The sequence below is a fragment of the Ancylobacter amanitiformis genome (genome assembly GCF_030814815.1).
GTDB classification, from domain to species: domain Bacteria; phylum Pseudomonadota; class Alphaproteobacteria; order Rhizobiales; family Xanthobacteraceae; genus Ancylobacter; species Ancylobacter amanitiformis.
In genome coordinates, this window is sequence record NZ_JAUSVR010000010.1 from 1 (window position 1) to 56,578 (window position 56,578).

Sequence of the window (56,578 nt, forward strand, 5' to 3'; positions counted from 1 at the left end):
TTGATGATGTGGCCGCGACGCCGCGTGCGCATGCCAGGCAGCACCGCCTTGATCATCGCGACGGGCCCGAAGACGTTGGCCGCGAACTGACGCTGAAGATCATCCATGGACGATTCCTCCAATACGCCCTCATGGCCATAGCCGGCATTGTTTACCAGCACGTCGACCAAGCCTACTTGCCGCTCGGCATCCGCCACAGCGGCCGGGATGGCGTCGAAATCGGTCACGTCGAGCACCAGTGGGTGGGCGCGACCAGGCGCGAGTGCGGCGAACACCTCGGCGTCTCTGGTCCGCCGCACGGTGCCGATCACATGGCGGCCCGCTTCAAGCGCGCCGAGGGCGAAGGCTCGCCCGAGGCCGGAACTGACGCCTGTGATGAGAAATGTCTTGGGGGCGGAAGCCATGGTACAACTCCGGTGATGATCAGATCTATATCATGATATAGATAAGCCATGACAGGAAACAAGACCCAGGCAGCGCCGACCGCCGCGCGCGGCGAGCCGGTTCGCCAGCGTGTGTTGGACGCCGCCGAACGGCTGCTTCGCGACGGCAAGGCCGATTTCTCGATGCGCGACCTCGCAGCCGAAGCCGGGGTCAGCTTTGCGACGCCGTTCAATCAGTTCGGCAGCAAGGCGGCGATCATGCACGCCCTGTCGGGCCGGCGGATCGATATGATGGCCAGGCGCTTTGCCGAGATGTCGCCGCCGGCCGATGCTGCCGGCAGGGTCCTGCTGGCGATCGACACGGCGGTCCAGGTGATGCTGGAGGAGCCGGAGATAAACCGGGTTGTGATGGGCTGGATCGGCACAGCCGGTCCGTCCCCCGGAAAGGTCCTGGCGCACTCCACGACCTTATGGTCGCTGGCGCTGGGAGCCGGGGAAGGCTTGGCCGTGGCGGACAGGGAGCGCGCGCTGTGTTGTCTGCCGGAACAGCTCGCCTTCGCCTTTCGCGGGGTTCTGTCGTTCTGGACCGCCGGCGAACTGCGGGATGAGGAACTTACCTCGCAGGCAAGAGAAATGGCGAAGACATTGCTTCTCGGATTCGCTGGACGGCCGCACATCAGCGATTCCGCCCCATAGGCCGCCGTGCGGCCGTCAAAGCCGACCGGCAAGCAACAAGCCTACGCGTCGAAGCGGCGCCCGTTTGCCCCTTCAGTCGGCGGCTCTCCTGTTCGGGGCTTACCCAGCCGCGCGCCAGCCCTGCTTGCGCAGATGGATGATCTGAGCGGTCAGTCCGACGACGAGCATGGCGAAAAGGCCGGCCAGGGCGCCCAGGAGGAGCGGCGACTTCGGATCGGTAACCAGGGGATGGCCATCCGGGACGCGGCGAAGCGTTTCGCTGACGCTCGGCACCATCAAAAGAAACACCGTCAGGGTGAGGAAAATCGTCTCGAAATAGGTGCCCGCGCGGCCGAATTGCGGGACGTGGCCGATGCCATATCCGGCCAGCAGCAGCAGGAGCGTCGCCGCGCCGATGCCGTAGCTTACTGGCTCACGGGCAACCAGAAACACGGTTGTCGCGCCGATCAGCATCGAAACGAAATAAAGGGCGCCGGGCACCGAGCGCGGCACGATCCTGCCGTGGCGGGCGAGCATGTAGATGGCGAGCGGAATGGCGGGCAGGCTGCCAAGCGTATGCACCCAGCCGAGCGGTGAAATTCCGAACATGGGGTTGTCCTGTTTTCTGATCTGGTGCGATCGATGATCCCGGTCGACGGGCGTCACGGTTTGTGCAGGCGTGCGGGTTCTCGGCTCCGATAGAGCCGCGTTATTGGGGATAGGCGCCTCTGGGCATGCGTCGTGGAGGGGATCTCAAACCGCCTCCTCTGCCTCGCCATGCGGAGGAGGCGCCCGCCGGACGAGGCCGATGCTCAGAGCCACGCCGCCCGTGAGACAGAAGGCGATGCAAAGGACGGAGACGATGAGCGCCTGGGTGATGGCGGCCGGATCGGTTCGCGCGCCCAGCACCTGGTAGAAGATCCCGCCGATCACGGCGACGCTGAGCGCGGTGCTGACCTGGAGGGTCGAGCTGGCGATGCCGGCGATCATGCCGGAAAAGGCCGACGCGACCCGGCCTGTCACCATCGCCATCAGGGTCGGCAGCGCGAGCCCCTGCCCAAAACCGATGATGAACAGGAGGGCGGCAAGCGGCATCGATGCGGGATGCGCGCCGGTCAGTGTCGCCGCAATGAGCCCGGCGAGACCCAGGAGCCCGACAACCTCCAGCCCCATGCCGATCGCATTGACATAGGCGCCGAATAACCGTCGGAGAAAGGGCGTCGACAGCGGCCCGAGCAGGAATCCGGCACCAAACGGCAGGAAGACGAGGCCCGCCTGCAGCGCCGTCACATGCAGCGCGTCCTGCAGATAGACGGAGAACAGCTGGAAAAAGCTGCCGATCGAATAGAGCAACAGCGCGATCAGCAGCGCGTGGCGCAGCCCCGGTGCCCGCAAGGCGCCCGGGTCGAGCAGGGGGGCACCGCCCGCTCGTGCCAGCCGGGTCTCATAACGCCAGAACAGCCATGCCAGCAGCGGCACCGCGGCGAGCGACAGCCAGGACCAGAGCGGCCACCCAGCTTCGCGCCCCTCGATCAGCGGCACGAGCAGCGCACCGAGCGCCAGCATCGACAGCGCCACGCCGCCGAGGTCCAGCCGGCCTGCGCCCCGCGCGCGCGTCTCTTTCAGCAGAGGTGTGCCGAACAGCAGGACGAGCATCACCACCGGCAGGTTGATGAGGAAGATCGCCCGCCACCCCAGCCCCATCACATCCAGCGAGATCAGGACGCCGCCCAATACCTGCCCGACCACGGCGGCCAAACCGAAGACCGCACCATAGATGCCAAGCGCCAGCGGCTTCTCCCTCTCGGGGAAAATCGCCTGCACCGAGGCGAGCGCCTGGGGCGCCATCACGGCGGCCGTTACCCCCTGCAAGGCGCGCCCGGTGACCAGCACCCAGGGCGACCCGGCGAAGCCGCACAGCGTCGAGGCGGCGGCAAAGCCGATCAGGCCGAGAAAGAACACACGGCCGCGACCGAACAGATCGCCGAGCCGCCCACCCGTTGTCAGCGTCACGGCATAGAGCGCGGCATAGGAAGCAATGACGAGTTGCTCGGCGGAGGAGGAGGCGCCCAATTCCCCCCGGATCGAGGGGAGCGCTACATTGACGATGAAGAAGTCGAGCGGCGGCAGGAACGCGCCGACCAGCAGGATCACGAACATCGTCCAGCGCCGCGGCTCGAGCAGGGCGTCACCGTCCCGGACCATAGCGGCCGTAAAGGCCGTGGCTTCACATGTTGTCGCGCGCATGAGTGTCTTTCCGTTCTCGAACCTGAACGTCGCTGCCGCCGCTCAATTCGGGCCGCTCTCTCCGGTAGCGAGTGCCGAATCCTAGTTGTGCGTGTCGAAATCGGTCGCGATGGAGATGTCGCGCCAGGCGGCGATGTCGGCGCGGAAGCAGTCCAGCTTCTGCTCCGCTATCGCGTGGGCGCGCGGCCCGATCGGGAGGTGCAGCGGCGGATGCTCGGCATCGACGGCCTGCAGCATCACGGCGACGGCTTTGGCCGGGTCGCCGGCCTGCCGGCCGTTATTGGTCTCACGGTAATGGCGTCTCGCCGGCACCGTCTCGGCATAGGCGGCGATCTCCCGCCCCGCGGCGATCATCGAGCGACCGAGAAACGCGGTACGGAAGGGGCCGGGCTCGACGATGATGACGCTCACGCCAAGCGGACGAAGCTCTTCGGCAAGCGCCTCGGACAGGCCTTCCACCGCGAACTTGCTCGCATTGTAGAAGCCGAAACCCGCGGAGCCGGCTATACCGGCGCCGGAGGAGAGATTGACGATGCGGGCCCCGGCACGTTTGCGCAGCGCCGGCAGGGCGGCGCGGGTCGTCTCGATCAGGCCGAAGACGTTCACCTCGAACATCGGCCGATATTCGTCCGGCTGTCCTTCTTCGATCGCGCCGATGAAGCCGAAGCCGGCATTGTTGACCAGCACGTCCAGGCCACCGAACGCGCCTTCGGCCAGAGCCACGGCCTTTGCGGCGTCGCCGGCGCGGGTGACGTCCAGCGCAACGCTGCGCACCGTCTCGGGATAGCGTTCGCATAGCGATTGCAGGCTATCCGTCGAACGCGCGGTGGCGACGAGGCGATCGCCTCGCGCGGCCACCGCCTCGGCAAGTTCCCTGCCCAGGCCCGACGAGCATCCTGTGATCAGCCAGGTTTTCACCATGTTCTCCTCCTGCATGTGAGCCGAGCCCGGCGTGACCCGAGGCATGCGCTCCGGTGTCCGCGCCACTCCCGGCGGATGAGGTGAATGTAGGTGATTGGATTTGTTCGATAACTGACAGTATCGTACGTTCTCCGTTCATATTTGTGAGGGGTGGCGATGGAGTGGAGTGACGTCCGGATCTTTCTGGCCATCGCCCGCACCGGCACGCTGGGCGCAGCCGCCCGCGCGCTTCAGCTGAGCCATCCCACGGTCGGGCGCCGCCTTCGGGCTCTCGAAGAGGCCACCGGCCACACGCTGTTCCAGAGAACGGCCGACGGCTTCATTCCGACCGAAGAGGGAACCGCCGTCATCGCTCTGGCCGAGCAGATGGAGGACGGCGCTCTGGCCATCGAGCGGCGATTGGCGGGGCAGGAGCAAGCCCTTCAGGGCACCTTGCGCATCTCGTCCGCCGACTGGTTTGGCGCCTATGTCCTGCCGCCCATCATCGACGATTATGCGAAGGTCTATCCGTGCGTTGATCTGGAAATTCTCACCGGCACCCGCCTGTTCAGCCTCGCGCAGCGGGAGGCCGACATCGCTTTCCGGATCGTCCCGTTCGACAACCCCGATATCGTGCAGCGACGGCTGGTCCGTCTGCCCTATGGCGTCTACGTCGCGGCAGGCTCACCCGAGCCGGTATATGGTGATGGCGCCGGCTTCCGGCTCATCACCCACGACACGTCGACCGGCCAGTTCCCGGATATTGCCTGGCTCACCGAGAGCTTTCCGAACGCGAAGCCGCTGCTGCGGTCGAACAATCGGAACGTGCAGGGGCGGATGTGCCGCCAGGGCATCGGCATCGCCGTCCTGCCGCAGGTGGTCGGAAGTCAGATAGAGGGTCTTCGCAAGCTCGATCTGCCGGTGGAGCCACCCTCACGGGATATCTGGATGGGCTATCACCGGGACATAAGGCGCCTTCAGCGGCTGCGGGCCTTCATAACCGTCGTGACCGAACATATTGCGAAGACACCACTCCAACTGTGATTGCTGCAGTCGGCAATTCAGACTGAGGGCCGGTCTTCAGCGAAGAGCGGCGAGGAACTCTGGCGCTCGGGTTCTAACGCCGAGCCACGGGCGCCGCCACATGACAGGGCAAAATGCCGCTGACGCGACCACATCGTGCGAATCTCAAAGCGGCGAATGTTACGCTTTCGGCAGAACAGATCGCCCGGCTTGATGAGGCGAGCGCGATCTCGCTCGTCTAGCCCCGCTCGCTGATCTGAAGGACCGCGTCCCGCTTGAAGTCCTCGGTGAAGTTCGCTTTGCCCATCGGGGCCTCCTTGCCTCAAAATTTAGGGAAGAAGGCGTCCAGGAATCTCGGGGCGATTCAATCGAGCGGTCGCTTGACGGTCTCGAGGCGTCCACTCTCCTGCAAATCTGCAATGGCCTCAATCACGCGCGCGATGACGTTTCGGTCGCCGCGACACGACGTTTCAGGCGCGGGAGCGCATGCCGGCTGGGCCAAACCTAATATTGAGCCAAACCTAATATTGAGAATGAGTTGCAACTGATGGTCGGGCATGCCATGTTGCAAATAGTTCGCAATTGCAGAAGGGGCGCTCATGTTTGTTCGTATTCCCCGCCGTCTCGTCGCCGGGATCGTGAGCGTGATGGCTCTCGCGTTGATGGCGGCCCCTGCGCGCGCGCAAGAAAAATTCAAGGCCGTCACCACCTTCACGGTCATCGCCGACATGGCGCGCAATGTCGCGGGCGATGCGGCCATCGTGGAATCCATCACCAAGCCGGGTGCGGAGATCCACAATTACGCCCCGACGCCGGGTGACATCATCAAGGCGCAGGGCGCCAAGCTCGTGCTGTGGAACGGGCTCAATCTCGAACTCTGGTTCGAGAAATTTTTCCGCAACCTCAAGAACGTGCCGGGCGTGATCGTCTCGCAGGGCGTCGAGCCCATGGGCATCGCGGAGGGCCCCTATAGCGGCAAGCCGAACCCGCATGCCTGGATGTCGCCCAGTGCCGCGCTGATCTATGTCGACAACATCCGCGATGCCTTCGTGAAATACGATCCGGCCAATGCCGAGACCTACAAGGCGAACGCCGCCGCCTACAGCCAAAAGATCACCGATGCCGTCGCCCCGATCCGCGCCGAGCTTGCCGCGATCCCGGAAAACAAGCGCTGGCTGGTGTCGAGCGAGGGCGCGTTCAGCTATCTCGCGCGCGATTTCGGCCTGAAGGAGCTCTATCTCTGGCCGATCAATGCCGACCAGCAGGGCACGCCGCAGCAGGTGCGCAAGGTGATCGACAAGGTGCGGGCCGACAACATCCCCGTCGTCTTCAGCGAAAGCACCATCTCGCCCGATCCGGCCAAGCAGGTGGCCCGCGAGACCGGCGCCCGCTATGGCGGGGTACTCTATGTCGATTCCCTCAGCGAGGCGGACGGCAAGGTGCCGACCTATATCGATCTGCTGCGGGTGACGTCGCAGACCATTGCCGAGGGTTTGGCCGACAAGAGCGGGGCGCCATGAACGCCTCGCCACTGCCACTGGGAATCGCCGTCACCGACGTCACCGTCACCTATCGCAACGGCCACACCGCGCTGCGCGATGCCAGCTTCACCGTGCCCACCGGCACCATCACGGCGCTGGTCGGCGTCAATGGCAGCGGCAAGTCCACCCTGTTCAAGGCGATCATGGGCTTCGTGCCGGCCTCCAAAGGCTCGATCTCGCTGCTCGGCATGGCGGTGCATCAGGCGCTGAAGCGCAACATCGTCGCCTATGTGCCGCAGAGCGAGGATGTCGACTGGAACTTCCCCGTCCTGGTCGAGGATGTCGTGATGATGGGCCGCTACGGCCATATGAACATGCTGCGCCTGGCGCGGGCGCGCGATCATGCGGCCGTGGAGGCGGCGCTGGCCCGCGTGGGCATGAGCGAGTTCCGCAAACGGCAGATTGGCGAGCTCTCGGGCGGGCAGCGCAAGCGGGTGTTCCTCGCCCGCGCGCTGGCGCAGGATGCCCGCATCATTCTGCTCGACGAGCCCTTCACCGGGGTCGATGTGAAGACCGAGGACGCCATCATCCAGCTGCTGCGCGCGCTGCGCGACGAGGGCCGCGTGATGCTGGTCTCGACGCATAATCTGGGCAGCGTGCCGGAATTCTGCGACCGCACGGTGCTGGTCAAGGGCACGGTGCTGGCCTATGGCCCGACGCGCGAGACCTTCACCCAGGCCAATCTGGAAAAGACCTTCGGCGGCGTGCTGCGCCACTTCGTGCTGGAGGACGCGCCGCCCGGCCAGCCGCAGGCGGTGAGCCTGATCTCCGACGACGAGCGGCCCTTCGTGGTCTACGGCACGGATGACGGCACCAAGCCGGCGGCGGGCCCGCGATGATGGCGCTGCTGCTGGAGCCGTTCGGCTATGGCTACATGGTCAACGCGATGTGGGTCAGCGCCCTGGTCGGCGCGGTGTGCGCGTTCCTCTCCGCCTATCTCATGCTGAAGGGCTGGTCTCTGATCGGCGACGCGCTGTCGCACGCCATCGTGCCCGGCGTCGCCGGCGCCTACATGCTCGGCCTGCCGTTCTCGCTGGGCGCGTTCTTCTCGGGCGGGCTTGCCGCTGGCGCCATGCTGCTGCTCAACCAGCGCACCAAGCTGAAGGAAGACGCCATTATCGGCATCATCTTCACCTCGTTCTTCGGCCTCGGCCTGTTCATGGTGTCGCTGTCGCCGACCTCGGTGAACATCCAGACCATCGTGCTCGGCAACATCCTCGCCATCACGCCGGAAGACACGCTGCAACTCGCCCTCATCGGGTTCGTCTCGCTCGCCGTGCTGCTCGCCAAATGGAAGGACTTGATGGTGACCTTCTTCGACGAGAGCCATGCGCGCTCGATCGGCATCAATACGACAGTGCTGAAGATCGTGTTCTTCACCCTGCTATCGGCCTGCACGGTGGCGGCCTTGCAGACCGTCGGCGCCTTTCTGGTCATCGCCATGGTGGTGACGCCGGGCGCCACCGCCTATCTGCTGACCGACCGTTTTCCCAAGCTGCTGGTGATCAGCGTGGCGATCGGTGCGCTCACCAGTTTCAGCGGCGCCTATCTCAGCTATTACGTCGACGGCGCCACCGGCGGGATTATCGTGGTGCTGCAAACCCTGATCTTCCTCACCGCGTTCTTTCTCGCGCCCCAGCACGGTATGCTCGCGGCACGCCGGCGCGCGGCGGATGCGCTGGAGGAAGCGCCATGAGCGCGATATTCGAGACGCTGGCGCAGCCCTTCCAGTTCGAGTTCATGCGCAACGCGCTGCTGATCTCGGTGCTGGTGGCGGTGCCGACCGCGCTGCTGTCGTGCTTCCTCGTGCTCAAGGGCTGGTCGCTGATGGGCGACGCGATCTCGCACGCCGTGCTGCCCGGCGTGGTGCTCGCCTATATCGCCGGCATTCCCCTGGCGGTGGGCGCGTTCTCGGCCGGCATGGTCTGCGCGCTCGCCACCGGCTTCCTGAAGGAGAACAGCCGGATCAAGCAGGACACCGTGATGGGGGTGGTGTTCTCCGGCATGTTCGGGCTCGGCATCGTGCTCTACACCAAGATCGAGACCGACATGCATCTCGACCACATATTGTTCGGCGACATGCTGGGCGTGGGCTGGGAGGACATTCTGGAGACCGGCATCATCGCCGCCATCACCGCCGGCGTCATCGCGCTGAAATGGCGCGACCTGCTGCTGCACGCCTTCGATCCGGCGCAGGCCAAGGCCATCGGCCTGCCGGTGCGGGTGCTGCATTACGGCCTGCTGTGCCTGCTCTCGCTCACCATCGTCGGCGCGTTGAAGGCGGTCGGCATCATTCTGGTGATCGCCATGCTGATCGCGCCGGGCGCCATTGCCTTCCTGCTGACCCGCACCTTCGGCGCGATGCTGGTGGCGGCCGTGGCCATCGCCACCACGTCATCGCTGGCGGGCGTCTATCTCAGCTTCTTCATCGACAGCGCCCCGGCCCCTACCATCGTGCTGCTGATGAGCCTCGGTTTTGTCGGCGCCTTGGCGGTTTCAAGCCAAAAGGCGGTAACGGCAGATCGTCGGGAGGCGTGAATGCGCCGCGCGCCAAGTGTGCGTCGCGACAGGTCGCCTGGCGTGAAGATTGCTTGCTTCGCCGCGAACCATTCCCTCGAACGTGGACCGTGGAATCAAACTTGCGCCAGGACATGACGAACGATCCCGGCCTGAAGATCGTCATCGTCGATGCAAGCCCGTTGCGGGCCGCGATCCTCGAAGCCGGGCTGCGCGAGGCCGGCTATCTCAACGTCATGCGGCTGGCGGAGCACAGCAATCTGCTCGCCCGGCTCCATGCCATCGACCCCGACGTGATCCTGATCGATCTCGAAGACCCCAGCCGCGACGTCGTCGAGCAGATGTTTCAGGTGTCACGCGAAGTGAAGCGGCCGGTCGCCATGTTCGTCGACCAGTCGGATTCCTCCACCATCGAGGCGGCGATCGAGGCCGGCGTTTCCGCCTATATCGTCGACGGACTGAAGAAGGAGCGGGTGCGACCGATCGTCGACATGACGATCAGCCGGTTCCGGGCGTTTTCGCGGCTGCGCGACGAGCTGGAGCAGACCCGCACCGCCCTTGAGGAGCGCAAGACGCTCGACCGGGCCAAGGGCATTCTCATGAAGATGAAGGGGTTCGACGAGGAGGCCGCTTACGCCTTGCTGCGCCGGACCGCGATGAACGAGAAGAAGCGCATGGTCGACATTGCCCAATCGGTGATCACGGCCGCGGACCTGTTCAAATGAGAAGGTGCGCGTCATGAGACGACTTGCCATCGGCTTCATCCCGCTGACCGACGCGGCCGTGCTGATCGCCGCCGCCGAACTGGGCTTTGCCACGACCGAAGGGCTGGAGATCGACCTGCATCGCGAGGTGTCCTGGGCCAATATTCGCGACAAGGTGAATGTCGGCCTGCTCGACGGCGCCCACATACTGGCGCCGCTCGCCATCGCCTCCAGCCTCGGGCTCGGCCATGTCCGCGTGCCGCTGGTGGCGCCCTTCGCGCTGAACCTGAACGGCAGCGCGATCACTCTTGCGCACCCGATCTACGAGGCGATGGAGGCGACCGGGCATGATCTGTCCTCCGGTCTCGGCGTGGCGCAGGCGCTGGGCGAGGTGGTGCGCGCGCGCGCCGCGCAGGGGCATGACCCGCTGACCTTCTCCACCGTCTACACCTTCTCCACCCACACCTACATGCTGCGGCATGTGCTGGCGGCGGGCGGGCTCGACCCCGATCGCGATGTGCGCCTCGTGGTGGTGCCGCCGCCTTTCACGGTGGAGAGCCTGCGCAGCGGGCTAATTCACGGATTTTGCGTCGGCTCGCCCTGGAATGCGGTGGCGGTGGAAGCCGGCGTCGGGCGCATCGCGCTGCTCGGGCCGGAAATCTTCGGCTGGGCGCCGGAGAAGGTGCTGGGTGTGCATGCCCGCTTCGCCGAGGCGGAGCCGGACGTGCTGCGCCGGCTGGTGCGCGCGCTGCATGCCGCCGCGCTCTGGAGCGAGGCGGCGGCCAACCGTGCCGAACTGGCGCACCTATTGTCGGCCCCGGCGTTTCTCGGGCTGCCCGCCGAGGTGCTGGCGCGCATGCTGGAAGGCCGGCTGAACACCACGCAGGCCGGGCTGCCGCGCGAAAATCCCGACTTCCTCGTGCTGCATCGCGACGGCGCCAACCGGCCGGATGCCCGTCACGCCGCATGGATCTACGCGCAGATGGTGCGGGCGGGGCAGACGACCTATTCTCCCGACGATGCGCGGGAGGCCGGCGCAGTCTATCGCGCCGATGTCTATGACGATGCTCTCGGCATCGCGCCAGCCGGATCGTCGGTCGGCGACCCGGTGAAGACCTGCTTCGGCGAGGCGTTCCGGCCGGAAGATCTGGCGGATTATCTGGCGCGGGTGAAGCCGGCTTGAGGCGGGTGGAAAGTCCCGAAAGAGACTTGCCGGAATAGCGCCGCCAATCGTGCCGTCATGGCCGGGACAAGCCCGGCCGTGACGGTCTGATCGTTGTTGGGTCCCGATCCGTCAGTCGTCGCCACCTCAACCATCTGCGCAATTGCGCGCCACGTGATGCCTGACTTTGCGCCGCTCTCGCCAAGACGAGACGGCACTCACCGCCGGCAAGCGGTCACCGCCGAGGTCGCGCAAGTCTCTGGCATCAAATGATTTCCGAACCGGATTTGGAACGGCGCCAGAAACTGGCACGGGTCTTGTATTAGATAGTTCTGCCGGTCGGCCAACGATGACCCCGGCATTTTCATTTCGAAGCCCAGCGGTGGGTCCCCAGCAAAGATGCTGATTCCGCGACGGTTCAGCCCGTCGGGATCGGCACTTCTATGCGTTTCGTCGCCGCGTTGGCTTCCATGGCACGCGCGGCTTCTCGAAGACATCCGAGGGCTCAGCCATGACATTTCGCATGCCAATCATCCGCCGTCATTCCGCCAAGGCCACATCCCCGGCCACGGGTATTTCCCGGCGCTCGCTGCTGAAATCCTCCGCCGCCACGCTGGCGACCGCCGCGCTGTTCGATGCCATCCACATGGCGTTCCCCGGCGGCGTGCCGGACGCTCATGCCGCGACGCCGGAAACCACCAAGGCGGTGCTCGGCTACATCGCCCTGATGGATGCGGCGCCGCTGGTCATCGCCAAGGAAAAGGGCCTGTTCGCCAAATATGGCGTGCCCGATGTCGAGGTGAACAAGCAGGCCTCCTGGGGCGCCACGCGCGACAATCTGGTGCTCGGGGGGGCGGCCAACGGCATTGACGGCGCCCATATCCTCTCGCCGATGCCCTACCTCATCTCGACCGGCAAGGTAACGCAGAACAGCGTGCCGACGCCGATGTACATCCTCGCGCGGCTCAATCTCGACGCGCAGGCGATCTCGGTCTCCAATGACTACAAGGACCTCAACGTCACCGCCGACGCCTCGGCGCTGAAAGCCGCCTTTGCCGCCAAGAAGGCGGCCGGCAAGGAGGTCAAGGTCGCGATGACCTTCCCCGGTGGCACCCACGATCTCTGGCTGCGCTACTGGCTGGCGAGCGCCGGCATCGACCCTGACAAGGATGTCTCCACCATCGTGGTGCCGCCGCCGCAAATGGTGGCGAACATGAAGGTCGGCAACATGGACGCGTTCTGCGTCGGCGAGCCGTGGAACGAGCAACTGGTCAACCAGGGCATCGGCTTCACCGCCTGCACGACCGGCGAAATCTGGAAGCTCCACCCGGAAAAGGCGCTCGGCATGCGCGCCGACTTCGTCGACGCCAACCCCAACACCGCAAAGGCCATCGTGATGGCTGTCATGGAAGCCCAGCAATGGTGCGACCAGATGGGCAACAAGGAAGAAATGGCCACCATCGTCGGCAAGAGGCAATGGTTCAATGTCCCGGTCGCCGACATCATCGGCCGGGCGCGCGGCGACATCAATTACGGCAATGGCCGGGTGGTGAAGGGGTCCGACCAGTATATGCGATTCTGGGCCGACCACGCCTCCTACCCCTTCAAGAGCCATGACACCTGGTTCGTTACCGAGGACATCCGCTGGGGCAAGTTCGACCCGGCGATCGACGTGAAGGGCCTGGTCGACAAGGTCAACCGCGAGGACGTCTGGCGCGCCGCCGCCAAAGAGTTGGGCGTATCCGACGTGCCGGCGACGTCGTCGCGCGGCAAGGAGACCTTCTTCGACGGCAAGGTGTTCGATCCCGAAAACCCGGCCGCCTATCTCGCCAGCCTCGACATCAAGCGCGTGGCGTGAGGCGCGTGATGGCGGCGAACCGTCCAGCGCGCCCTCTCCCTCAGGGAGAGGGCTCAGGGCCGCGTTTCATTTGATCCCCGTTGCTTGGGAGCTGATCCATGTCCGTCTCCGTACTGAAAACCAAACCGGCCCAGCCTCCTCGTCAAAGCGCCGAGGTCGTGACGCTCGCCTTGCCGCGCAAGGCGGTGAAGCCCAGCCGCCTGCAGGCGATGGCGCATAGCCTCGCCGTCTCGGTGGTGCCGCCGACGATCGTCATCCTGCTGCTGCTCGGCTTCTGGGAACTGCTGTGCGGCGGACCCGGCGCGACGCTGCCGCCGCCTTCCACCATCTGGCAGGAATCCTACGACCTCATCGTCAACCCGTTCTTCGTCAACGGCTCGCAGGATATCGGCCTCGGCTGGCGGGTGCTGATCTCGCTGCAGCGGGTGGCGATCGGCTTCGGGCTGGCGGCGGTGGTCGGCATTCTCATGGGCGTGGTGATCGGGCAATCGGTGTGGGCGATGCGCGGGCTCGACCCGGTGTTCCAGGTGCTGCGCACCGTGCCGCCGCTGGCCTGGCTGCCGATCGCGCTCGCCGCGTTCCGCGATTCCAGCCCCTCGGCGATCTTCGTCATCTTCATCACCGCGATCTGGCCGGTGATCATCAACACGGCGGTCGGCGTGCGCAACATCCCGCAGGACTACCGCAACGTGGCGCTGGTGCTGCGGCTCAACGCGCTGGAATTCTTCGGCAAGATCATGCTGCCGGCGGCGGCGCCCTACATCTTCACCGGCCTGCGCATCGGCATCGGCCTGTCCTGGCTCGCCATCGTCGCGGCGGAAATGCTCACCGGCGGGGTCGGCATCGGCTTCTTCATCTGGGACGCGTGGAACTCCTCGCGCCTGTCCGACATCATCGTGGCGCTCGTCTATATCGGCGTGGTCGGGTTCATCCTCGACCGCGTCGTTGCCGGCATCGGCGCCTTCGTCACCCGTGGCACCCAAGCCGCGTGACCTTGCCGCCTGAGGAGGCTCCCATGACCGCTTATCTCAAGCTCGACCACATCGACAAATCCTTCGCGCGCGGCGGCAGCACCACCGAAGTTCTGCGCGAGGTCTCGCTGGACATCGCCAAGGGCGAGTACATCTCGGTGATCGGCCATTCCGGCTGCGGCAAGTCCACGCTGCTCAACATCGTCGCCGGGCTGACGCCGGTGACCAATGGCGGCGTGATCCTCGAGGGGGTCGAGGTCAACAGCCCCGGCCCCGACCGCGCCGTGGTGTTCCAGAACCACTCGCTGCTGCCGTGGCTCAGCGTCTATGACAATGTGAAGCTGGCCGTCGACAAGGTGTTCTCCGGCGTCAAATCGCGCGCCGAGCGCCATGAGTGGTGCGTGCACAATCTCGATCTCGTGCAGATGGGCCATGCCAGGGACAGGCGCCCCTCGGAAATCTCCGGCGGCATGAAGCAGCGCGTCGGCATCGCCCGCGCGCTCGCCATGCAGCCCAAGGTGCTGCTGCTGGACGAGCCGTTCGGCGCGCTGGACGCGCTGACCCGCGCGCATCTGCAGGATTCCGTCATGCAGATCCATGCCAGCCTCGGCAACACCGTGATCATGATCACCCATGATGTCGACGAGGCGGTGCTGCTGTCCGACCGCATCGTGATGATGACCAACGGTCCCGCCGCCGGCATTGGCGACGTGCTCGACGTGCCGATGGCGCGCCCGCGCCGCCGGCTCGAACTGGTCACCGACCCGGCCTATCTCAAATGCCGCGAGGCGGTGCTGAAGTTCCTCTATGAGCGCCACCGCTTCGTCGAAGCGGCGTGAGGGCGACATGAGCGAGCCCCTCATCGTCATCGGCAACGGCATGGCGGCCGCCAAGTTCTGCGAGGAACTGGCGAACCAGGGCCTCGGCCGCTACTCCGTGGCCGTGATCGGTGCCGAGCCGCACCTTGCCTATAATCGCGTGCTGCTGTCCTCGCTGCTCGCTGGCGAGGTCACGGCCGGCGACATCGAATTGCGCAGCCGCGACTGGTGGCGCGCACGCGGCGTCACGCTGATCTATGGGCGGCCGGCGATTTCCGTCGATACCGACCAGAATCGCGTGAACCTCGCGGACGGCTCGTCGCTGGGCTTCTCGAAGCTGGTGCTGGCGACCGGCTCGCACCCGATCCGCCTGCCGATCCCCGGCATGGAGCTTCCCGGCGTCATGACCTTCCGCGACATGGCGGATGTCGACGCGCTGCTCGCGGCCGCCAAGCCCGGCACGCGTGCCATCGTCATCGGCGGCGGCCTGCTCGGGCTGGAGGCTGCCACCGGCATAGCCGGGGCCGGCGTGCAGACCACCGTCATCCACCTGATGGACCGGCTGATGGAGCGCCAGCTCGACGCCCGCGCCGGTGCCCTGCTCAGACAAGCCGTCGAGGCACGCGGCATCGAGGTGTTGCTGGGCGCTTCCACCGCCGCCATCGCGGGCGAGGGGAGGGTCGAGGGCCTACGCCTCAGCGATGGGCGCTTGCTGCTGGCCGATCTCGTCATCGTGGCCTGCGGCGTGCGGCCCAATGCCGATCTCGCCCGCGCCGCCGGGCTGGACTGCAATCGCGGCGTCATCGTCGACGATGGGTTGGCCACCAGCCATCCCGCCATCCACGCCATTGGCGAATGCGCCGAGCATCGCGGCCAGGTCTATGGTCTCGTCGAACCGGCCTATGAGCATGCCCGCGTGCTGGCGCGCCGCCTTTCCGGCAAGTCCGCCGCCTATGCCGGGAGCGTCACCGCGACCAACCTCAAGGTTTCCGGTGTCCATGTGTTCTCGGCCGGCGATTTTACCGGCGGGGAGGGCACGCAGGATATCGTGCTGTCCGATCCCGGCATCGGCCTCTATCGCCGCCTCATCCTGCGCCAGGACGCCTCTGGCACAAGGCTGATCGGCGCGGTGCTGTTCGGCGACACTGCCGACGGCCTGTTCTACCTCGACCTTATCCGAACCGGTCGCGACATAGGCGGCGAGCGCGCCGACCTCGCCTTCGGTCCCAATCTCATGACCGATCTCAAAACCACGGAGGCCGCGTGATGGGCACCGAATTCTCCGCCGAGCAGAAGCGCTATCTGGAAGGCTTCGTCTCCGGCCTCGCCGCCACCCGCGCCGCCGGCGGGCTGACCGGCAGCGCCGCTCCCGCCCCCGCAGTTGCGGCTGAGCCGACCGGCCCGGATGCGAGCGCCCACCGCGCGATGGCCCGCACCGAGGCTTCAGGCCGCAAGCTGGTGCCCGAGGAAAAGGGCAAGCGCGAGGAACTCGGCCTCGATTCCTATGCGCGGATGAAGCAGCACGCCCGCGACGGCGTGTTTCCCAAGGGCCCGGATATTTTTCGCTGGAAATTCCACGGCCTGTTCTATGTCGCGCCGACGCAGGACAGTTTCATGTGCCGGCTACGCATTCCCAATGGCATCCTGAAATACTGGCAGTTCGCTGGCGTAGCCGACATCGCGGCCACCCATGCCGGCGGCTACAGCAACGTCACCACCCGCGCCAATCTGCAGGTGCGCGAGATCCCCGCCACCGATGGGCCGATCCTGCTGGAGAAGCTGATCGGCCTCGGCCTCACCTCGCGCGGCGCCGGCGCCGACAATATCCGCAACGTCACCGGCGGGCCGACCGCCGGCATCGACCCGCAGGAACTGCTCGATACCCGCCCCTATGCGCTCGACTGGCATCACCACATCCTCGCCGACCGCTCGCTCTACGGCCTGCCGCGCAAGTTCAATGTCGCCTTTGATGGCGGCGGGCGGATCGGCGCGCTGGAGGACACCAACGACATCGGCTTCCAGGCCGTCGAGGTAGCGGACGGTTTCGGCGTCGAGCCCGGCGTGTGGTTCCGCCTCGTGCTGGGCGGCATTACCGGCCATCTCGACCTCGCCCGCGACACCGGGGTGATCGTGCGCCCGCAGGACGCGACCAGGCTGGCCGACGCCATCGTGCGGGTGTTCATCGACCATGGCGACCGCACCGACCGCAAGAAGGCGCGGCTGAAATACCTTCTCGACGCCTGGGGCTTCGAGAAGTTCTTGGCGGCGACCGAGGAGAAGCTGGGCACCCCGCTCATCCGCGTGGCGGCGCAGGCCGTCGCCAAGCGGCCGGAGCCGGACCGGCTCGGTCATGTCGGCGTCCATGCCCAGAAACAGCCGGGGCTGAATTGGGTCGGCGTGGTGCTGCCGGTCGGCAAGATGACCGCGGAGCAGATGCACGGCCTCGCCCGCATCGCCCGCGATCTCGGCGATGGCGACCTGCGGCTCACCGTCTGGCAGAACCTCATTCTCTCGGGCGTGTCCGACGCCAATGTCGCCCTCGTCGAGGCCGCGCTGGAAGCGCTGGGCCTTACCTCGCGCGCCACGGCCATTCGCGCCGGGCTGGTGGCCTGCACCGGAGCGGCCGGCTGCAAGTTCGGCAATGCCGACACCAAGGCAACCGCCGAGGCCATCGCCCGCCATTGCGAGGAGAGGGTGGAGATCGACCAGCCGGTGAACATCCACGTCACCGGCTGCCACAATTCCTGTGCGCAGCATTACATCGGCGATATCGGGCTGGTCGGCGCCCGCGTGCCGGTGAGCGAGGATGGCGATACGGTGGAGGGCTATCACCTCGTGGTCGGTGGCGGGTTCGGCGCCGACGCCGCCATCGGGCGCGAACTCTATCGCGACGTGAGGGCGGACGACGCGCCAAGGGTGGTCGAAGGGCTGCTCAAGACCTGGATCGCCCGCCGCGCCACCCCCACCGAGACGCTCGCCCAGTTCACCCGTCGCCATGAGCCGGAGGCTTTGCGCGCGCTTGTCGAGGAGGCTGCGGAATGAACGCCCCAACGCCCGTTCCCCCGATCATCTCGTTCTTCCCCGAGACGGCGCCGTTCAACGAGGAGCAACGCGCCTGGCTGAACGGCTTCTTCGCCGGCATGCTCGCGCCGCAGGGTGCGCCCACCGCTTTGTCCGCCACCGAAAATGCCGCGCAGATGCCGGCCACCGTCGACGATGGCGCTGACGATGGCGCGCCCTGGCACGACGCCTCCATGCCGCTCGACGAGCGATTGAGGCTGGCCGAGGGCAAGCCGCTGCCGCGCCGGATGATGGCGGCGATGGCGCAGCAGGATTGCGGCCAATGCGGCTATCTCTGCGAGACCTATGCCGCCGCCATCGCGTCGGCCAAGGAAACGAAACTCAACCTGTGCGCGCCGGGTGGCAAAGAGACGACCCGGGCGCTGAAGGCGCTCGCCGCCGAACTCGGGGCCCAGCCCCCGGACGCGGTGCCCGCACGTGCCGGAAATGTCGCGCCGGATACGCACGGAACCGCGCTCCCCGCAGCGCCTTGCAGCCGCGACAACCCGGCGCTGGTGACGCTGACCGCCCGGCATCGCCTGAACAAGGACGGCTCGGAGAAGGAGACCTGGCATGTCGAGTTCGACATCGATCAATCCGGCCTCGACTACGCCGTCGGCGACAGTTTCGGGGTATTTCCAGAGAACGATCCAGGCCTTGTGGCTGCCTTGCTGGAAGCGCTCGGCGCCACGTCGCAGGATATGGTCGGCGAGCGCCACGCCGCCGACGTGCTGGCGCGCGACATCTGCCTCGGCGCCGCGCCGGACAGCCTGTTCCAGTTATTGACCTACCACACCGGCGGCGAGATGCGCCGCAAAGCCCGCGCCTTGGCCGCCGGTGAGGACCCGGACGGTGACGCGGCAACCCTCGATGTGCTTGCCGCTATTGAGAAATTCGGTCGCCCGCGCATCGCGCCGGAAGTGCTTATCGAGGCGCTGGAGCCGCTGCAGCCGCGCCTCTACTCGATCTCGTCGAGCCCGAAGGCGACGCCCGGCCGGCTGTCTCTGACCGTCGATACGGTGCGCTACCGCGTCGGCGACCGTACCCGCCTTGGCGTCGGTTCGACCTTTCTGGCGGGCCGGCTGGATCAGGCCACCCCGATGCGCGCCTATGTCCAGAAAGCCCACGGCTTCGCCCTGCCGACCGACCCCGCGACCCCCGTCATCATGGTCGGCCCCGGCACCGGCATCGCCCCGTTCCGCGCCTTCCTGTGGGAGCGCATGGCCATGAAGGCTCCGGGCCGCAACTGGTTGTTCTTCGGCCACCAGCGCAGCGACTGCGATTTCTTCTATGAGGATGAACTGGTCGGCATGCGCGCCTCCGGCCATTTGCCGCGCCTGACGCTGGCCTGGTCGCGCGATGCGTCCGAGAAGGTCTATGTGCAGGACCGCATGCGCGAGGTCGGTGCCGACCTGTTCGGCTGGCTGGAGGACGGCGCGCATTTCTACATTTGCGGCGACGCCAAGCGCATGGCGCGCGACGTCGAGCACGCGCTGGTCGATATCGTCGCGGCCCATGGCACGCGCTCGTCCGCTGATGCGCAAGCCTATGTGATCGCACTGAAAAGAGCGGGTCGCTACCAGGCGGACGTTTATTGATGAACGCGCAGATTCCGCCTGTCGCTCCCACGGTCCAGCCCGTCATGCGCACGACCTGTCCCTATTGCGGCGTCGGCTGCGGCGTTCTCGCAAGCCCGGACGGGGCGGGCGGCGCCTCGATCGCCGGCGACCCCGACCATCCCGCCAATTTCGGCCGGCTTTGCTCGAAGGGTTCGGCGCTGGGCGAGACGCTGGGGCTGGAAACGCGCCTTCTCCACCCGATGGCGCGCGGCAGGGATGGCCGAATGGCTCGTGCCGATTGGGATACGGCGATCGGCTCGATCGCACAAGCCTTTGGGAAAACAATAGAAACTCACGGTCCCGATGCCGTCGCGATCTATCTCTCGGGACAATTGCTGACCGAGGATTATTACGCCGCCAACAAGCTCGCCAAGGGCTTCCTCGGCACCGCGAATGTCGACACCAATTCGCGGCTCTGCATGGCCTCCTCCGTCGCCGGCCATCGCCGCGCCTTTGGCTCGGACACCGTGCCGGGCGTCTATGCCGATCTCGACGAGGCCGATCTCGTCGTGCTGATCGGCTCCAATGCGGCGTGGTGCCACCCCATCCTGTTTCGCCGCCTGGAAGCCGCCCGCGCCATGCGCGGCACCAAGCTCGTCGTCATCGACCCGAGGCGCACCGCGACCGGCGACGAGGCCGACCTGTTCCTGCCGGTAAATCCCGGAAAGGACACGGTTCTGTTCGCGGGGTTGCTGGCCTGGCTGGCGGACCATGACGCGTTGGACCATGCCTATATCGACGCCCACACCACGGGCCTCGCCGACACGCTGGCCGGCGCCCGCGCGATGGCGCCTGATATCGCGGCCGTGGCGCGCGAGACCGGGGTTTCCGCCGCAGACCTCGTGCAATTCTACACCCTGTTCGCCACCCATGAGCGCGCGGTCACCTGCTATTCGCAGGGCGTGAACCAGTCGGCGCAAGGCACCGACAAGGTGAACGCCATCATCAACGTCCATCTTGCCACCGGCCGCATCGGCCGTCCCGGCATGGGCCCGTTCTCCCTCACCGGCCAGCCCAACGCGATGGGCGGGCGCGAGGTTGGCGGACTTGCCAACCAACTCGCCGCGCACATGAATTTCACGCCGGTCGAGATCGACCGGGTGCGGCGGTTCTGGCAGGCGCCGCGCTTGGCCGAGCGCGAGGGGCTGAAGGCGGTTGCCATGTTCGAGGCCATCGCCGCCGGCCGCATCAAGGCGCTGTGGATCATGGGCACCAACCCGGCGGTGAGCCTGCCGCGCGCCGGGGCCATGCGCGAGGCTTTGGAATCGCTGGATTTTCTCGTCGTTTCCGAGAATGTCGCGAGCAACGACACGCTGTCGTGCCGGCCGCATCTGGTGCTGCCCGCGCTTGCCTGGGGCGAGAAGGACGGCACTGTCACCAATTCCGAGCGCCGGATTTCCCGTCAGCGGGCGTTTCTGCCGCCGCCCGGCGAGGCGCGACCGGACTGGTGGGCAATCGCGCAGGTCGGCCGGCGGCTGGGCTTCGACGAGGCCTTCGCCTGGCGCAGCGCCGCCGATGTGTTTCGCGAACATGCCGCCCTGTCCGCCTTCGAGAATGACGGCAGCCGGGATTTCGACCTCAGTGGCCTCGCCATGCTCGATGATGCCGCCTTCAACATCATGGCGCCGGTGCAGTGGCCCGTCCGATCGGCAGGCGATAGCGCCGACAAGCGCTTCTTCGCCGACGGTCATTTCTTCACGCCCGATCACCGGGCGCGCTTCGTGACGCCGAAGCCCGCCCGGCTGGCGCGCGAGACCAGCACCGATTTTCCTTTTATTCTCAACACCGGCCGCATTCGCGACCAGTGGCACACCATGACGCGAACCGGCCTCAGCCCCCGGCTTGGCGCGCATCTGCCCGTGCCATTCGTCGAGATCCACCCGTCGGATGCCACAAAACTCGGCATTGAGCATGGCGGGTTGGTTTCACTGCGATCCGCTCACGGCAGCGCCGTGGTCGAGGCGCGGTTGAGCGTCGGCCAGAAGCGCGGCGCGCTGTTCGCGCCCATCCACTGGTCCGATGCCACGTCGTCAAATGCGCGGATCAACGATCTGGTCGCGCGGATCACGGACCCGGTCTCGGGCCAGCCGGAATCCAAGGCGACGCCGGTTGCCGCGATGGCTCTGCCGGTGCGCTACCGTGGTTTCGTGCTGAGCCGTAGGCCCGTCACGGAGCTTCCCGCCACCTGGTGGGCGAAGGTCGCGCTGGAAGGTGGCGCGGGCTACCTCACGGCGACCGATCTTGGACCGGAGGAATGGAAGCGTCATACGGCGAAAATTCTGCTCACCAGCGACTATGCCGAATATGTCGATGCACCGGGCGGCGTGTATCGCGCCGCCGCCTTCGATGAGGCTGGCGCGCTTACAGGCGCCGTTTTCCTGTCGCCCAGTGGCGCCCCGGCGTCGTGGGACGGGCTGAAGGCGCTGCTGGCCGCCCGGACGCTGAGTTCAGTGGGCCGCCGCAACCTGCTCTCCGGCCGCGGCGAGGGACAGATCACGCCGCGCGGGCCCCTGGTCTGCGCGTGCTTCGCGGTCTCCGCCCCGCAGATCGAGCAGGCGCTTGCCAGTGAGTCGGGCGCCGATGTCGCGCGCCTCGGCCAGTTGTTGCGAGCGGGGACGAATTGTGGCTCCTGCGTACCGGAGTTGAAGAAGCTCATTCGGCAGAGGGCCATGCTGGACATGGCTACCATTACGCCGCCAGCGTGACTTTCCGCACGACGTTGAGTTTCCGGGTCGTGCAGCCTTCAATGCTGACAGCCTGAACGACGCCTTCGGCATCACTGACGGGTGCCCCGTATTGCGCGCAATTGCGGCGGGCCATGGCACGCAGATGCGGCGCTACCGACCGCAACAACCGTCGATACGCATGGGCATCGCCCGATAGCTGGCGGATGGCGCGCGGAATGGTGTACTCGGGATCGGGTGTAGCGCACCACGTGATCCGCGCCTTGGCCTGCGGATCGGTTGCCGCGCTGCCATTATCGGTGTCCCGATCGTCCTTGCGCTTCTTCGTCCGCTTCAGGAATGCCAGGCTGGGCGATGGGCTGGCGGAGGAGTTCGTGAAGCACAGCGGCAGGCGAGGGGTCGGCGCCTCGGTATGAGAAAACGCCTCCTTGAGAGCCGCCAGCAGGTGTTGCTCTCCGCCGCTAGAGCTTTTCCGGTGAATTCCGGTTCACCGAAAAAGCTCTAGGTTATTGTTCTGACGCATTTTCTTCACACGAACCGGAATCCACTTCGCTCGAAAATGCTCTAGGCGCGGTGCCGACGAGGATGAGCTTGCGGACCAGCGGTCCGTGCTCGGTGGCGATCTGCTGGGCCATGAAGTCGCCCCAAGGGAAAAGCCCGGCAGATCAACCCAGGTGAGGCCGAGCCGGTGGATGAAGTCGACCGCATCTCCTGCCATCGCCGCGACCTTGTCGGCGTTTGACCGGTCGAGCGCCTGACCCCGGCCTTGTCGAAGGCGATGACAGGACGATCGGCGGCAAGCGCGTTGACGACGGCAGGATCCCGCGCGTCGATGTTACCCGAGACGTGCTGCAGGAGAACGAGCGGCGTTCCGGTCGGCGGGCCGAGGCGGCGATAGGCAAAGCTGATTCCGCCGCCTTCAATGTAACGGGGGGCCGCTTCAAGCGTGTCGTTGTCCCGGCTCGCTATGTCGAACTCGGTCACGTCATGCTCCGGATGGATGGCATTGAAGGATCGGTGTCGGGATTGGTGCGGCGCAGCCGCCGCGACCTGTTCCAGATGTGGCTGGAGTTTCTGTGGTTATGGGCCGAGGGCTGCCGCGATCGGCGGTCGGTGACTTCCGCATCCGCAGAGAACACGCCTTGGGCTCCCGGCACGAAAGTACCGGGAGCGGGGCCGTCACTTCACGAGCGATGCCTTTTCGATCACCGCGGCGACTTCCTTCGCATGGACGACGAGCGAGGCATGACTGCCGGCGACTTCCGTCGTCTGGGCTTTCATTCGGGTGGCAAAAAACTTCTGGGCCTCGGGTGCGATCACCTTGTCCTTGGTGCTGATCACGTAGAATGTCGGCTTGTCGCGCCACGCGGCCGTATCGACCGGCGCCTCGAACGCGGTGTGATTCAACGGAAGCTGATGATTTGCCAGGGATTCGGCGATCTGCGGGGGAAGGTCAGCTGCAACTGCCGATGGGAACACCTTGGGGTCGATGTAAAGGTTGCCCTTGTCGTCAGGATGAATCGCCGCGGTGCCTTCGGTTGCCGGGCCGCTCTTGGCGAGCGCCGCCAGAGATTGCCCCACGTCGGGCGCGAATGCGGAGACGTAGACCAGCGCCGAGACCTTGGGGTCGTTGCCGGCTTCCGTGATGACGACGCCGCCCCAAGAGTGGCCGACGAGAACGGTCCTGCCCTTCTGCTGCGCCAGCGCCTGTTTGGTTGCATCGACGTCAGCGGCCAGCGAGGTGAGCGGATTTTCGACGAGCGTGACGTTGTAGCCCTTCTTCGTGAGGATATCGGCAACCGGCTTCCAGCTCGTCTGGTCGACGAAAGCCCCGTGGACGAGGACGATATTGTTGGCCGCCCCCTTGGGCAGTTCGGCAGACTGGGCGGGGGAGGCAACGGTTGCTCCGGCCATGAAGATGGTGGCGACCGAGAGGAGAAGATTTCGCATGGAGTACTCCTGTTGAGATGACGGACGACGCGGGTCCTGGAGAGGGCCGGCGTGCGGGCAAAGCCGCGCTTCTTTGCGTCCGTCGTTTTGCAAAATGGTTTGCCGCGCGAGCTGTTGGCTCGACGTGAGATGACGTAAGACGGGGAGGCTTCGGACGTTAGGCGTTGATCGTCCGAATATTGCGTCTGACCGTCCGCCGCATTACGATCCGGAAGATGGACATCCTTGCCCAAGTTCTCGATCGCATCCGCCTCGGTGGGACGCTGCTCTTCAACTTCGAGCTCGGGCATCCATGGAATCTGGCATTGCCGGCGCGTCCCTACGCCCTGTTCCATTATCTCAGTCGCGGATCAGCTACCCTGGTGCTTGAACAGGGGCCAGAACTCCACATGGTCGAGGGAGACTTCGTTGTCGTCACGCGCGGCGAGCCTCACCTGATTTATTCGGACCGCCGGGCGAAGCCTTTGGCGATCCTGGACCTCGATCGGCCGTCCGGACGCCTTGGCGTCGTTCGTCATGGAGGCAACGACCAGCCGCTCTCGGCGATGATCTGCGGCAATTTCACTGTGGAGCGGCCCTCGCGCGGCAGCGTCCTGGAATTGCTTCCGCCCCTGCTTCTCCTGAAGTCGACAGACGGCGGCGGCGGGCTCGAGACGATTCTGGAACGCATGGTGAGCGAGTCGGCCTTCGCGCGACCCGGCCAGGACGTCGCCCTTTCGCGACTGACCGACATACTCTTCGTCGAGGTGTTGCGGAGCTGGATCACGTCTCTCGATTCCGGAGAGGGCGGATGGCTGGGGGCGATGGCGGACCCGCACATAGGGCCGGCGCTTCAGTTGATCCACGAACGGCCGGATCGGCCCTGGGCCCTTGGCGAGCTCGGGAGCCGCGTGGGGCTCGGTCGCTCGGCGTTTTCGGCTCGCTTCACCAAGCTCGTCGGCGAGCCCATGTACCGCTATCTGATCGCACGCCGGATGTCGGAGGCTGCGTTTCTGCTCGAAACTAGCGACGAGGGGATTGCACGGATTGCGACCCGTGTCGGCTACGAGACAGCGGCCGCGTTTTCGAAGCTGTTCCTTCGCCATCACGGACTATCGCCCGGGCGGTACAGAGCCGTTCGCCGTTCTGAAAGTGGCAGAAGGCAGGGGGACGTTACGGAAACAGAGGTTGCGGTGGGGCCCAAGGATGCATGCCGACATCGTCAATTGGCAGAGTAGGTGCCTTGGCGGCCCGCAATCTCACGAGCCAAGGCAAGGAACGCCTTGACTCCCGCCGATAAATTCCGGCGGCCGGGATAATAGAGACAAAGTCCGGGATAGGGGGGAGTCCAATCCTCCAATACCCGCAACAGATGACCCGCCTCTATGTCGGGAAGAACGCTTTCTTCCATGAAGTAACCAATGCCGATATTCTCCAGGACGGCGGCTCGCGCGAGGTTTGACTCGTCGAGCACAAGGGGTCCCCGCACGTCAATCTGAACGGTTTCTCCGTCTTTCTCCAGGCGCCAACGGAAAAGCGCGCCGTCCGGCAAGCGGATGCGGATACATCTGTGATCGAACAGATCTGGAGGTACGCGCGGCTTTTCATGATGTTTGAAATATTCGACGGATCCGACAATCGCATGTCGTTGCGGACGACCGAGTTGAACTGCAATCATGTCACTGGGAATCAAGCCGGCGACCCGCACGCCGAGGTCGAAACCCTCAGCGACGACGTCGATCAGGCGTCCTTCGGTAACCAGATCGACGTTCATGTCCGGAAATCGACGAATAAATTCCGTTATGAGCGGCGAGATGATCGCGCGAGCCGCAAACGGAGCCGCGTTGATACGTATCGTTCCGGATGGCGTCTCACGTTGTGAACGCACCGCGTCCAATGCGCCGTGAACATCCTGAAGTGCCGGCCCTACCTGCTCCACGAACATTTTGCCGGCCTCGGTCAATGACACACTGCGCGTTGTGCGATTGAACAGGCGGACGCCGAGGCTGGCCTCAAGTTTGCCGATCGTGTGGCTGAGCGCCGTTGTCGACATGCCGAGATCGATCGCCGCCGCGCGGAAGGTCCCCCGCCGCGCTATCGCGAGGACCGCTCCCAGATCCGTCAGGCTCGCGCGATCCATTGTCCCGAAAATCCAGATACGACATCCTGGATTGTCCTACTTCTCCCAGCAATCGTCGAGCCTTATTTTGACATCAACACGTTTCCGACGAGGAGCCGAACGGTGGACATGCCGAAGATCGTGAAGGCCTATTTCGACGCCGAGCATCGCAACGACCCCGATGCCCTGGCCGGGGTGTTTTCCACTGAGGCGATCGTCAAGGACGAGGGCGCGGTCCATCGGGGACCCCGCGCGATCCGCGATTGGTGGGTTGCTGCGAAGGAAAGGACCCACCATGTCACCGCTCCCATCGAACTGGCGGGAAGTGACGACAAGGTCTCCGTCCGCGCACGGGTGTCCGGGGACTTCCCCAACAGCCCGGTAACGCTCGAATTCGCGTTCACGATCGAACAGGGCAAGATCGTCGAACTGGAAATCGGGTGATGGCCAATTTCCTCACGCTGAACGGCAAACGCGCCCTGGTTACAGCGGGAACCAAGGGTGCCGGCGCCGCGACCGTCGAACTGTTCCGCGAGCTTGGGGCCAAGGTGCTGACGACGGCCCGCTCTCGCCCCGAAGGTCTGCCCGAGGCGTTCTTCATTGCGGCCGACCTGACCACCGGGGAGGGCTGCGCGAAAGTGGCCGAGGCGGCCCATCAACGGCTCGGCGGCGTCGACATCATCGTCCACATGCTGGGAGGGTCCTCGGCGCCGGCAGGGGGCTTTGCGGCCCTGACCGATGACCAGTGGCAGACGGAACTCGATCTCAATCTGCTGCCCGCTGTTCGGCTGGATCGGCAACTCGTCCCGGGCATGGTCGAGCAGGGGGGCGGCGTCGTCGTCCATGTCTCGTCGATCCAGCGGGTGCTGCCGCTTCCGGAATCGACGACGGCCTACGCCGCCGCAAAGGCCGCGCTTTCGACCTACAGCAAGGCATTGTCGAAAGAAGTGTCTCCCAGAGGCGTGCGCGTGGTTCGGGTTGCGCCGGGCTGGATCGAGACGGAAGCGGCTGTGCGCTACGCCCAGCGTCTGGCCGATCAGGCCGGCACGGACTATGAGGGCGGCAAGAAGATCATCATGCAAGCTCTGGGGGGCATTCCGCTCGGCCGCCCGGCCAAGCCGGAGGAAGTCGCCAGCCTCATCGCCTTTCTGGCCTCCGACCGCGCGGCGGCGATAACCGGAGCCGAATACGTCATTGACGGTGGAACGGTTCCCACGTCCTGAGAGCCGCGCCTCACGCCGTCAAGCCGGCTCGGCGAGATCCGCGGTCGCTGCGCCGGCACTGCCGGACCGCTCCCTGGACACGCAGCGGCGCAGGCCGCGCCCGATATCGGTTCAATCAATTCTAGCAACTCTCCTATTTTTGCACCGCACATCCTATATTGCTGGGGAGGAGATACGCGCGCCATCCTGTCGACTTCGCGGGGACGGGGCGCCGGCTCCCAAGCGATGGGACGGCGATGGAAAAAGCGCATAAGGATATTCTGACCACGGCCGAGACCGCCAAACTGCTCGGTGTGTCGGTTCGCACGGCGCAACTGCTCATCGAGGGTGGCTCCGTACCGTCATGGAAGACGCCGGGCGGGCATCGCCGGGTCTACCGAGCGGACATTATGGGGCTGATCGAGCGGCCCGCGCCGGGCTCCCCCTTCTCGTCCGCTACCGTTGTCATTGTCGCTCCGTCCGAACGGCTCGCGCACTATGATCGCCTGTTCGCCGCCGTGCCCGAGTGCACGGCCGAGATCTTCGACGATGTCCACCGGGCGCTTTTTGCCATCGGCTCCATGCGGCCGCACGCCATCATCGTCGATCTTGAACCGGGCGATGCCGAGCGGGAGACGCTGCTGCACAGCCTTGCCGCCAACCCGTCATTGGGCCACAGCCGGATTGTGGTGGTTGCGGCCGCGGGCACGATGGCCGGTGTGGATCTGCCCCGTCGCGTTGCACCTGTCGAGGCCGCCGAACAGGCCGCCGCGGCGATACGTATATCTCTGGTCGATGCGGGGGCGCCGACTCCGCCGGTCTCCGACACGCTGTTTCCGATCGCTCTCAATGAGAGCCAGAGGCTGGTGGCGCTCGAGCGCTCCGGGCTGCTGGATACGCTCCCCGAGGAAGCGTTCGACCGCCTGACCTGGCTGGCGGCTCGCAATCTCGACGCGCCGATCGCGTTGCTGACCCTGCTCACGCCCACGCGGCAATGGTTCAAGTCGCGCGTCGGCCTCGACACGCCGGAAACCTCGCGAAGCTGGGCATTCTGCAATCATACGATCCTGCAGAAGGGGGTGTTCTCGGTGGAGGATCTTCCAAGCGATCCGCGTTTTGCCGATAATCCGGCTGTGGCGGGCGCTTTGGGTTTCCGCTTCTATGCCGGAGCCCCCGTGCATGACGATGAGGGGTTCGTCGTGGGGTCGCTGTGCATCATTGATCGCCGGCGCCGCACGTTGGACGGCGGCGAGACGCAGACCCTCCTGGCACTTGCGGCGATGGCTTCCGACGAGGTGCGGCTACGCGCCATCGAGCGTCAGTTGCGGAACACCCTTCGCAAAGCGGAGCGGCAGGCACCTGGCCGGGACCACACATTGGCGCTCGAGCCAACCGGGGGCGCGCGTTCCCAGGATCGGGTGTGAGGCTGGAACGGCAGGCTCGCATTGCCCATGCCTTCCACCATGACAAAAATGTCCTCGTCTGCCGCACGCCCGGGAAGACGATGTTTCTGCCCGTCACGGCGTCGCTGACGTCAACCCACACAGCCAATTCGGCGTTTTGAGCCTTCGTTCAACCTGTGGGGATCGCCATATCCTGGCGTCAGTTCGGTCCAAAAAGGTCCGTGAAAAATTCTTCCGCTTTTTAAATCATATGATGCAAGGCGGCTGTTGAAATGCATACAGACGATGCCGTTATGACAGAACTATTTAGCTTATATAGAATATTTCCCAAGTAATGTCCTATTATCCATTCATCAGGCTGGCGCAAGGTGCACGACTTGCTTTTCGCCCAGGGCATCCACGTCACCATTATAGAGGCTGCGATGACGGCTTTCGAGGCGGACGTGACCGCCGCGAAGCGCAGCCTTCTGACCGCGCCGGCAGGACGCTTCCTGCGATAACGAGCATCAGGGCGATGGCCGACGAGTCCTTCCGTCTCGATCCGAAGGTCGCCGCGATCAACGGCGCCGCACACCCGATGATCCATCTCGGCTGCATCGACGGCCGTTCACGTCACCCCCGCTGATGGGGCCAGCCGGCGCGGCGCAGGCCCGGCCGGCCGGCAATGCGACGCCAATGCCGGCATGATCCGCACGAGGCTGCAGGTCCGGCGGTGGCTGCGCATGGCGAATCGCGTTCAAGAGTGCCCCCCGAAATCGAGGCAGAGATGCCTCCATCGCTCCAGCCGCGGTGGATCGCGACGATATAGCAGAAAGGCATATTTGCTAAATTTGATAAATTTGATAATGACCTCCCGTTCAACGGAGTTTTCACCATGAACGAGACGGATAATGACGACGCGCTGGGCTTCGCCAGACGGGCGGCCGAAAATCAGAGCCGGCTGAGGGCGCGACCTCCGGCGCAATACAATTTCATCGTCTGCGGCGCCGGCTCAGCCGGCTCGGTCGTCGCGAGACGGCTGGCTGAGAACCCGGACATGGACGTGCTCCTCGTCGAAGCCGGGGGGGACGATGAAGCCGAAAAGGTGCTCGACCCGTCGCGGTGGCCTCTCAATCTCGGCAGCGAGCGCGACTGGGGCTTTCAGGCGACGCCCAATCCGCATTTGGACGGCCGAAGCTTGTCGATGTCGATGGGCAAGGGTCTGGGTGGCGGGTCCAGCATCAATGTAATGGTGTGGGCGCGCGGTCACCGCAGCGACTGGGACTTCTTTGCCAAGGAGAGCGGCGATCCCGCCTGGGGCTACCCGTCAGTGCTCGATATCTATCGTCAGATCGAGAATTGGCAGGGCACGCCTGATCCGCACTACCGCGGTACATCAGGTCCGGTGTGGGTCCAGCCGGCGCGCGACCCCAGCCCGGTCGCCCTCGCCATGCTCGATGCCGCCACCGAAATCGGCATTCCGCGCTTTGATCATCCCAATGGGGCGATGATGGAGGGCGCCGGGGGCGCCGCAATTTCCGACATGCTGGTGCGGGAGGGGCGACGTCACTCACTCTTCCGCGCCTATGTTCATCCCTGGATGGACCGGCCGAACCTCACGGTGCTGACTGGTGCGACGGTGCGCAGGGTGCTCTTCGACGGACGGCGCGCCGTCGGAATCGAGGTGATACGCGACGGTAAGATCTCGCGAATCGACGCAACTCAGGAAGTGGTTCTTTCGCTCGGCGCGATCCATACGCCGAAAGTGCTGATGTATTCGGGGATCGGCGATGCGTCGGAGCTCGGGCGACATGGCATCCCCGTCCGCCAGCATTTGCCCGGTGTCGGCGCGAACCTGCAGGATCACACGGCATTTTGCTGCATCTGGGAGTACCGCGACGCCATCGCGCCGCGCAATAATGGGAGCGAGGCGAAGCTTTACTGGAAGACACGTCCCGAGCTCGATTCGCCCGACGTGCTGTTCTGCCAGGCTGAATTCCCGGTGCCCAGCGAACGAACGGCGGCGAGGGGGGTGCCCGCGCAGGGCTGGACGATGTTCGCCGGGCTGGCGCGTCCGTCCAGCCGTGGCCGGCTTCGCCTCACCGGTGCCGACCCTATGTCCGCGATCGAAATCGACGCGAACATGATGTCGGACCCGGCCGACATGGATTCGGCGCTAGCATGTATCGAACTGTGCCGCGAGCTTGGAAACGCCCGGGCGTTTCAGCCGCTGGTGACCGGTGAATCGCTACCGGGCCCGCTCAAGGGCGAGGCGATGAAGCAGTTCGTTCGCGATTCCGCGGTCACCTACTGGCATCAGAGCTGCACGGCGAAGATGGGTCGCGACGAGATGTCGGTCGTGGATGCCTCTCTCAACGTCTACGGCGTCGAGGGTCTGCGTATCGCCGACGCCTCCATCATGCCGCGCGTCACCACCGGCAACACGCAGGCGCCCTGTGCCGTCATCGGCGAGCGGGCTGCCGGGATGATCCGCCGGACCTACGACCTCTGAAGGTCTCGCGCCAGGAATGTCCATGATGCGATGTTCCTGGCGCCCCATTGGGAGATCGCCCGTGTATCCCGCGACGTGTCCACAGAGCGGACGGCGGCAACGCCGTCAGGCCCGCCCACTCATGTGCTGAACCTGCTTGTCGTTTCCAGGGATCTTGTCGTTTCCAGGGATCTTGTCGTTTCCAGGGATCGCGATCTGCGCGCATGCCTCGCGCCGTATCTTCGCGCGCATGGTTGCGGCGCCGTCGGCAGCCGTGAAAGGCCGGCGAACTCTCGGTTGCCGGCCGACGGCTTCAGCCTTCTCGTGCCGGATGGGCGGCTTGAGCCGCCAGAGGGCCTTGATCTGCTGGATTGCGTGCGAGTTGCAGCGCGAAGTCGATGGCCTCGATCAGGCTTTCCTCCTTGGCAATGCCTTTCCCCGCAATATCGAAGGCGGTGCCATGATCGACGGAGGTGCGGATGATGGGCAGTCCGAGGGTGATGTTCACGCCGGAAAGCGCTTTCCACTCGCCGGTTTCCGGGTCGACGTCGAAGCCCAGAAGCTTCACCGGTACATGGCCCTGATCGTGATACATCGCGACCACGGCATCATAGCTGCGGCCGCGCAGCTTGACGAAGATGGTGTCGCCGGGCACCGGGCCGATCACCGTGATATCCGAGCCCTCATAGGTGGCGACGAGCGGGGCCGTCACGTCGATATCCTCGCGGCCGAAAATGCCGCCTTCGCCGGCATGCGGATTCAGCGCGGCGATGCCGATGCGCGGATGGCGGATGCCGAGCGCGCGCAGCATGCCCGCCGTCAGGTCGATGACGCGGCGCAGGCGCGCCGGCGTGAGCTTTGACGGGACATCCGCCAGCGCGACATGGGTCGAGAGGTGGCTGACGCGAAAGTCGCCATGGGCCAGCATCATCACGGAATCCCGTGCCCCCGTGAGATCGGCGAGCATGTCGGTGTGGCCCGAATAGGCGTAGCCGGCGAGATTCAGCGCTTCCTTGTTCAGCGGCGCGGTGACGATGCCGGCGATGATGCCGGCCTGGGCGAGGCGGACCGCCTTCTCTATGGCGAGAAAGGCCAGCCGGCCGCCTTCCGCGCTCATGTGCCCCACACGGATCGGCTCCCGCTCAGGGCCGGCCTCGAGGACCGCCAGGGAGAAGGGTTGCGCGGGGTCGGTGATTTCGGGGATCGGCGCTGCCGCCAGCATGGCCTCGGCCGACCGCAGAGCGGCCACGCTGCCAATGACGACCAGCGATATTTCGCCCGCTTGCAGGCGGGAGGCGAGGCGGGTGCCGGCCTTGACGATGATTTCCGGACCGATGCCGGCCGGGTCTCCCATGGTGATGGCAAGGCGCGGAACAGCCATGAAAGTCATCCTCTTTCCAGAATACGCCATTCGATATCAAAACAGATCATAATCGCGCAATAGATATCTTCATCGGCCGTTCGACGCCGTGTCGAGTAGCTCGCGCAGCAGATCCGGACGCCCGAACGCGCCGGATTTCGAGAGGACGCGGACACCGTCGAAGCGTCCGCCGCGCAGCCGCGACATGGCCAGTCCCGGCTCCGGCGCGCCCTCCACCGCGAGGCTCTCGGCGCCGATGGCATCGGCGACGTCGCGCAGTGTCTCGCCGCCGGCCACGAACAGGGTGCCCGGCGGCGGGCAACGGGCGAGCAGCCGGGAAAACCGCTCGGCAATGACGAGGGCGGCATCGGCGCGGGTGCCCTCGAAGGCTACGGTGACGATGCAGGACTGGCCGCCGGCGAGACGTTCGAGAACCCTGTCGATGTCGGACGGGCTGGCCGAGAGCCGGACATGCCGGCGCGGGTCCGGCGCGATGGCATGCTCGATCTGCGTTCGTGTCACCGGGTGGTTCGAGCCGAAGAGCGCGAGCAAGGGGGCCTGCCGGCGCGGGCTTTCCGGGGGGGCGCCGGCCGGGGCCACCGGCGCGGGCCGGGCCCGGGCGAGCGCGGCCGCGAGGCCGCCGGTGCCGACCCAGAGCCGGGGGCGGTGAGCGGACATCTCGCGTGCGACGATCGCGTCGAGATCCATATCGCTCTCGGCATCATGCACACGGATGTCGGCATGGATGAGCCCCGCCTGGCGCAGCGCCGCGTGAATATGGTCACCGAGCGGCTCGTTCGTATCCGTCTTCCACTGGCGGCCGGCCCGGGTGACGCGGCCCTGGAAGGGAAATGCCGGGGCGACGACGAGCCGCCGCCCTTCCGCCATCACCGCGAGCGCGCCAAGTTCCGCCGCCCAGTTGCCGCGCATCAGGCTATCGATCTTCTTGAAGGCCGGTTCGCCCGCGAGAAGCCAATCCGTGAACCTGCCCTGACGGGCAACGGCCCTGTCGCCATCGACCTCGCGCGTGGCGGCATCGATGGCCGCCATGGCCGGCAGGCCGTGCTCGGCACGCCACAGCACCGGAAGGGGAGAGAAAGGCGTGGCGAAGGCCGCGGCGCTGTCCAGCGCGCCGGTCAGGTCGTCGGCAAGGATACGCACGCCCGTCATCTCAGCCACAGCTGCCGCCCTGCGGCTGCCGGGGAACGGGAACGACACGCACGGCGACATTCAGCCCGGCCAGTTCCGCCAGCACGGCCAGATCGACGCCGTCATCCGTGACGATCTCCTGGACGTTCGAAACATCGCAAATGGTGCAGAAACTCGGGCTGGTGAATTTCGAGCTGTCGGCAAGCACGATGACGCGCCGGGCCGCCGCGATCATTGCCTGCTTCATCGTGGCCACCTCCAGAGAGGTCTCCGTCAGCGTTCGGCCGGTAATGGCATGGGTTCCGAGCAGGGCGATGTCGGCATGGAGGTTCCGCAGGAAATCCTCACCGGGGCGGCCGACCAGCGTCAGCGAACCCTGCCGCACCGTGCCGCCGGGCACGACGAGGTGAACATTCGGCGCGCCGGCCAGTACCTGGGCGATGGCGAGGCTGTTGGTGACGGCGGTGAGGGGGAGGTGACGGGCGACGACGGCGCGCGCCACGGCGAGCACCGTCGTGCTGGCGTCGAAAATGACGCTTTGCCCGGGCTGCAATTCATCGGCGACGGCGGCGGCGATCGCGTTTTTTTCCTGGCACAGCAATTGTGCGGCGATGGCGGCATCCGGTTCGAACGTGGCCCGCTCGGTGCTCTGGAGCAGGGCGCCGCCATGGGTGCGCTCCAGCGCGCCCTGCTTCACCAGATGCTCAAGGTCGCGCCGGATGGTCGACGCCGACGCGCCGATGGCATCGGCCAGTTCCTGGATACCCGCCGCGCCCTCGCGCCTCAGGCGTTCGAGGATGAGCGCCCGGCGCTTGGCGGGAATCATGTCGACACGCCCGCGCGCCATCTCCTCGCCGCTGTCGCCCTGCCGTTCGCTCGTGGTCATGGGATCCCTCGGTGCGACCATGGGTGGGGTTGCCGCTCCACGGTACTGAATGATCGATTATGAAACATTTTGACGCAAGATGGAATTTTCTTCCACAATTATTGCGGAAGGATCAACGCTCTCGGCCATCCTGAAAACCGGCAGTGCCAGGGTCATCTGCCATTCGCGCGCGTCCACCTCGCGCAATCACGCCGCCCTTCCGGGCGTGCGACCGGCGGCCCCTGCCGCGGGAAGGAAACTGCCGCACGGGCCCCATGCTGGCGAGGGCCGGGTGCCGGCATCAAATGTTCTGTGATTTTTCATCCATTATTATCAATGGCTTGAACGGATGTCCGGCCCGCTCGCGTCGGCCCGGGCTACAAAACCGAATGCGTACGCTTGACCGAATTCAGAAAGATTGGCAACAATGGGAACGTTCTCAGAGAACGTTCCCGCAAGTGGAGCGGCTCCGGGCACGTGGGAGGAAGAAAGAATGACGGACGCCACAGGCCGCCCCGATACCGGGGAGCGGCAACCCTCGTTTCGTGAAATGCGTGCCTCGGGCGTCAGCAAGTCCTATGGCGCGACCGTCGCTCTCGAACATGCCGACATCGCGCTCCGGGCCGGCGAGGTTCACGCGCTCCTCGGCGAGAACGGGGCTGGCAAATCCACTCTCGTGCGCATCTTCACCGGCGCCGTGATCCCCGATCGCGGCGCGATGCAACTGCATGGCGAGACCTATGCGCCGCGCTCCATCCTCGAGGCGCGCCAGCGCGAGGTCGCCACCGCCTTTCAGGAACTGAGCCTCGTTCCCAATCTCACCGTGGCGCAGAATTTCCTGCTGCCGTCGCTGGCCCGGCCGGGGCGCCCGCTGATTTCCGCCCGGCAGGTGATCGCTCGCGGCGCGGAAATCCTGGAGCGTCACGGGCTCCGCCGCATCGACCCCGCCGCGCGTGTCGGCGACCTGCCGCTCGCCGAGCGCCAGCGCATCGAGATCGCCCGCGCCATCGAGAATGCCGGCCGCGTGCTCATCCTTGACGAGCCGACGGCCTCGCTCGCCGAGACCGACTGGCTGTTCGAGCAGATCGGCAAGGCGCGCGCGCGCGGCGTCGCCATTCTCTATATCTCGCACCGTCTTGCCGAGGTGCGGGAAATCTGCACTGCGGCAACCGTGCTTCGCAATGGCCGCTCCATCGGCACGGTTGGTCTCGGCGACGCCAGCGATGGCGATATTTTCGAGATGATGGTCGGCCACCGGGTCGAGCATACGCGCCGGCCGGCGCGGGTGGCGGGCATGGCCAGCGCGCCGCGCCTCGCCGCCGCCGATCTCGCCGGCCACGGGCTGCGCGGTGTGAGCTTCCAACTCGGGGAAGGCGAGATTCTCGGCGTCGCCGCGCTGGAAGGGCAGGGGCAGCGCGGGCTATTCCGTGTGCTGGCCGGGCTGGAGACGCCCACCGGCGGGGTGATCCGCGTCGACGGCAAGGCGACCGCCTATCGCACCCCGCGCGCGGCGCTGCGCTGTGGCTCCGGCATCAGCTATCTCCCCGAGGAGCGCAAGACCGAGGGCATCCTTGCCGGCCTGTCGGCCGCTACCAATGTGGTGTTGCCCTTCCTGCCGCGTGTCGGCCGGGCGGGCCTGATCGGCCGGCGCGACGAGGAGAAGGCGGCGTTGCCGGCGGCGCAGAACGTGGCGCTGAGCCCGCGCTATCTCGGCTTCGCCATTGGCGACCTGTCCGGCGGCAATCAGCAGAAAGCGTTGATGGCGCGCACGCTGGCCACCGGCGCGCGCACCCTGTTGCTGTTCGACCCCACGCGCGGCGTCGATGTCGGCACCAAGGAATCCATCTATGCCGCCATCCGCGCCTTCGCCGAGGGTGGCGGCTCGGTGCTGTTCTATTCCTCGGAACTGCCGGAGATCGTCCAACTCGCCGATCGCTGCCTGGTTCTCTATGGCGGCCAGGTATTCGGCGAACTGGAAGGCGCCGACATCGCCGAACAGAAACTGGTGGCGGCGATGATCGGCCATGGCACGCGCCCGCCGGCCGGCCACGCGTCCGTCTCCTCCGCCGGTCCCGTTCACGCCGTCGCGGAGAGCGCCCGATGAGCGATATCGCAACCACATCCGGCGGCGCCGCCCCTTCCGCCGCCCCTTCCGCCGCCCGCTCGGGCCCGGCCCCACGTCACCGGCTCTGGCGGCTGACGCAGGGCGCCGGCCTGATCCTCGGGCTTTATGTGCTGCTCTACGCGCTCTACGCCTACCAGCAGCCGCGCGCGCTGGACGCCTATGCCATCGCGGCGCTGATGAACAACACGGCGCCGCTGGCGCTGGCCGCCGCCGGCCAGACGCTGGTGGTGCTGAGCCGGGGCTTCGATCTTTCGATCGCCGGCGTGATCTCGCTCTGCAATGTCGTGCTCGCCGTCTATCCCCTGGAGGGGCCGGGCGGGGCGCTGCTCTCGATGCTGCTCTGCCTCGCCATTGGCGGCGCCGTGGGGGCGGTGAATGGCTGGCTGGTGGCCTATCTCCGGCTCCAGTCCATCGCCGCCACGCTGGCGACCATGATCATCTGCCAGGGCATCGCGCTGGTGATCCTCAACGCGCCGGGCGGCTATGTCTCGGAATGGATCGCCGACGAACTGACGGGGCGGCTGTGGGGCGCCGTGCCGGTCTCGGGGCTCGCCGTCGCGGCGGTGGTCGGGCTGTGGCTGCTGGTGCGGCGCACCGATTACGGTGTCGCGCTCTATGCCATCGGCGCCGACGAGCCGGCCGCCGCGCTCTCCGGCGTCAATGTGCGGCGCACCCGGTTCATCACCTTCGTCGGCGCCGGCATGCTCTACGGCCTTGCCGGGCTGATGCTGAGCGCGCAGACGGCGACCGGCAATCCCAATTCCGGCACGCCGCTGCTGCTGCTCTCCTTCGCGGCGGTGGCGCTGGGCGGCACGTCGCTGAGCGGCGGGCGCGGCGGATTGTTCGCCTCGGTGGTGGGGGCGGCGACCCTCACGCTTTTGCAGAAGGTGCTGTTCTCCAGCGGCGTCTCCTCCTTCTACACCGGCCTGTTCCAGGGCGTGGTGCTGATCGTGGCCGTGGTCTTCAGCGGCCTGCTGACCCGCATCGGAGAGCGGAAATGACGGCCATGAACGAAAATCCCACCTCGCAGGCCCGTTTCCAGCAGAGCGGCGACACGCGGCGCAGCGCCCGCATCAGCGCCGAGACCGTCAGCACCCTCGCGGTGGCCATCCTGTGCGTGGCGCTGCTGGTCGGCGCGCGCTTCATCAGCCCTTCGCTCGGCTCCTGGTCGCAGGTCGAGACGGTGCTGGTGCTGGGCTCGTTCCTGGTGGTGCTGTCCTTCGGGCAGGGACTTGTGATCCTCACCGGCGGGCTCGACCTGTCGCTGCCGGCGGTGGCGACGCTGGGCGGCATCCTCGCCACCAACTGGGTCGGGGCGAGCGATCCCGGCGCCTGGTATCTGCTGCCGCTGGTGCTGCTGGCCTGCGGCTGCGTCGGCTTCCTCTCCGCCGCCGGCATCGTCTGGCTGAAGGTGCCGCCCTTCATCATGACGCTGGCCATGTCGATCATCGTTTCCTCGCTGCTTCTGGGCTACACCAAGGGCACGCCGCGCGGCGCCGCTCCCGACGCGGCGGTGGCGCTGATGAAGGGCCATCTGCTCGGCCTGCCGGCGCCGGTGGTGTTTCTTGTCGCCTTCGTCGTGCTGGGCTGGCTGTTCCAGAGCCGCTCGATCTTCGGGCGCTATCTCTATGCCATCGGCACCAATGTGGAGGCCGCGCGCATCGCCGGCGCCCCCGTCACGGCGATGCGCATCCTGCCCTATGTGATCAGCGCGGTGAGCGCCGGTTTCGCCGGCCTGATGCTGGTCGGCTATTCCAGCGGCGCCACGCTGCGCATGGGCGACAGCTACCTCCTGCCTTCCATCGCCGCGGTGGTGATCGGCGGCTCCTCGATCCTCGGCGGGCGCGGCACGTTTCTCGGCACGGTGGGCGGGGCGATCCTGCTGACCACGCTCGGCACCATCATCTCCGCCATCGGCCTCGAATTCGGCCTGCGCACCATCATCGAGGGCGCCATCGTGCTCGTGGCACTGCTGCTGCTGCGCGAGGAGCTTTTCCAGAAACTCGGCTCGCTCTGGCGTTGAGTCCGGGCGAGCGAGACGAACCACAAGAACAACGCTAAATCTCAGGAGGAAACGACGATGATATCGACGCTGCTCAAGACCGCGACCGCTGCCCTGCTGCTCGGCGCGGCGTGTCTCGGGGCGATCCAGCCCGCCGAGGCCGGGGCCCCCAAGGACGGCAAGAAGTACAAGATCTATCTGAGCCTGAGCTATTCCGGCAATGCGTGGCAGTCCGAGGCGGCCAACATCGTCAAGGCGCTTGCGGCCACCCCGCCTTACAACGACCTGGTCGAGTTGAAGGAGGTGATCTCCGGCGCCGACCCGCAGGCGCAGATTTCCGCCTATGAGAGCATGATCGACGCCGGCGCCGACGGCATTGTCAGCTTCCCGATCTCCGCCACCGCGCTCAACCGCACCATCAAGCGCGGCTGCGAGCAGGGCGTGCTGTTCTTCATGTACGACGCCACCGTCACCGAGAGCTGTGCCTACAATGTCAGCTATCTCTCTTCCGGCTTCGGCGAGAACTCGGCGCAGGCGCTGGTCAACGCGCTCAATGGCAAGGGCAAGATCTTCCTGTCGCGCGGCGTGCCCGGCAACTCGGTCGACCAGCGCCACACCGACGGCGCCAAGCACATCTTCGCCAAATATCCCGGCATCGAGGTGGTGTCCGAATATTACTCGTTCTGGGACGACCGCACGACGCAGCAGGAGACCGCCAAGGCGCTGGCCGCGCATCCCGACGTCCAGGGCATCTGGGCGCAGGCGGGCGAATACGGCGCCATCCAGGCGCTGCTCGACAAGGGCGGAAATCTCGTGCCGCTCACCGGCGAGAATTCCAACGGCTTCCGCCTCGCCCTCGCCGATCCGGCGATGCAGGCCAAGGGGCTGACCGGCGTCTCGGCCGGCTCGCCGCCGGCGCAGTCGGGCTATGCCTTCAAGCTGATGATGGAAATCCTCACCGGCAAGCGTGAACTGAAGCCCACCAATATCGAATACCCGCTGCCCTGGGTGCCGGCCGACAAGGTGAAGCTGTGCGCGGGCGACACGTTCGAGAATGGCTGCAACGTCTTCCCGAAGGACCGCGTGCCGTCCTCCTTCGTCACCGAAGTGCTGAACCCGGTGCTGCTGCCCGAGCTGAACATCGATTCGGCGCTGAACGGCACGCCGGTGAAGGGCGCGACCATTCAGCCGCTGCCGGCGGAAGTGACCAAGGCGGCCAATGAGCCGGGCATCAACTGCGCGCGCTGCGAGGCGGCCAAGGACCAGTACAAGCTGACCAAGGTGCAATCGACGGTGAAGTGAGGCGGCGCGAGCCGACGCGACCTGCCGCCCGGCGCTTCTCGGTGCCGGGCGGCCCGATGCCCGGTCGGGGCATCGCGATATCCCGGCTGCGAACGAATCTGCTTTCCTCCCGCAACGGACCCGACAGCACCGCCGGCGGTGGCGAGACAGGAGACAGGCCTTGAGCGACGCGCAACGAGACAAGGGACGCCGGGTGACCGTGAAGGATCTCGCCCGCGATCTCGGCATGTCGGTCTCGACGGTCTCGCGGGCCTTCTACCCCGACGCGGTCGTCGCCTCGGAGACGCGCCGGCTGGTGCTGGAACGCGCCGCCGCGCTCGGCTATCGCCCCAATCCCTTCGCCCAGAGCCTCATCACCAAGAAGACCCAGATCGTGGGCATGGTCGTTTCCGACCTGACCAACCCGTTCTACCCCGAAGTCATGACCGAGATGACGGCGATGCTGCAGGAGGCCGGCATGAATGTCATGCTCTCCGCCGCCAACCAGCCGGAGAAGATCGACGATGCGGTCGACCTTCTGCTGACCTATCAGCCGGACCTCGTCATCGTGCTGGCCGCCAACATGGCCTCGCATGCCCGCGAGAAATGCGAGCGAGCCGGGGCGCCGTGCATCTTCTTCAACCGCCTGTCCGCCGACGGCCTCGGTTTCGGCGTGACCTGCGATAATGAGGCCGGCGGCCGGCTGGTCGCCGATCACCTCATCGATAGCGGCCACAGGCACCTCGCCTATATCTCGGCCTTTCCCGGCGCCTCGACCAATGTGGAGCGGCACCGGGGCTTCTGCCGGCGGGCGGAGGAGCGCGGCTTCGAGCGCCCGATCGTGATCGAGGCCGGCCGCTTCAGCTACGAGGCCGGCTATGCCGCCGGACTTGAGGCGGAGAGGGCCGGGCGCCCGATTGATGGCGTGTTCTGCGCCAATGACATCGTCGCCATCGGCTTCATCGCCGGGGTGCAGGAAAGCGGCCGGCTCCGCGTGCCGGACGACCTCTCGGTGGTCGGCTTCGACGACATCACCATGGCGGGCTGGCCCTCTCACCAACTGACGACGGTGGCACAGCCGCTGGACGGGATGATGGCGGCGACCGTCCGTCTCGCCCGCGATCTGGCCGTCGATCGCCAGAAGGATCCGCACATCCTGCGGCTGCCGCCGGGACGGCTGATCGAGCGCCACACGACGCGCCGGCGCGATGGAGAAACGGCATGACGCTGCAGCGACACACTCTTTTCGATCGCCTGACCACCGTGCACCGCCCGGACTGCGCGCTGTTCGCCGATGGTCCGCTGCCGGCGCAGGTCATGGGCCCGGACGATCTCGCCCTGCGGCTCGGTTCGGAAACGAGCGGCCGCTACGCCGCCGCGTGCCGTCCGGTGTTCGAGGATCTGCGCCGCGTCGTCGGCCAGCTGGCCGGGCTGATGATCCTGGCGCAACTCACCGAATCGTCGGAGGTCGCCTGTCTCGCCGAACTGGAGAGCTGCCGGCGGCGCTGGGCCGAGGCGGGCGAGCGGATCGGGCTGCTTGCCGCTCCCGATGCCCTTATCCCGCATCGGGAGCAGATCGCCGCCGCGCACGCTTTTTCCGGCCTTGCGCTGGGAACGTTCTCTGAACTTCGCCCGCGCGGCGACAACGAAGCCGCCTTCGACGTCATCTCCCGCCATGTACGACGTGCCTACGCCCATCTGAGCGCGGCCACCGCCGAAAAGGCGGGGCTCGCCATGGTGGATCTCTCCCATGCCTGTTGCTCCTGCGGGCGGTGAGCCGCCGGATCTAAGAACAAATCAGAAAAGGAAGGAAACGAGCCATGTCCGACTATTCGATCTGGGTTTGCGAATATTCCTACGTCAAGAACTATCACAAGAGCGGCGTGCTCTATGGTGCGCATAACCAGGGCTTCGTGAAGCTTCCCTACTGCTACGTCGTCATCAAGGGCCGCGATCACGTCGCGATGGTCGATGTCGGCTACAACGACAAGGACTACGGCAAGGTTCTGGGCGATCGCTTCGGGGTGGAGAACTGGCGCAATCCGACGACGGTTCTGGCCGAGATCGGCGTGAAGCCGGAAGAGGTCGACACCTGCTTCATCACCCACGCGCATTTCGATCATTTCGGCAATGTCGAGGACTTCCCGAACGCCAAATTCTACATCCAGGAGCGCGAGATCGCGAAATGGGTGTGGGCGATGTCGCTGCCGGACCGGCTGCGCTGGATGATGGTGGCGGTCGATCCCGGCGACATCGTGCGCGGGGCCGATCTCGCCCGGCAGAAGCGTCTGGTCACGGTCAACGGCGCCGTGAGCGACGTGCTGCCCGGCATCGACCTGCATGCCGCCGATGACAGCCACACCTGGGGCTCGATGTGGGTGACGGTGCGCAATGACGGACAGGCGCAGTCGCAGGACAGCTGGGTGCTCGCGGGCGACCTCGTCTATGTGTTCGACAATATCCACGGGCCCGGGGCGGCCGTCGACGAGAAGGAAGTCTATACCCCGGTCGGCCTCGCGGTCGGCAGCCAGACCAATCTGGTGCTCGCCACCGAGGCCATGATGAAGCAGGTGGGCTACGATTCCCACCGCGTCATCCCGGTCCATGAGGAGCGGCTGCGCGACACCTTCCCCTCGCGCATCACCCGGGAGGGCCTGCGCATCACCGAGATCTGCCTTGCCGACGGCGAGACCTCGAAGGTGTCGGCATGACGCGCCCGGCACCTGACGCGGCCCATCCTGTCGCCATCGTCGGCGCCGGCCTCGTCGGCTCCGGCTGGGCGCTGGTCTTTGCCCGCGCCGGCTTGCGGGTGCAGGTCTACGATCCCGTAGCCGAGGTGCGCGCCGGTATCCTGCCCTGGGCGCGGGAGAGCGCGGCCGCGCTGGCGGGGGTCGGCCTGATCGAGGATGTCGAGGCGGTCCTGGCGCGGCTGCATGTGTGCGACACGCTGGAGGCGGCGCTGGACGGCGCCGCCTATATCCAGGAGTCGGTATTCGAGCGGGTGGATGTGAAGAGCGCGATCTGCCGCGCCATCGACGCCGTCATGGCACCGAATGCCATTGTCGGTTCCTCCTCCTCCGGCATTCCCGCCTCGCGCTTTACCGAGGACTGCACCCATCGCGGGCGTTTCCTGATCGCCCATCCGGTCAACCCGCCGCATCTCGTCCCGGTGGTCGAACTGGTGCCGGCACCGTGGACCGAGGCCGAGGCGCTGGAAGGCGCGCGGGCGCTGATGCACGCGGTCGGGCAGGTGCCGGTGACGCTCTCCCGCGAGATTGACGGCTTCATCCTCAACCGTCTCCAGGGCGCGCTGCTGAACGAGGCCTGGGCGCTCTATGACGAGGGCTATGCCGGCCTCGCCGACATTGACGCGACCATCGCCCACGGGCTCGGGCTGCGCTGGGCGTTCATGGGCCCATTCGAGACCATCGACCTGAACGCGCCCGGCGGCATCGTCGACTATGCCGCCCGGCTCGGGGGCATGTACCACGCCATGGCCCAGAGCCGCGCGCCGCGCGCCTGGCCGGAAGAGACCATCCGCCGGGCCGGCGAGGAGCGCCGCGAGGCGCTTCCGGAAGCGGAACTCGCGGCCCGCCGCGCCTGGCGCGACCGCGCGCTCACCGGCATCGCCGCCTTCAAGAAGGCCAGCGGACTCGCTCCCTAGAGCTTTTCCGGTGAATTCCGGTTCACCGGAAAAGCTCTAGGTTATTGTTCTGACGCATTTTCTTCACGCGAACCGGAATCCACTTCGCTCGAAAATGCTCTAGCCCATCCCGCTCTTCTCGCCTTCGAGACACCTGTAAACGTAAGGACCAGCACCATGGCCGTAACCCATCTGAAGCGCGGCAAGCCCTCCGAAGAGCGCTCGCAGGACGACCGCAAGGTTCGTGAGACGGTCGAGACCATCCTCGCCGACATCGAGGCGCGCGGCGACGCGGCGGTGCGCGAACTGTCGGAGAAATTCGATCGTTATTCGCCGCCGGCCTTCCGTCTGACCTCCGGCGAGATCGAGGCGCTGATGGCGCGGGTTTCGACGCGGGACATGGAAGACATCCGCTTCGCGCAGACGCAGGTGCGCAATTTCGCGCAGGCCCAGCGCAATTCGATGACGGATATCGAGATCGAGACGCTGCCCGGCGTCATTCTCGGCCACAAGAACATCCCGGTGCAGTCGGTCGGCTGCTATGTGCCGGGCGGCAAGTTCCCGATGGTCGCCTCGGCGCATATGTCGGTGCTGACCGCCGCGGTGGCCGGCGTGCCGCGCATCGCCGCCGCGACCCCGCCCTTCAAGGGCGAACCGAACCCGGCGGTGATCGCCGCCATGCATCTGGGCGGCGCGCATGAGATCTATGTGATGGGCGGTATCCAGGCCATCGGCGCGCTGGCGATCGGCACGCAGACCATCGCCCCCGTCGACATGCTGGTCGGGCCGGGCAATGCCTATGTCGCCGAAGCCAAGCGCCAGCTCTATGGCCGCGTCGGCATCGATCTGTTCGCCGGCCCGACCGAGACGATGGTGATCGCCGACGACACCGTGGATGGCGAGATCTGCGCCACCGACCTGCTTGGGCAGGCCGAGCATGGCTACAATTCGCCGGCCGTTCTCGTCACCAACAGCCGCCGCCTCGCCGAGGACACGCTCGCCGAGATCGACCGTCTGCTGGCGCTGCTGCCGACCGCCGACACGGCGACGAAATCCTGGGCCGATTACGGCGAGGTAATCCTGTGCGACAGCCATGAGGAGATGCTCGACGTCGCCAACGACATCGCCTCCGAGCATGTGCAGGTGATGACCGACCGGGACGACTGGTATCTCGCCAACATGCATTCCTATGGCGCGCTGTTCCTCGGGGCCCGCACCAATGTCGCCAATGGCGACAAGGTGATCGGCACCAACCACACGCTGCCGACCCACAAGGCGGGGCGCTACACCGGCGGCCTGTGGGTGGGCAAATTCCTCAAGACGCACAGCTACCAGAGGATCACCACCGACGAGGCGGCGGCGATGATCGGCGCCTATGGCTCGCGCCTGTGCCTGCTGGAAGGCTTCGTCGGCCATGCCGAGCAGTGCAATGTGCGCGTGCGCCGCTACGGCCACAAGAACGTGCCCTATGGCGAGGCGGCGGAATGAACGTCGCCGCGCCCTCGTTCCGGCTTGATGGGAAACGGGTACTGGTGACGGGCGCGGGGCGGGGCATCGGCCTCGCCATCGCGCGGGCCTGCGCCGCCTCGGGTGCGGACGTGACCCTGTGCGCCCGTTCGGCGGGCGAGATCGGCGAGGCCGCGGCCGCGTTGCGCGGGCTGGGTCTCAAGGCCGAGGCGCTGCCGGCCGACGTCACCGATGTGGAGGGGTTCGCCGCGCTCGTCGCGGCGCGCCCGGCCTTCGACGTGTTCGTCAACAATGCCGGCACGAACCGGCCGAAGCCCCTCGCGCAGGTGACGGTCGAGGATTACGACGCCGTGCTGGGGCTGAACCTGCGCAGCGCCGTGTTCGCAGCCAAGGCCGTCACCGCCCGGATGATCGAGGCGGCGCGCGGCGGCTCGGTGATCAACATGTCCTCGCAGATGGGCCATGTGGGAGCGGCCAACCGCACGCTGTACTGCGCCTCGAAATGGGGGCTGGAGGGCTTCACCAAGGCGCTGGCGGTGGAACTGGCGCCGCATCGCATTCGCGTCAACACCATCTGCCCGACCTTTGTCGAGACGCCGATGACCGAGCCCTATTTCCGTGATCCGGCGTTTCGCGCCGAGGTGTTGGCGAAGATCCCGCTGGGCCGCATAGGGCAGGTGGAGGATGTGGCGGCGGCGGCGGTGTTCCTCGCCAGCGATGGCGCGTCGCTCATGACGGGCAGCGCGCTGATGCTGGATGGAGGGTGGACGGCGCTGTGAACCGTGCGGATCGTCCCGCCGCGATCCGTGCCGCCCATCGCCGGACATCGAGACCGGCGCGCCTGAACGACGCGGCCACCTGTTCTCTCCCGGGAGGGCGTCATTGCGGAACGCGAGCGGCCCGTGCGGCCCGGGCGGTTGCCTTCTGGCCCGCCTTCGCTCGTACGGCCAAGGCGTCCCAGTGCCGGCCGAGCGAGGGGCGGGCGCTGCGCCGCTGGCAGTTGAAGGTGGCGGGCTCTTGCCGGCGCGCGGGCGGCGTGCTCCGGTGTGATCACATTCGCCCCGGCATTGTCCGCGAGAGGCCGGCGTGCCGGGGCGTCCGGATCCTGAGGGTGCGTGCATCATGAAAGCCGTCGTCTATGAAGCCTTCGGGCAGGCGCCTGAATTGCGAAACGTTGCCGATCCGACGCCGGAGCCTCATGGCGTGGTGGTCAAGGTCGAGGCAACGGGCGTCTGCCGCAGCGACTGGCACGGCTGGGTCGGGCATGATCCCGATATCCGCCTGCCGCATGTGCCGGGTCATGAACTGGCCGGCACCATCGTCGCGGTGGGACGCCGGGTGATCCGCTTTCGCGTCGGCGACCGGGTGACGGTGCCTTTCGTGGCCGGCTGCGGCGCGTGCCCGCAATGTCATGCCGGCCATCAGCAGGTGTGCGATCACCAGTTTCAGCCCGGCTTCACCCATTGGGGCTCGTTCGCCGAATATGTCCGGCTCGACCAGGCCGACCTCAATCTGGTGCGGCTGCCGGAGGAGATTGATTTCGTCACCGCGGCCACGCTGGGGTGCCGGTTCGTCACCTCGTTCCGCGCGGTGGTGGACCAGGGCCGCACCAGTGCCGGCCAGTGGGTGGCGGTGCATGGCTGCGGCGGCGTCGGCCTGTCGGCGATCATGATCGCCGCGTCGCTCGGCGCCAATGTCGTGGCGGTGGATATTTCCGACGACAAGCTGGCCTTCGCCCGCGAGATGGGCGCGCAGGTCGTCATCAATGCCGCACGGGTCGGCGATGTGGCCGCGGCCGTGATGGATGCCACCCAGGGCGGCGCCCATGTCTCGCTCGACGCGCTGGGACACCCGCAGACCTGTTTCAACTCGGTGGCGAACCTGCGCAAGCGCGGGCGGCACATTCAGGTCGGCCTTCTTCTCGCCGACCAGGCCGCGCCGCCCATTCCCATGGCGCTGGTGATCGCCAGGGAGCTGGAGATCCTCGGCAGCCACGGCATGCAGGCGCATCGCTATGGCGACATGCTGGCGATGATCCGCGCCGGCAGCTTGACGCCGCAGCGCCTCATCGGCCGGCGGATCACGCTGGAGGAATCGATTGTCGCGCTGACCACGATGGATCGTTTCGACGGCACGGGCGTCACGGTCGTCGACCGCTTCTGAGCGTGCGCCGCGCCGGGGAGCGCGGGTTCAGGCGTGGGGCGCAAGGCCGGCGAGTGCGGCTTCGATATCGGCCGGCAGGCCGGCCCCGCGCAGTTCCACGCCCAGTGCCTCGATACCTCGCGCGACCGCTGCCGGCGCGGCGCGCGGGCCGGTATGGTTGAGGCGGATCAGACGCTCGGTGCCGGGGCCGATGCACGCGGTGATCTCGACCTCGACGGGGAGGGCGGCGAGCAGCGCTGCCCGATCCATGCCCGCCGGCAGCACCGCCGCGGTGACGAGGTTCGACGGCGCGCCCCTCTCGGGCCAGAGCTTGAGGCCGAGCCGCTGCACGGCGCGGCGGGTCGCCACCGCCGCAAGGGCGTGGCGCGCGATGACGGACGTCAGTCCCCCGCGCTCGATCCGGTCCAGCGCGGCGGCGAGCGCATGCCATTCGAGCGGGGCGGGCATGCCGGGCAGCGGACCGCGCCCGGTGTCCAGCCAGCCCTGCTTGAGATCGCGCAGCGAGAGAATGGAGCCGGTCGGCGCATCCGGCCGTTCCGCCAGCGCCCAGGCGCGCTCCGAAACCGATATCGCGGAGAGGCCGGCCGGCCCGCCGAGCGCCTTTTGCGGGCCGATGACGGCGACGTCGATGCCGAGCGCATCGATGTCGAGCGCATGGCCGCCGGCGGAGGCCACCGCGTCCACCACCGTGACGATGCCGCGCGGGCGGGCGAGGGCGAGGATCTCGGGGAGCGGGTTGAGGATGCCGCTGGCCGATTCCGCGTGGACCAGCGCGAGCAGGGCGGTTCGCGGATGCCGGTCGAGCGCGGCGGCGACGGCCTCCACCTCGATCGGCGCGGCCGGGGCGGCGGTGAGTTCGATCACCTCGGCGCCGGCCCGGCGCAACCAGCCGCCGACCATGACGCCATAGGGGCTGGTGACGATGTTGAGCACCGGCAGGCCCGGCCGGGCGAGGCTCGCCGCCACCGCTTCCAGCGCCACCACGGCCTCGGCCTGCACGAACACGATATCGGCCTTGGTGCCGAAGAGCCCAGCCAGCCGATCGGCGATCTGTCGGTAGCCGAGGGCGGGGAAGGGGGGCGGATCGAGCAGCAGCGTCCAGTCGGGCGGGGTCATCCGGTTCTCTCCCTCGCGAGATGGGGCACGGCGGCAACCAGCGCACGCGCCGCCGCGCTCTCCGGCGCGCGCACGACCTGCGCCGCCGGGCCGTTCTCCACGATCCGCCCGCCCTCCATCACCGCGATGCGGTGGGACACCGCGCGGACGGCGGCGAGGTCGTGCGAGATGAAGATATAGGCGAGGCCGCTCGCGCGTTGCAGGTCGACCAGCAGTTCGAGGATGCGCGCGCGCACCGCGACGTCCAGCGCCGACACCGCTTCGTCCAGCACGATGAGGTCCGGCTTCAGCGCCAGCGCCCGCGCGATCGCGACACGCTGGCGCTGGCCGCCGGACAGATCGAGGATCGAGCGGCCCGCATGGTCGGGCGGAAGGCCGACGCGCGTGAGCAGCTGGGCGACCTCGTCCGGCCAGCCGGCGCGGGGGGCGAGGGCGTGGATGCGCAGCGGGTCGGTCAGCACGCCGGCCACCGTGGCGCGCGGGTTGAAGGCGGCGAGGGGATCCTGGAACACCATCTGCAGGTGCCGGCGTGCCCGGCGCAGCGGCGCCCCCTCCAGCGACAGCCAGTTCGCCCCGCGAAAGCGGATGCTGCCGCCATCGGGCGCGACGAGGCGCACCAGCACGCGGGCGAGCGTGGACTTGCCGCAGCCGGAGGCGCCGACCAGGCCGAGCGTCTCGCCGGGCGCGAGGGTGAGCGAAACATCGTCCAGCGCGGCGACGCGGCGGCCTCCGCTGTGGAACGTCTTGGTGAGGCCGGCGACCTCCAGCAGGGCGGCGTTCATGGCGCGGCCTCGCCGATGAGCGGCGGGGTGTCGAGATCGATATGGGCGTTCAGCAGCCGTCTCGCCTCGGTGCTGATCGGCCGTTGCAGGATGTCGCCGGCCCGGCCGGCCTCGACCAGCCGTCCCGCCCCCATCACCGCGATGCGGCCGGCCAGTTGGGCGGCCAGCGCCATGTCGTGGGTGACGAAGATCAGCGTCATGCCCCGGTCGCGCGTCAGCGCATCGAGCAGCGCGACGATGGCCGCCTGCACCGTGGTGTCGAGCGCGGACGTCACCTCGTCGGCGATGAGGATGGCGGGCCCGGCGGCGATGGCGGCGGCGATGGCGACGCGCTGGCGCTGGCCGCCCGAGATCTGGTGCGGATAGGCGGCGAGCAGCCGGCCGGGGTCCGGCAGGTGTACCTGCGTCAGCAGGTCCGCCGCATGGGCGCGAGCCGCGCGTCCGCTCAGGCCCAGATGGTGGCGGGCGCCCTCGGCCACCTGCTCGCCGATGGTAAGCACCGGGTTGAGGCTCTGGCCCGGATCCTGGAAGACATAGCCGAGGTCGCGGCCGGGGGTGGGGCGCCGGCCCGCTGCCGGCCAGTCCAGCGTGCCGGTGAGTTCGGCGCCGGCCGGCAGCAGCCCGGCAATGGCACGCGCCAGCGTCGATTTGCCCGAGCCGCTCTCGCCGATAATGGCGAGCCGCTCGCCGGCGGCGATGTCGAAATCGATCGGGCCGAGCGCGGGATGCGCGGCGCCGGCATAGCGCACGCCAAGGGCGCGCAGGCGGCAGAGGGAGGCGCCGGTGCGGGGAGGGGTCATGGCGCCGCCCTTCCGCGCCTGTCCAGCGCCTCGCCGATGCCCTCGCTGACGAGATAGATGCCGAGCACGGTGACGACCAGCGCCAGCCCCGGCAACAGCGAGAGCGAGGGCGCGGTGCGCAGCAGGTTGCGTCCCTCGGCGATCATCGTGCCCCAGGTGACGATGTTGGGATCGCCGAGGCCGAGGAAGGAGAGCGCCGCCTCGATCAGCACCGCCGCCGCCACGATCAGCGCGGCAATGGCGAGCGCGGGCGTCAGCGCATTGGGCAGGATCTCGCGGAAGGCGATTTCGGCCGGGTGCATGCCGATCACCCGCGCCGCCGCCACGAAGTCGCGTTCGCGCAGCGACAGCACCTGTGCCCGCACCAGCCGCGCCGGCTCGGTCCACGCGCCGAGCGCGATGGCGAGCACCACCGTGCCGATGGAGGGGCCGAGCGTGGAAACGAAGGCGAGCGCCAGCAGGAAGCGCGGCACCACCTGGAAAGCATCGGTGATGCGCATCAGCGCCTCGTCGACCAGCCCGCCGGCAAAGCCCGCCACCGTTCCGACCACCGAGCCGATGAGCAGCGCCGCCGCCATGGCGGCAAGGCCGACGGCCAGCGAGGCGCGGGCGCCATGGATGAGCCCGGCCAGCACATCGCGCCCCAGCCGGTCGGTGCCGAGCGGCAGACCGGCGTCGCTGAAGGGCGGTAGCAGCGCCGGGCCGGCAATGGCGAGCGGATCGCGCGGGGCGAGCCACGGCGCGGCCAGCGCCGCGAGGGCGATCGCCGCGAGGATGAGGAGGCCGGCCATGCCGGCGCCCGAGCGCAGGTAGCGGCGCAGAAAGGCCATCAGCCCGCCTGCCTTGCGCCGATGCGCGGGTCCAGCCACGCATAGAGGAGATCGATGGCGAGGTTGATGGCGATCACCATCACCGCGCTCACCAGGATGATGCCGGCCAGCAGCGGCCCGTCGCGCCCGGCCACCGCTTCGCTGGCCAGCCGCCCGAAGCCGGGAATGGCGAAGACGCTCTCGATGACGACGGAGCCTCCCAGCATGGCGGCGGCCTGCAGGCCGAGCATGGTGACGAGCGGCAGCAGCGCGTTGCGCGCCACGTGCCGCCACACGATGCGCGCTCGCGACAGCCCCTTGGCCTGCGCGAAGGTCACGAAATCCAGCTGCCACACCTCGGCCATGGCCGAGCGCATGACGCGCAGGAAAAGCGCGAGATAGATGAAGCCCAGCGCCGCCACCGGCAGCACGAGATGACGGGCGATGTCGGCCGCCCGCGCCAGCCCGGTCTTGCCGGAGGCGATGGTCTCGATGCCGGAGCCGGGCAACCAGCGCAGATCCACCGTGAAGAACAGCACCAGAACCAGCCCGAGCCAGAAGCCCGGCACGGCGTAAAGCGCGAGCGAGCCCACAGACAGCAGCCGGTCGGTGAGGCTGCCGGGTCGCGCCCCGGCCACGACGCCGAGCAGCGAGCCGAGCCCGAAGGACAGCGCCAGCGCCGAGCCCATCAATAGCAGCGTGTTCGGCAGGCGCTCCGTGATCAGCGCGCTCACGGGCCGGTCGAAGGCCACCGACCAGCCGAGATCGAGATGGGCCAGCGCGGCGAGATAGATCCATAGCCGGGCGAGGACGGACTGGTCGAGCCCGTAGTGCTGGCGCAACTGGGCGACCAGCGTCGCGTCGCCGCCGCCGCTGGTGACGAGATAGGCATCGACCGCGTCGCCCGACGCCAGTTCCAGCAACAGGAAGGTGGCGAGCACGAGAATGAGCAGCACCGGCACGGCGGCCAGCGCGCGCCGGCGCGCGAGAACCCAATTGCCTGTCACCTCGACGCCCCGTCTGCCCGTCTGTCTGCCCGCCTGTGCTTCAGCCCTGCAGCGCCGTGTCCGACCAGTTGGAAACGGCCCAGCGCGGGTTGCTGGCGACATTCTCCACCGTGTCGCGCGCCACCGTGATGAATCCCCACTCGGCGACGTTGATCAAGGGCAGGTCGGCCGCCACCAGCTTCTGGAACGTCTTGTAGAGCTGGGTCCGGGCGCTGGTGTCGACCGTCCTTGCCGCCTGCGCGATGACGGCGTCTATCTCCGCGCTCACGAAGCCGCCCTGGTTGGAGAAGGGCACTCCGGCCGGCAGGCCCGACTTCACCAGAATGGTGGTGGAGATGGCCGGATCGCCGCGAAACACCGGCGGCGCCACGGCAAGGTCGAAGGCGTGGTCGGCATAGACCGCCTTGATATGGGCGGCGGCATCATTGTTCACGAGCTGCGCGTCGATGCCGACGGCCTTGAGCGCCTGCTTGAGGTAATCGCCGAACTGCCGCGTCTCGTTGAAATAGGGCGCCGGCAGCAGCCTCAGGGTAAAGCGCACGCCGTCCGCGCCCCGCGTGTAGCCGGCTTCATCCAGCAGGGCGTTGGCGCGTGCGACGTCAAACGGATAGGTCTCGACATCGGGTGTGTAGAACTCGCCCGCATTCTTCGGCACCGGCCCGGTCGAGGCGGTGGCATAGCCGAGGAAGATGGTGTCGACGACAAATTTGCGATCGATCGCGTGGGCGATGGCCTGGCGCACCTTGAGGTCGGCCAGTTCCTTGCGGCGATGGTTGATTTCGACCACGAGCTGGTAGGTGAGCCCCTCATAGCCCTCGGGAACCACCTTGATGCCCGGCACCTTGGCGATGCGGGCGAGATCGGCCAGCGGCACCGCCGAGAAGGCGGCGAGCTGGATCTCGTCCGCCTCCAGCGCGGCACCGGCGCCGGCGCGGTCCGGCAGCACGCGGAAGATGATCTCCTCCAATGCCGGCTTGCCCTTGTCCCAATAGGCGTCGTTGCGGGTGAGCCGGTAATATTGCCCCGGCTTGTATTCCGCGAATCTGTAGGGGCCGGTGCCGACCAATTGCACATTGGCCGGGTTGGTGGCGATGTCGGTTCCCTCATAGAGGTGCCTGGGCAGCACGGCCGTCACCGCCGGCAGCGCGTTGCGGATCAGCTGGATCGGGGTCGGCTGGCTGAAGCGGAACACGGCGGTGAGCGGGTCGGGCGTGTCGACCGCCGTCAGATCGGCGAAGATGGTGCGGCCGAGATTCTGCAGCGGCTTCCACACCTGAAGCGCGGAGAAGGCGACGTCGGCCGAGGTGAAGGGCTTGCCGTCATGCCATGTCACGTCGGGGCGCAGCCGGAAGGTGACGGAAAGTCCGTCGCTCGATCCTTCCCACGCGAGCGCCAGACGCGGCGCCAGCCCGTTCTCGCCGGTATAGGAGGCCTCGGCCAGCGGCTCGATCACCTTGCTGGCCACGAAGAACACGCCATTGGAGGCGACGATGGCCGGATTGAGGTTTTTCGGCTCGGAATCGGCGGCGACGACCAGCCGTCCGCCCCCCGCCGCGTGCGCCCGCAGGCCGAGCGTGGCCAGCCCCGCCAGCGCGGCGGTACCTTGCAGAAGGAGGCGGCGTGAAACGGTCAAAACAGCCATGACGTGCTCGGACCCGGTCGCTCATGGGAGATACGCCGACGATCCGTCCCCTGGTCAGATGTCGTATGAACCAAGATGAGACACCGAAGCCGCGGCGGTTTCAATAGGATTTATACTTCTTTTGTATGTTTTCGTCGCAGGCGAGGAACATAGGTGTGAGAATTTATTACGTAACGTAACAGGCGGGCGATGCCTTTCATCGCTCGACCAACCGCTGGAGCAGCCCTGCCGCGCACCTTGGCCGGGCGCCGCCCTTCACTCACCACGGGGATAGCGGCGGTCGTCTTCCAGATTGTTGAGGTCGAGGTGATTGCGCATGTAGTGCTCGGAGGCCCTCTGCCGCGGCTGGAAATCCCCGGGGGGTAACAGGCGCCGTTGCGCAGCGCGGGGTAGACCGCGTGCCGGCGCGCCTGGCTGGCGCGCACCTCTGCATCGAAGCGGGCGAGGTCCCCTTTGGCTTCCGCGAGCACGCGCAGCCGGGCCTCGATCTCGGCGAGGACGGGATCGCCGGCGCGGTTGTGGCGCTCCAGCGGGTTGGCCGACGTCGGCAGGGCGGGCGACGGCGACGGCGGCGGAAGGATGCCCATCGTCCAGGCATCCCCGCCGGGGAAAGGCGAAGGGCCGGCCTGCCCCAGCGGGTTTCGCGCGGCCCGGTGAGCGCGCGCCGTCAGCCGGCGACGACCTCGCTCATGGTCTTGACCAGCAGCACGCCGACCGTGGCGCCGGCATCCTGCAGGCCCACGGTCTTCTCCTGGAAGGCGGCCGCCTTGCCGTGCTGGGCCACCATGGTCCTGGTGCGCTCCAGCGCCGCCTCGGCCTCATCCGCCGCCGCCTTCAAGGCCGGGGCCAGCGCGGCGCCGGAAGCGGCCTGCGCTTCCAGCACGCCGGCGACGGGATCCAGAACGTCGAGAATGGTCTTGTCGCCGAGCCTCGCCTTGCCGCGCTCGGCGATGCCGGTGGCGTAGGCGCGCCAGAAGGCGGCCAGTTCCGGCGTGCCGATGGTGTCCTTGCCCTCCAGCGCCTTGGCGCCGCGCAGGAAGCCGGTGGCGGTGAGCGTGCCCATGGTGGAGGGCGCGGTCTTCGCCATGGTGGCGCCGGCGCCGCGCAGCAGCTTCGATAGCCCCGCCTCCGGACCTTCCGCCGCCACCGTGTCATAGGCGGCGGCGAAGGCCTTCGCCATGGTGATGCCGAGATCGCTGTCGCCCACCTTGCCGTCCAGCGCGATCAGGAAGTCGCGCTGGACGGCGAACATGTCGCGCCAGGCGCGGATGAGGCTGATGAGATCCTCGGCGCGGATCGCGTCCATGGTGTGTCTCCTCAGGCCTTGTAATGGGCGAAGAACGGCGTGTTCGCCGGGGCGGCGATGAGCGGATCCAGCTCGGCATCGAGCTTGAGCACCGAGATCGAGGCGCCGGCCATTTCCATGGCGGTGGCGAACTCGCCGATCCACACGTATTTCACCTTGGCGCCCTTTTCCTCGAACAGCTGCGAGACGCGGCGGAACAGGATGTAGAGTTCTTCCTTCGGCGTGCCGCCGAGGCCGTTGACCAGCACGGCGAACTCGTCGCCGCGGCCCGCCGGCAGCTCGGCGAAGACGCGCGCCATCATCTGGTCGACCACCGCGTCGGCGGGGGCGAGCTTGGTGCGGCCGATGCCGGGCTCGCCATGAATGCCCATGCCGATTTCCATCTCGTCGGCGCCGACGTCGAAGGTCGCATGGCCGATTTCCGGTACCACGCAGCTCGACAGCGCGACGCCGATGGTCCGCACGTTCAGCCGGGCCTTGTCGGCAAGGCGCGTCACCTCGTCGAGCGAAAGCCCGTTCGCGGCCGCCGCGCCGGCCGCCTTGTAGACGAAGAAGATGCCGGCGACGCCGCGCCTTTTGTGCTCCTCGCCGACCACGGAGGAAGCGACGTCGTCATTGCCGACGACCTGTTTCACCGCGATTCCGTCAAGGTCGGCCAGTTCGGCGGCCATGTCGAAATTGATGATGTCGCCGGTATAGTTGCCATAGATGTAGAGCACGCCGGCGCCCTGATCGATGGCCTTGGTCACTTCGTACATCTGCTCGGCGCTGGGCGACTGGAACACGCCGCCGACGGCGCAGCCATCCAGCATGTTGTCGCCGACATAGCCGAGGAACAGCGGCAGATGGCCCGAGCCGCCGCCCGTGGCGATGCCGACCTTGCCGGCCTTGCGGCTGGCAACGACGAGGCAGCGCCGGTCGTCGTTCACATAGGTGACCTGGGGATGAGCGCGGTAGATGCCGTCCAGCATCTCGTCGACGAAGTTCGCCGGATCGTTGAGAAACTTCTTCATTGTCCTCTTGGCTCCCAAAGCTTGGTAATCCGACGGCTCAGCTTTTCTTCTGCGCGGTCACGAAGAAGGCGGCGGCGAGCAGGATGAAGCTGCCGACCACGACGCGCTGCCAGGTGGATGGAATGCCGACCATGACCAGCACGCTGTTGACCACCACCACCAGCAGCACGCCCAGCAGCGTGCCGAGCACGGAGCCGGTGCCGCCGGTAATGCGCGCCCCGCCCAGCACGACGGCGGCGATGACGTTGATTTCGCTGCCGACGAGGTCGAACGGGTTCGACTGCCGGTTGGCGCAGGTATGGATGATGCCCGCCAGCCCGGCGAGGCCGCCGGCATAGGCGAACAGGAAGATGTGGATGGTGCGCAGGCTGTAGCCGAGGCGCTCGGCCACGTTGGCATTGCCGCCCACCGCGAAGATGGCGCGGCCCATCAGCGTGCGGTTCAGCATCCACCACGTCACCAGCGCGGCCGCCGGCAGCACCAGGAAATAGAAGGGCAGGGTGATGGTGCGCCCGTCCGCCGCGTCGAACTGCACCAGCGGCAGGCGCCCGAACGCGCCCATGTTCGGCGGCAGCGACATGATCCACACCGTGCCGATGAAGGCGAGGAGGATACCGCGAAACAGATATTGCGTGCCGATGGTGACGATCAGCGAGGGCACCTTCAGGTGATGCACCAGAAGGCCGTTGACGACGCCGAGCAGCGCCCCGCCGACCACCGCCGCCACCAGCAGCAGCGCGATCGGCGCGTCGGGCCAGTGGTT

At 67.0% G+C, this 56,578-nt stretch carries 52 protein-coding genes (1 of these 52 cut by a window edge); 31 read left to right on the forward strand and 21 right to left on the reverse strand.

Translation table 11 applies throughout. The features are described from left to right. Positions 1-404, reverse strand: a 404-nt coding sequence (locus QOZ99_RS14875; RefSeq protein WP_306890782.1) for an SDR family NAD(P)-dependent oxidoreductase, incomplete at its 3' end; no start/stop codon positions are given. A 48-nt stretch (positions 405-452) separates the two neighbouring features. Between QOZ99_RS14875 and QOZ99_RS14880 the strand changes: the two genes are divergently transcribed. Beyond that, a complete protein-coding gene (locus QOZ99_RS14880) occupies positions 453-1,079 on the forward strand; it encodes a TetR/AcrR family transcriptional regulator (RefSeq protein WP_306890783.1) in 627 nt (208 codons plus the stop codon). Between the two features lie 99 nt (positions 1,080-1,178). Here the strand turns inward: QOZ99_RS14880 and QOZ99_RS14885 are convergent, their stop codons facing one another. The 3 genes from QOZ99_RS14885 to QOZ99_RS14895 form a co-directional block, all read right to left on the reverse strand. Next, the gene (locus tag QOZ99_RS14885) at positions 1,179-1,667 is read right to left on the reverse strand and encodes a hypothetical protein (protein WP_306890784.1); all 489 of its coding nucleotides are present in this window, start codon (positions 1,665-1,667) and stop codon (positions 1,179-1,181) included. A gap of 144 nt (positions 1,668-1,811) precedes the next feature. After that, a complete protein-coding gene (locus tag QOZ99_RS14890; protein WP_306890785.1) occupies positions 1,812-3,218 on the reverse strand; it encodes an MFS transporter in 1,407 nt (468 codons plus the stop codon). Between the two features lie 168 nt (positions 3,219-3,386). Next, on the reverse strand, positions 3,387-4,223 hold the full coding sequence (locus tag QOZ99_RS14895; RefSeq protein ID WP_306890909.1) for an oxidoreductase: 837 nt from the start codon (positions 4,221-4,223) through the stop codon (positions 3,387-3,389). 159 nt (positions 4,224-4,382) lie between these two features. Here QOZ99_RS14895 and QOZ99_RS14900 point away from each other — a divergent pair, with 159 nt between their 5' ends. Further along, a complete protein-coding gene (locus QOZ99_RS14900) occupies positions 4,383-5,249 on the forward strand; it encodes a LysR family transcriptional regulator (RefSeq protein WP_306890910.1) in 867 nt (288 codons plus the stop codon). Positions 5,250-5,592: 343 nt separating this feature from the next. On the opposite strand, the gene QOZ99_RS14905 is transcribed toward QOZ99_RS14900, so the two are convergent. Then, on the reverse strand, positions 5,593-5,829 hold the full coding sequence (locus QOZ99_RS14905; protein WP_306890786.1) for a hypothetical protein: 237 nt from the start codon (positions 5,827-5,829) through the stop codon (positions 5,593-5,595). A 46-nt stretch (positions 5,830-5,875) separates the two neighbouring features. Between QOZ99_RS14905 and QOZ99_RS14910 the strand changes: the two genes are divergently transcribed. The 13 genes from QOZ99_RS14910 to QOZ99_RS14970 all read left to right on the forward strand — a co-directional run bounded on the left by QOZ99_RS14910 (position 5,876) and on the right by QOZ99_RS14970 (position 22,183). After that, a complete protein-coding gene (locus QOZ99_RS14910; RefSeq protein WP_370876868.1) occupies positions 5,876-6,748 on the forward strand; it encodes a metal ABC transporter substrate-binding protein in 873 nt (290 codons plus the stop codon). After that, complete coding sequence (locus tag QOZ99_RS14915; RefSeq protein ID WP_306890788.1) at positions 6,745-7,608, forward strand: manganese/iron ABC transporter ATP-binding protein; 864 nt, start codon at positions 6,745-6,747, stop codon at positions 7,606-7,608. Before QOZ99_RS14910 ends, QOZ99_RS14915 begins: the two co-directional genes overlap by 4 nt. Beyond that, entirely contained in the window at positions 7,605-8,465 is an 861-nt protein-coding gene (locus tag QOZ99_RS14920) for a metal ABC transporter permease (protein ID WP_306890789.1), read from the forward strand. Before QOZ99_RS14915 ends, QOZ99_RS14920 begins: the two co-directional genes overlap by 4 nt. Further along, entirely contained in the window at positions 8,462-9,307 is an 846-nt protein-coding gene (locus tag QOZ99_RS14925) for a metal ABC transporter permease (RefSeq protein WP_306890790.1), read from the forward strand. The genes QOZ99_RS14920 and QOZ99_RS14925 overlap by 4 nt, the downstream gene beginning before the upstream one ends. 113 nt (positions 9,308-9,420) lie before the next feature. After that, positions 9,421-10,011, forward strand: a complete 591-nt coding sequence (locus QOZ99_RS14930; protein ID WP_306890911.1) for an ANTAR domain-containing response regulator — start codon at positions 9,421-9,423, stop codon at positions 10,009-10,011. 13 nt (positions 10,012-10,024) lie between these two features. Next, positions 10,025-11,173 carry a CmpA/NrtA family ABC transporter substrate-binding protein gene (locus tag QOZ99_RS14935; RefSeq protein WP_306890791.1) on the forward strand — a complete coding sequence of 383 codons (1,149 nt, stop codon included), beginning with the start codon at positions 10,025-10,027 and terminating at the stop codon, positions 11,171-11,173. 502 nt (positions 11,174-11,675) lie between these two features. After that, the gene (locus tag QOZ99_RS14940; protein WP_306890793.1) at positions 11,676-13,010 is read left to right on the forward strand and encodes a CmpA/NrtA family ABC transporter substrate-binding protein; all 1,335 of its coding nucleotides are present in this window, start codon (positions 11,676-11,678) and stop codon (positions 13,008-13,010) included. A gap of 98 nt (positions 13,011-13,108) precedes the next feature. Further along, positions 13,109-14,002: a nitrate ABC transporter permease gene (ntrB, locus tag QOZ99_RS14945; RefSeq protein WP_306890794.1), complete on the forward strand. Its 894-nt coding sequence runs from the start codon at positions 13,109-13,111 to the stop codon at positions 14,000-14,002. A 23-nt stretch (positions 14,003-14,025) separates the two neighbouring features. Next, positions 14,026-14,820 (forward strand): ABC transporter ATP-binding protein, encoded by a 795-nt coding sequence (locus tag QOZ99_RS14950; protein ID WP_306890795.1) that lies wholly within the window; start codon positions 14,026-14,028, stop codon positions 14,818-14,820. Between the two features lie 7 nt (positions 14,821-14,827). Beyond that, complete coding sequence (locus QOZ99_RS14955) at positions 14,828-16,066, forward strand: NAD(P)/FAD-dependent oxidoreductase (RefSeq protein ID WP_306890796.1); 1,239 nt, start codon at positions 14,828-14,830, stop codon at positions 16,064-16,066. Then, positions 16,066-17,841: a NirA family protein gene (locus tag QOZ99_RS14960; RefSeq protein WP_306890797.1), complete on the forward strand. Its 1,776-nt coding sequence runs from the start codon at positions 16,066-16,068 to the stop codon at positions 17,839-17,841. The genes QOZ99_RS14955 and QOZ99_RS14960 overlap by 1 nt, the downstream gene beginning before the upstream one ends. Continuing rightward, a complete protein-coding gene (locus QOZ99_RS14965) occupies positions 17,838-19,457 on the forward strand; it encodes a sulfite reductase subunit alpha (protein ID WP_306890798.1) in 1,620 nt (539 codons plus the stop codon). Before QOZ99_RS14960 ends, QOZ99_RS14965 begins: the two co-directional genes overlap by 4 nt. After that, a complete protein-coding gene (locus QOZ99_RS14970) occupies positions 19,457-22,183 on the forward strand; it encodes a nitrate reductase (protein WP_306890799.1) in 2,727 nt (908 codons plus the stop codon). The genes QOZ99_RS14965 and QOZ99_RS14970 overlap by 1 nt, the downstream gene beginning before the upstream one ends. 485 nt (positions 22,184-22,668) lie before the next feature. On the opposite strand, the gene QOZ99_RS14975 is transcribed toward QOZ99_RS14970, so the two are convergent. Both QOZ99_RS14975 and QOZ99_RS14980 read right to left on the reverse strand, forming a co-directional pair. Beyond that, on the reverse strand, positions 22,669-22,797 hold the full coding sequence (locus tag QOZ99_RS14975) for a hypothetical protein (protein WP_306890800.1): 129 nt from the start codon (positions 22,795-22,797) through the stop codon (positions 22,669-22,671). 544 nt (positions 22,798-23,341) lie between these two features. Continuing rightward, positions 23,342-24,112, reverse strand: coding sequence for an alpha/beta hydrolase (locus QOZ99_RS14980; RefSeq protein ID WP_306890801.1), 771 nt, complete (start codon positions 24,110-24,112; stop codon positions 23,342-23,344). Between the two features lie 215 nt (positions 24,113-24,327). Between QOZ99_RS14980 and QOZ99_RS14985 the strand changes: the two genes are divergently transcribed. Then, positions 24,328-25,329, forward strand: a complete 1,002-nt coding sequence (locus QOZ99_RS14985; protein WP_306890802.1) for an AraC family transcriptional regulator — start codon at positions 24,328-24,330, stop codon at positions 25,327-25,329. Here the strand turns inward: QOZ99_RS14985 and QOZ99_RS14990 are convergent. Continuing rightward, positions 25,314-26,231, reverse strand: coding sequence for a LysR family transcriptional regulator (locus QOZ99_RS14990; protein WP_306890803.1), 918 nt, complete (start codon positions 26,229-26,231; stop codon positions 25,314-25,316). The two genes, QOZ99_RS14985 and QOZ99_RS14990, sit on opposite strands and share 16 nt — an antisense overlap. A 102-nt stretch (positions 26,232-26,333) precedes the next feature. Between QOZ99_RS14990 and QOZ99_RS14995 the strand changes: the two genes are divergently transcribed. From QOZ99_RS14995 to QOZ99_RS15010, 4 genes are all read left to right on the forward strand, one after another. Further along, positions 26,334-26,654 (forward strand): nuclear transport factor 2 family protein, encoded by a 321-nt coding sequence (locus QOZ99_RS14995; protein ID WP_306890804.1) that lies wholly within the window; start codon positions 26,334-26,336, stop codon positions 26,652-26,654. After that, positions 26,654-27,433 carry an SDR family oxidoreductase gene (locus QOZ99_RS15000; RefSeq protein ID WP_306890805.1) on the forward strand — a complete coding sequence of 260 codons (780 nt, stop codon included), beginning with the start codon at positions 26,654-26,656 and terminating at the stop codon, positions 27,431-27,433. Before QOZ99_RS14995 ends, QOZ99_RS15000 begins: the two co-directional genes overlap by 1 nt. Positions 27,434-27,669: 236 nt before the next feature. Then, the gene (locus QOZ99_RS15005; protein ID WP_306890806.1) at positions 27,670-28,836 is read left to right on the forward strand and encodes a GAF domain-containing protein; all 1,167 of its coding nucleotides are present in this window, start codon (positions 27,670-27,672) and stop codon (positions 28,834-28,836) included. A gap of 853 nt (positions 28,837-29,689) precedes the next feature. After that, positions 29,690-31,306 (forward strand): GMC family oxidoreductase, encoded by a 1,617-nt coding sequence (locus tag QOZ99_RS15010; RefSeq protein ID WP_306890807.1) that lies wholly within the window; start codon positions 29,690-29,692, stop codon positions 31,304-31,306. A gap of 292 nt (positions 31,307-31,598) precedes the next feature. Here the strand turns inward: QOZ99_RS15010 and pdxA are convergent, their stop codons facing one another. The 3 genes from pdxA to QOZ99_RS15025 all read right to left on the reverse strand — a co-directional run bounded on the left by pdxA (position 31,599) and on the right by QOZ99_RS15025 (position 34,680). After that, on the reverse strand, positions 31,599-32,666 hold the full coding sequence (gene pdxA, locus QOZ99_RS15015) for a 4-hydroxythreonine-4-phosphate dehydrogenase PdxA (protein ID WP_306890808.1): 1,068 nt from the start codon (positions 32,664-32,666) through the stop codon (positions 31,599-31,601). A 69-nt stretch (positions 32,667-32,735) separates the two neighbouring features. Beyond that, complete coding sequence (locus tag QOZ99_RS15020) at positions 32,736-33,815, reverse strand: four-carbon acid sugar kinase family protein (RefSeq protein ID WP_306890912.1); 1,080 nt, start codon at positions 33,813-33,815, stop codon at positions 32,736-32,738. Position 33,816: 1 nt separating this feature from the next. Further along, the gene (locus QOZ99_RS15025; protein WP_306890809.1) at positions 33,817-34,680 is read right to left on the reverse strand and encodes a DeoR/GlpR family DNA-binding transcription regulator; all 864 of its coding nucleotides are present in this window, start codon (positions 34,678-34,680) and stop codon (positions 33,817-33,819) included. A 472-nt stretch (positions 34,681-35,152) separates the two neighbouring features. Here QOZ99_RS15025 and QOZ99_RS15030 point away from each other — a divergent pair, with 472 nt between their 5' ends. From QOZ99_RS15030 to QOZ99_RS15080, 11 genes are all read left to right on the forward strand, one after another. Continuing rightward, complete coding sequence (locus tag QOZ99_RS15030) at positions 35,153-36,763, forward strand: sugar ABC transporter ATP-binding protein (protein ID WP_306890810.1); 1,611 nt, start codon at positions 35,153-35,155, stop codon at positions 36,761-36,763. After that, the gene (locus tag QOZ99_RS15035; protein WP_306890811.1) at positions 36,760-37,785 is read left to right on the forward strand and encodes an ABC transporter permease; all 1,026 of its coding nucleotides are present in this window, start codon (positions 36,760-36,762) and stop codon (positions 37,783-37,785) included. The genes QOZ99_RS15030 and QOZ99_RS15035 overlap by 4 nt, the downstream gene beginning before the upstream one ends. Positions 37,786-37,790: 5 nt before the next feature. After that, the gene (locus tag QOZ99_RS15040; protein ID WP_306890812.1) at positions 37,791-38,807 is read left to right on the forward strand and encodes an ABC transporter permease; all 1,017 of its coding nucleotides are present in this window, start codon (positions 37,791-37,793) and stop codon (positions 38,805-38,807) included. A gap of 57 nt (positions 38,808-38,864) precedes the next feature. Beyond that, complete coding sequence (locus tag QOZ99_RS15045) at positions 38,865-40,088, forward strand: sugar ABC transporter substrate-binding protein (protein ID WP_306890813.1); 1,224 nt, start codon at positions 38,865-38,867, stop codon at positions 40,086-40,088. A 160-nt stretch (positions 40,089-40,248) separates the two neighbouring features. After that, positions 40,249-41,292: a LacI family DNA-binding transcriptional regulator gene (locus QOZ99_RS15050; RefSeq protein ID WP_306890814.1), complete on the forward strand. Its 1,044-nt coding sequence runs from the start codon at positions 40,249-40,251 to the stop codon at positions 41,290-41,292. Then, positions 41,289-41,843 (forward strand): hypothetical protein, encoded by a 555-nt coding sequence (locus tag QOZ99_RS15055; RefSeq protein ID WP_306890815.1) that lies wholly within the window; start codon positions 41,289-41,291, stop codon positions 41,841-41,843. Before QOZ99_RS15050 ends, QOZ99_RS15055 begins: the two co-directional genes overlap by 4 nt. 44 nt (positions 41,844-41,887) lie before the next feature. Then, positions 41,888-42,778, forward strand: a complete 891-nt coding sequence (locus tag QOZ99_RS15060) for an N-acyl homoserine lactonase family protein (protein WP_306890816.1) — start codon at positions 41,888-41,890, stop codon at positions 42,776-42,778. Beyond that, entirely contained in the window at positions 42,775-43,731 is a 957-nt protein-coding gene (locus tag QOZ99_RS15065) for a 3-hydroxyacyl-CoA dehydrogenase (protein ID WP_306890817.1), read from the forward strand. The genes QOZ99_RS15060 and QOZ99_RS15065 overlap by 4 nt, the downstream gene beginning before the upstream one ends. Positions 43,732-43,887: 156 nt before the next feature. Continuing rightward, positions 43,888-45,198: a histidinol dehydrogenase gene (hisD, locus tag QOZ99_RS15070; protein WP_306890818.1), complete on the forward strand. Its 1,311-nt coding sequence runs from the start codon at positions 43,888-43,890 to the stop codon at positions 45,196-45,198. Beyond that, positions 45,195-45,956 carry an SDR family NAD(P)-dependent oxidoreductase gene (locus QOZ99_RS15075; RefSeq protein WP_306890819.1) on the forward strand — a complete coding sequence of 254 codons (762 nt, stop codon included), beginning with the start codon at positions 45,195-45,197 and terminating at the stop codon, positions 45,954-45,956. The genes hisD and QOZ99_RS15075 overlap by 4 nt, the downstream gene beginning before the upstream one ends. Before the next feature lie 343 nt (positions 45,957-46,299). After that, positions 46,300-47,340 (forward strand): zinc-dependent alcohol dehydrogenase family protein, encoded by a 1,041-nt coding sequence (locus QOZ99_RS15080; RefSeq protein ID WP_306890820.1) that lies wholly within the window; start codon positions 46,300-46,302, stop codon positions 47,338-47,340. Between the two features lie 27 nt (positions 47,341-47,367). On the opposite strand, the gene QOZ99_RS15085 is transcribed toward QOZ99_RS15080, so the two are convergent. From QOZ99_RS15085 to QOZ99_RS15130, 10 genes are all read right to left on the reverse strand, one after another. Then, positions 47,368-48,456: a pyridoxal-phosphate-dependent aminotransferase family protein gene (locus QOZ99_RS15085; RefSeq protein ID WP_306890821.1), complete on the reverse strand. Its 1,089-nt coding sequence runs from the start codon at positions 48,454-48,456 to the stop codon at positions 47,368-47,370. After that, positions 48,453-49,238, reverse strand: coding sequence for an ATP-binding cassette domain-containing protein (locus QOZ99_RS15090; RefSeq protein ID WP_306890822.1), 786 nt, complete (start codon positions 49,236-49,238; stop codon positions 48,453-48,455). Before QOZ99_RS15090 ends, QOZ99_RS15085 begins: the two co-directional genes overlap by 4 nt. Continuing rightward, positions 49,235-50,038, reverse strand: coding sequence for an ATP-binding cassette domain-containing protein (locus QOZ99_RS15095; RefSeq protein WP_306890823.1), 804 nt, complete (start codon positions 50,036-50,038; stop codon positions 49,235-49,237). The genes QOZ99_RS15090 and QOZ99_RS15095 overlap by 4 nt, the downstream gene beginning before the upstream one ends. Continuing rightward, on the reverse strand, positions 50,035-50,868 hold the full coding sequence (locus tag QOZ99_RS15100) for an ABC transporter permease (protein WP_306890824.1): 834 nt from the start codon (positions 50,866-50,868) through the stop codon (positions 50,035-50,037). Before QOZ99_RS15100 ends, QOZ99_RS15095 begins: the two co-directional genes overlap by 4 nt. Continuing rightward, positions 50,868-51,854, reverse strand: a complete 987-nt coding sequence (locus QOZ99_RS15105; RefSeq protein ID WP_306890825.1) for an ABC transporter permease — start codon at positions 51,852-51,854, stop codon at positions 50,868-50,870. Before QOZ99_RS15105 ends, QOZ99_RS15100 begins: the two co-directional genes overlap by 1 nt. Positions 51,855-51,894: 40 nt before the next feature. Further along, positions 51,895-53,496 (reverse strand): ABC transporter substrate-binding protein, encoded by a 1,602-nt coding sequence (locus tag QOZ99_RS15110; protein ID WP_306890826.1) that lies wholly within the window; start codon positions 53,494-53,496, stop codon positions 51,895-51,897. A 255-nt stretch (positions 53,497-53,751) separates the two neighbouring features. After that, positions 53,752-53,814 carry a hypothetical protein gene (locus QOZ99_RS22320; protein WP_370876869.1) on the reverse strand — a complete coding sequence of 21 codons (63 nt, stop codon included), beginning with the start codon at positions 53,812-53,814 and terminating at the stop codon, positions 53,752-53,754. Positions 53,815-54,163: 349 nt separating this feature from the next. Continuing rightward, complete coding sequence (locus QOZ99_RS15120; protein WP_306890827.1) at positions 54,164-54,802, reverse strand: dihydroxyacetone kinase family protein; 639 nt, start codon at positions 54,800-54,802, stop codon at positions 54,164-54,166. 11 nt (positions 54,803-54,813) lie between these two features. Beyond that, on the reverse strand, positions 54,814-55,815 hold the full coding sequence (locus QOZ99_RS15125) for a dihydroxyacetone kinase subunit DhaK (protein ID WP_306890828.1): 1,002 nt from the start codon (positions 55,813-55,815) through the stop codon (positions 54,814-54,816). Positions 55,816-55,852: 37 nt separating this feature from the next. Further along, positions 55,853-56,578 carry the 3' portion of an ABC transporter permease gene (locus QOZ99_RS15130; RefSeq protein ID WP_306890913.1) on the reverse strand. 246 nt of this gene lie beyond the right edge of the window, so the window shows 726 of its 972 coding nt (coding positions 247-972); the start codon falls outside the window, past its right edge; its stop codon occupies positions 55,853-55,855.

Excerpts from the sequence above, each read along its gene's own strand:
- QOZ99_RS15045 (WP_306890813.1), top strand. The coding sequence starts at position 38,865 with ATGATATCGACGCTGCTCAAGACCGCGACCGCTGCCCTGCTGCTCGGC.
- QOZ99_RS15080 (WP_306890820.1), top strand. The coding sequence starts at position 46,300 with ATGAAAGCCGTCGTCTATGAAGCCTTCGGGCAGGCGCCTGAATTGCGA.
- QOZ99_RS15090 (WP_306890822.1), bottom strand. The coding sequence starts at position 49,238 with ATGAACGCCGCCCTGCTGGAGGTCGCCGGCCTCACCAAGACGTTCCAC.
- QOZ99_RS14965 (WP_306890798.1), top strand. The coding sequence starts at position 17,838 with ATGAACGCCCCAACGCCCGTTCCCCCGATCATCTCGTTCTTCCCCGAG.
- hisD (WP_306890818.1), top strand. The coding sequence starts at position 43,888 with ATGGCCGTAACCCATCTGAAGCGCGGCAAGCCCTCCGAAGAGCGCTCG.
- QOZ99_RS14885 (WP_306890784.1), bottom strand. The coding sequence starts at position 1,667 with ATGTTCGGAATTTCACCGCTCGGCTGGGTGCATACGCTTGGCAGCCTG.
- QOZ99_RS15030 (WP_306890810.1), top strand. The coding sequence starts at position 35,153 with ATGACGGACGCCACAGGCCGCCCCGATACCGGGGAGCGGCAACCCTCG.
- ntrB (WP_306890794.1), top strand. The coding sequence starts at position 13,109 with ATGTCCGTCTCCGTACTGAAAACCAAACCGGCCCAGCCTCCTCGTCAA.
- QOZ99_RS14955 (WP_306890796.1), top strand. The coding sequence starts at position 14,828 with ATGAGCGAGCCCCTCATCGTCATCGGCAACGGCATGGCGGCCGCCAAG.
- QOZ99_RS14975 (WP_306890800.1), bottom strand. The coding sequence starts at position 22,797 with ATGGCCCAGCAGATCGCCACCGAGCACGGACCGCTGGTCCGCAAGCTC.
- pdxA (WP_306890808.1), bottom strand. The coding sequence starts at position 32,666 with ATGGCTGTTCCGCGCCTTGCCATCACCATGGGAGACCCGGCCGGCATC.
- QOZ99_RS14925 (WP_306890790.1), top strand. The coding sequence starts at position 8,462 with ATGAGCGCGATATTCGAGACGCTGGCGCAGCCCTTCCAGTTCGAGTTC.
- QOZ99_RS14940 (WP_306890793.1), top strand. The coding sequence starts at position 11,676 with ATGCCAATCATCCGCCGTCATTCCGCCAAGGCCACATCCCCGGCCACG.
- QOZ99_RS14910 (WP_370876868.1), top strand. The coding sequence starts at position 5,876 with ATGGCTCTCGCGTTGATGGCGGCCCCTGCGCGCGCGCAAGAAAAATTC.
- QOZ99_RS14915 (WP_306890788.1), top strand. The coding sequence starts at position 6,745 with ATGAACGCCTCGCCACTGCCACTGGGAATCGCCGTCACCGACGTCACC.
- QOZ99_RS15040 (WP_306890812.1), top strand. The coding sequence starts at position 37,791 with ATGAACGAAAATCCCACCTCGCAGGCCCGTTTCCAGCAGAGCGGCGAC.
- QOZ99_RS15055 (WP_306890815.1), top strand. The coding sequence starts at position 41,289 with ATGACGCTGCAGCGACACACTCTTTTCGATCGCCTGACCACCGTGCAC.
- QOZ99_RS14970 (WP_306890799.1), top strand. The coding sequence starts at position 19,457 with ATGAACGCGCAGATTCCGCCTGTCGCTCCCACGGTCCAGCCCGTCATG.
- QOZ99_RS14935 (WP_306890791.1), top strand. The coding sequence starts at position 10,025 with ATGAGACGACTTGCCATCGGCTTCATCCCGCTGACCGACGCGGCCGTG.
- QOZ99_RS15085 (WP_306890821.1), bottom strand. The coding sequence starts at position 48,456 with ATGACCCCGCCCGACTGGACGCTGCTGCTCGATCCGCCCCCCTTCCCC.
- QOZ99_RS14950 (WP_306890795.1), top strand. The coding sequence starts at position 14,026 with ATGACCGCTTATCTCAAGCTCGACCACATCGACAAATCCTTCGCGCGC.
- QOZ99_RS14890 (WP_306890785.1), bottom strand. The coding sequence starts at position 3,218 with ATGTTCGTGATCCTGCTGGTCGGCGCGTTCCTGCCGCCGCTCGACTTC.
- QOZ99_RS14930 (WP_306890911.1), top strand. The coding sequence starts at position 9,421 with ATGACGAACGATCCCGGCCTGAAGATCGTCATCGTCGATGCAAGCCCG.
- QOZ99_RS14985 (WP_306890802.1), top strand. The coding sequence starts at position 24,328 with ATGGACATCCTTGCCCAAGTTCTCGATCGCATCCGCCTCGGTGGGACG.
- QOZ99_RS15000 (WP_306890805.1), top strand. The coding sequence starts at position 26,654 with ATGGCCAATTTCCTCACGCTGAACGGCAAACGCGCCCTGGTTACAGCG.
- QOZ99_RS15120 (WP_306890827.1), bottom strand. The coding sequence starts at position 54,802 with ATGGACGCGATCCGCGCCGAGGATCTCATCAGCCTCATCCGCGCCTGG.
- QOZ99_RS14905 (WP_306890786.1), bottom strand. The coding sequence starts at position 5,829 with ATGAGCGCCCCTTCTGCAATTGCGAACTATTTGCAACATGGCATGCCC.
- QOZ99_RS15060 (WP_306890816.1), top strand. The coding sequence starts at position 41,888 with ATGTCCGACTATTCGATCTGGGTTTGCGAATATTCCTACGTCAAGAAC.
- QOZ99_RS14900 (WP_306890910.1), top strand. The coding sequence starts at position 4,383 with ATGGAGTGGAGTGACGTCCGGATCTTTCTGGCCATCGCCCGCACCGGC.
- QOZ99_RS14880 (WP_306890783.1), top strand. The coding sequence starts at position 453 with ATGACAGGAAACAAGACCCAGGCAGCGCCGACCGCCGCGCGCGGCGAG.
- QOZ99_RS15065 (WP_306890817.1), top strand. The coding sequence starts at position 42,775 with ATGACGCGCCCGGCACCTGACGCGGCCCATCCTGTCGCCATCGTCGGC.
- QOZ99_RS15100 (WP_306890824.1), bottom strand. The coding sequence starts at position 50,868 with ATGGCCTTTCTGCGCCGCTACCTGCGCTCGGGCGCCGGCATGGCCGGC.
- QOZ99_RS14990 (WP_306890803.1), bottom strand. The coding sequence starts at position 26,231 with ATGGATCGCGCGAGCCTGACGGATCTGGGAGCGGTCCTCGCGATAGCG.
- QOZ99_RS15075 (WP_306890819.1), top strand. The coding sequence starts at position 45,195 with ATGAACGTCGCCGCGCCCTCGTTCCGGCTTGATGGGAAACGGGTACTG.
- QOZ99_RS15035 (WP_306890811.1), top strand. The coding sequence starts at position 36,760 with ATGAGCGATATCGCAACCACATCCGGCGGCGCCGCCCCTTCCGCCGCC.
- QOZ99_RS14980 (WP_306890801.1), bottom strand. The coding sequence starts at position 24,112 with ATGCGAAATCTTCTCCTCTCGGTCGCCACCATCTTCATGGCCGGAGCA.
- QOZ99_RS15025 (WP_306890809.1), bottom strand. The coding sequence starts at position 34,680 with ATGACCACGAGCGAACGGCAGGGCGACAGCGGCGAGGAGATGGCGCGC.
- QOZ99_RS14960 (WP_306890797.1), top strand. The coding sequence starts at position 16,066 with ATGGGCACCGAATTCTCCGCCGAGCAGAAGCGCTATCTGGAAGGCTTC.
- QOZ99_RS15095 (WP_306890823.1), bottom strand. The coding sequence starts at position 50,038 with ATGACCCCTCCCCGCACCGGCGCCTCCCTCTGCCGCCTGCGCGCCCTT.
- QOZ99_RS14920 (WP_306890789.1), top strand. The coding sequence starts at position 7,605 with ATGATGGCGCTGCTGCTGGAGCCGTTCGGCTATGGCTACATGGTCAAC.
- QOZ99_RS15110 (WP_306890826.1), bottom strand. The coding sequence starts at position 53,496 with ATGGCTGTTTTGACCGTTTCACGCCGCCTCCTTCTGCAAGGTACCGCC.
- QOZ99_RS15010 (WP_306890807.1), top strand. The coding sequence starts at position 29,690 with ATGAACGAGACGGATAATGACGACGCGCTGGGCTTCGCCAGACGGGCG.
- QOZ99_RS15005 (WP_306890806.1), top strand. The coding sequence starts at position 27,670 with ATGGAAAAAGCGCATAAGGATATTCTGACCACGGCCGAGACCGCCAAA.
- QOZ99_RS15125 (WP_306890828.1), bottom strand. The coding sequence starts at position 55,815 with ATGAAGAAGTTTCTCAACGATCCGGCGAACTTCGTCGACGAGATGCTG.
- QOZ99_RS15020 (WP_306890912.1), bottom strand. The coding sequence starts at position 33,815 with ATGACGGGCGTGCGTATCCTTGCCGACGACCTGACCGGCGCGCTGGAC.